The sequence below is a fragment of the Sulfitobacter sp. 1A13679 genome, from assembly GCF_043557115.1.
Taxonomy (GTDB): Bacteria; Pseudomonadota; Alphaproteobacteria; order Rhodobacterales; family Rhodobacteraceae; genus Sulfitobacter; species Sulfitobacter faviae.
In genome coordinates this window covers 57672-113781 of the sequence record NZ_JBIFFO010000009.1, presented here as the reverse complement: position 1 = coordinate 113781, position 56110 = coordinate 57672, and the positions used below count along the sequence as shown (strand labels likewise).

Genomic DNA, 56110 nt, shown 5'->3' with positions numbered 1-56110 from the left:
CGACATGTTAACGGCGAAAAAGAGAAAGAAGTTCAGCGCGATGCCAAGGGTCAGCAGGCTTGAGAAGCGGTCCTTGTTCTTCACCGCCGAGGCCACGCAGAACAGGATGATCAGCGCGTAAAGCCCCAGAAGGGAGACGCCGCCGACGAAGCCGAACTCTTCGGCCAATGTGGTGAAGATGAAGTCGGTGTGTTTCTCGGGCAGGAAGTTCAGCCGCGATTGGGTGCCTTGCATATAGCCGCGCCCCGACCAGCCGCCCGAGCCCAGCGCGATCTTGGACTGGGTGATGTGATAGCCCGCGCCAAGCGGGTCTTGGCTGGGGTCGAGGAAGGTGTCGATGCGGCGGTATTGGTAGTCTTTCAGCAATTGCCACGGTGTCCCGCGCGATTGGAAAACGGCGGTGACCAGTCCGATGGCGGCGGTGATGACGGCGGCGAAATAGGCCCAGTGCACGCCCGCGAGGAACATCAGCCCGCCCCCGGCAGTCAGCAGCAGGATCGAGGTGCCAAGGTCGGGCTGTTTCAGCACCAGCGCGGTGGGGATCACGATGATCAGGATGGGCACCAGCACCCAGAAGGGGCGGGACACCTTCTTGACCGGCAGCCAGTCGTAATAGGCGGCCAGAAACAGGACCAGCGTGATCTTCATCAGTTCCGACGGTTGCAGCCGCATGAAGCCGATGTCGATCCACCGCTGCGCGCCCATGCCGACAGAGCCGAAGAGTTCGACCGCGACCAGCAGCACCAAGGTCGCCCCATAGGCCACGCCCGACAGGTTGCGCCAAAGCCAGATCGGTACCATCGCCACGGTGAACATGATCGCCATGCCCATGGCGAAACGCTTCATCTGCGGTTCGGCCCAAGGGGAGAATGACCCGCCCGCGACCGAATAGAGCATCAGAAAGCCGACGCCCGCGACACTGGTCAGCAGGATCGCCAGCGGCCAGTTCATAAAGAGGATCTTGCGCAGCCCTGTGGGGACGGATTTGACCGTATGCTCCAGATAGCTCATGCCTGATCCTCCCCCTCCAGATTGGCGGTGGTCTCGGGCGTGGTGTTGCGCAGTTCCTCTTGCTGGGTGGCGATGCGGCCCCGGTCGGACTTGGGGTAGGCTTCGAGCGGCGGCTCGCCGCCCGCCATGGCCTGCAACATCACGTCGCGCGCAATCGGGGCCGCGGCTGTCGACCCGCCGCCGCCGTGTTCCACCAGCACGCAGGCTGCGTATTTCGGTTTGTCATAGGGCGCAAAGCAGACAAAGAGCGCGTGGTCGCGGCGTTCCCACGGCAGGTCGGCGTTGCTGGTCACGCCGCGGGCGCGTTCGGCGGCGGTGATGTTGCGCACCTGACTGGTGCCGGTCTTGCCCGCCATGCGCATCGTGTCGTCGATGATGCGGCTGCGGTAGCCGGTGCCGCGGCGGTCGTTCACCACGTCGTACATCGCCTTGCGCAATTGGCGTAGGTTGTTTTCGTTCAGCCCCATCGGTTCGCCCGCGCCGCTGGGTTGCTCCACCCCGTCGATGGATTTGATCAGCCGCGGTGTCACCGCGCGGCCGGTGGCGATCCGCGCGCTCATCACCGCCAGTTGCAGCGGGGAGGAGAGGGTGAAACCCTGCCCGATAGAGGCATTGACCGTGTCACCCACGACCCAATCCTCACCCCGGGCCGAACGTTTCCACTGCTTCGTGGGCGCCAGCCCGCCCGCGACCGACGACAGCGCCAGATCATGTTTGATCCCAAGGCCAAAGCGGTTCGCCATGGCGGTGATCTTTTCGATCCCGACTTTTACGGCCAGATCGTAGTAATAGACGTCGCAGGATTGTTTCAGCGAATGTTGCAGATCGACCCAGCCGTGGCCCGCGCGTTTCCAGCAGTGGAACCGCCGCCCTGCGACTTCCAGATGGCCGGGGCAATAGACCGTCTCATCGGGGGTGACGATGCCCTCTTCGATGGCGGCAAGCGCCACGATCATTTTGAAGGTCGAGCCGGGCGGGTAGGTGCCCTGTATGGGTTTGTTCACCAGCGGGCGGTATTTGGAATTGAGCAGCGGGTTGTAATCCGCCGAAGAGATGCCGCCGATAAAGAGGTTCGGGTCGTAGCTGGGCGAGGATGCAAGCGCGGCCAGATCGCCATTCTCGCAGTCGATGATGACCACGGCGGCGCTTTCCTCGCCCAGACGGGCCTGCACATAGCGTTGCAGATTGGCGTCCACGGTCAGTTGCAGATCGGCCCCGGCCTGCCCCTCGCGCCGCTCCAACTCGCGCATTACGCGGCCCGTGGCGTTCACCTCCACATGTTTGGTGCCCGCAGCACCGCGCAGCAGGTTCTCGGCGCGGGCTTCGACGTTGATTTTGCCGATTTGAAAACGCGGGATGCGCAGCACCTGATCGGGGTTCTCCAGCGCGTCGAGGTCGGCTTGGCTCACCCGGCCTACGCGGCCCACCACATGCGCGAAATCCGCGCCGCGCGGGTAGACGCGGGTCAGGCCCACTTCGGGCGTGACGCCGGGCAGGGCGGGGGCGTTGACGCTGACTTTGCTCACGACTTCCCAACTCACGTCATCAACGATGGTGACGGGCAGGAAGGGGGCAGAGCGCGACATTTCGGTCATGGCGCGTTCGCGGGTCTCCTCGTCGATCTCGATGACTTGGGCGAGCCGCTCCATCACGGCTTCCACGTCGCCCGCATCCTCGCGGACCATGACGATCCGGTAGGAGGGCACGTTATCGGCAAGCTGTATGCCGTTGCGGTCGAAAATCTCACCCCGGGCAGGGGGGATCAGGCGGATGTTGATGCGGTTCTCTTCGGCCAGCAGGCGGAACTGGTCGGCCTGATCGACTTGTAGATAGCGCATGCGCGCGGCCAGCCCGCCCATGAACAGCAGCTGCGCCCCGCCCAAAAGGGCGGCGCGGCGCGTCAGGCGCGTGTGGGTTGCATCATTGTCGGCGCGGCTTCGTCTCATCTCATCGCTCCCCGATCACACCCGTTTGCCAAGCGCATCCAGATCGCCCGGCGCGGTCTTGCGCACGCCCATGATACCATGGGTCACCGCCACGATCAGCGGATAAGCGAGCGTCGTCAGTGCCAATTCCGTGAGGTTCAGCGTCAGCGAAGGCGTCGGCACCAGCGCAAGGCTCAGCAGAATTCGGTTGGCAAAGATCACCATGGTCAGGATCACCGCCACGGTCAGCCATTCGGCGGCAAAGCTCGCATCCCGCAGGTGCCGCCCCCGCGATTTGAGGTTCTCGACCCCGATCAGGGCCAGCACCGCCCAAAGGCCGGGCGGGCGTTGCAGCAACAGGTCCGCCAGCAGAAAGACCAGCGCCAGAAAAAGCGAGGGCACGTATTCGGGCCGTCGGAGCCCCCAAGCACAGGCAAAGCCCAGCAGCAGGTCCGGCCCGGCCCAAGCGCGCGGGGTCGTCTCAAGCGGGAGGAGGTGGAAGAACAGGATCACCAGCGCCAGCGCGACAAAGCTCAGGCGCATGACCCAAAGGCGGCTGCGCGACAGATCGGTCATGGCTGCACCCCGACCGGCGCTGCCGGATCGGCCAAGGGGCCGTCGGAGGTGATGACATGGGCGGTGTCCGGCACGGTTTCATTGCCGTGATGGCGCAGGACGCGCAGGAATTCCAACCGCTCGTAATCCGCCGCCAGCCGCACGCGCAGCCGCCCGCCCGGATCGGCGGCGACCTGTCCAATCAGGATGCCCGCCGGGAAGACCCCGCCATCGCCCGAACTGATCACCCGGTCACCGGGGCGGACCAGCTCGCGGTTCTCGATGAAGTCGAGCGGTGGAGCCGCGCTGTTGTCGCCCGCCACGATGGCCCGCTGGCCAGAGGGCTGGATCGTCGCGGGAATGCGGCTTGAGGCATCGGTCAGCAGGATCACCCGCGCGGTGTTCTTGCCCACGCCTGCGATGCGGCCCACAAGGCCGATGCCGTCCATCGTGGCCCAGCCCTCGACCAGCCCGTCGCGCGCGCCGACGTTCAGCAGCACCGATTGGCGATAGGGCGAGCCGCTGTCGGCCAGCACCGTGCCGGTGATGAAGGTCAGCCGCGGGTCGAGCCGCACGTTGTTGAGGTCCAGAAGCCGGGCGTTCTCTTGCTCAAGCTGAAGCGCCGCCTCTTTCCACGCCTGCATCTGCCGCAGTTCCGAGCGCAGCTCGCGGTTCTGTTCGCTCAGGCGCTGGTAGCTTTGGAAGTCGCGCAGCAGGTTGATGGTGCCGGTGACCGGGGCCATGGCCCAATCAAGGTTCGGCACGAAGCGGTCGGTGACCTGCGCGCGAAAGCGTTCAACGCGGGGGCTGTCGATGCGCCAAAGCAGGAATATGCCGGTCAGCGCCAACACCAACACGACCAGCAGCAGCCGCCGCAGCGGGCCGGTGAAATCGCTGGAACTGGAACGGTCCTTGGCCATCTGTGCCGAAACTCCCACCCGGTCAGGCGGGGCGTCTTCGCCGCGTGCCGGGTCTGGCTAACTTGCCAGTGTTAACTGTCGTAGTCGATCGCGTGGCGCAGCTGTTTCTCGTATTCCAGCGCCTTGCCGGTGCCGAGGGCCACGCAGTTGAGCGGCTCATCCGCGACCGAGATCGCAAGGCCTGTCTGCTCGCGCAGCGCCAGATCGAGGTCGCCCAGAAGCGCGCCGCCGCCCGTGAGCATCACGCCGCGGTCAACGATGTCGGCGGCAAGGTCGGGCGGCGTGGTTTCCAGCGCGGTCATCACCGCTTCGCAGATCTGCTGCACCGGCTCGGCCAGCGCCTCGGCGATCTGGGCTTGGGTCACTTCGATCTCTTTCGGAACACCGTTCAACAGGTCGCGGCCACGGATCTGCATCGAGGTGCCGCGCCCGTCGTCGGGCATCCGCGCCGTGCCGATAGAGGTCTTGACCCGCTCGGCAGTCGTCTCCCCGATCAGCAGGTTCTGCTGGCGGCGCAGGTAGCTGATGATGCCCTCGTCCATCCGGTCACCGCCGACGCGGACCGAGCGGGCATAAACGATGTCGCCCAGCGAGAGCACCGCGACTTCGGTCGTGCCGCCGCCGATGTCGACGACCATGTTGCCTGTGGGGTCGGTGATCGGCATCCCCGCGCCGATGGCCGCGGCGATAGGCTCTGCAATCAGGCCGGCGCGGCGCGCGCCTGCCGACAGCACCGACTGGCGGATCGCGCGTTTCTCAACCGGGGTGGCGCCATGCGGCACGCAGACGATGATCTTGGGTTTCGAGAAGGTCGAGCGCTTGTGCACCTTGCGGATGAAGTGCTTGATCATCTCCTCGGCGGTGTCGAAATCCGCGATGACACCTTCGCGCATTGGGCGGATCGCCTCAATACTGCCCGGGGTGCGGCCCAGCATGAGTTTCGCATCCTCACCCACGGCGAGCACTTTCTTGACGCCGTCCTTGACGTGATAGGCCACAACCGAAGGTTCGCTCAGCACGATGCCCTTGCCCTTGACGTAAACCAGCGTGTTCGCGGTGCCGAGGTCGATCGCCATATCAGAGGAGAACAGGCCGCGGAATTGATCGAGGATGGACATAGAGTAGCGGAGCCTTGCAACTATTCGGACGAGCCCGCCTGCATGGGTCCACGCGCGGGCTATTGGCTCTTATAGGGCGCACGGGGGCAGGGTGAAAGGGGCAAGACCGCAAAGGTGGCGCGATATTGCCGCCGCGCTATCATAGAGCGGAATATTTAGGGCGCAGCACAGGCGGAGGACGACGATACCATGCAGAAGATACAGACACTTGGGGTGCATCACATCACCCTCACCGGGGCGGACCGGCAAAGCTCGATCGACTTTTGGGAGGGGGTGTTGGGGATGCCTTTCATCTTTGACCAGCCCAATCTGGATGACCCGGACGAGGGGCATTTGTATTTCGATCCCGGCGATGGTCGGCTGATTACGATCTTCACCAATGAGAACCGCAAGCGGGTGCACAACCGCACGCCGATGGACCCGGGCTGCGTGCATCATCTGGCCTTCGAGGTGGACCGCGCGATGTTCGATCAGGTGCCCGCGCGGTTGGAGGCGCGGGGCATCGGGCATTCCGGCGTGAAGGACCGCGGCTTCATGCATTCGATCTATTTCAAGGATCCGTTGGGGCTGTTGATCGAACTGGCCTGCTACACTTTCATCCCGCCGCGTGGGTCGAGCCATGCAGAGGTGATGCTGGAGGCCCACAAACTGCGCGTGGCGGCGGGGTATGATCATATCCAGCGGCAGCATCTCGCGGATGCAGTGGTGAAGATCGTAGAGCGGGGGCAGGCGTCGCTGAGTGACGATCGCGGGGCGAAGAATCCGTATTGAAGTTGCCACCGGGCCCGGAATCAAGCCGCAGGCGCCGGGCCATCGCCTGCCCGCCCGTCACGCCAAAGGCGTGCCGATATACACTGGCGCACCTTTGGTGCGACCGGGTAGGCGATTTGGTGGGGCTGGGTGCGACCCTGCCAGCGCACATCATGGTTGAGCCATAAAGTGGGCCTAACGTCGCGTTGGATCGCCGACCCGCGGGCAGGCGGTGCCCCTAGGTTGACGAATGCCACCCCAGCCCGGAATCAAGCCGCTGGCGCCGGGCATCGCCTGCCCGCCCGGACGGGGAGGCGATTTAGTGAGGCTGGGTATGCCATTTTGAGGGTGCGCCATGGCAGATCAATAAAGTGGTATGAACTAAGGTTCGGTTCGCCACCCCGCGGGCAGGCGATGCCCTACTTCCATACTGTATACGTGAAAAGGCGGGGTTGCCCCCGCCCTATAATTCAACTCACATCTTTATAATTAATCTCGCGCTTGTCCGTGCCGCCCTTCTCGCGCCGCACCAACAGGCGGTTCAGCGCGTGGATATAGGCTCGCACGCTCGCCACCACGGTATCGGTATCCGCCGACTGGCCGGTCACGATCCGGCCCTCTTCCTCCATCCGCACGGAAACCGTCGCCTGCGCGTCGGTGCCTTCGGTTACCGCATGCACCTGATAAAGCTGCAACCGCGCGGAATGCGGCACCAGCGCCTTGATGCAGTTGAACGCCGCATCGACGGGGCCGTCGCCGGTCTGGTTCGTGGTCTGCTCCGCACCGTCGATCTCAAGCACCATGTCGGCGGTCTGCGGGCCATCGGTGCCGCAAACGACCTTGAGCGATTTCAGGCGAATGCGGTCTTCCTCGGGGTCCGTCGCGGTGCGCATCAGCGCGATGAGGTCGTCTTCGTAGATTTCCTTCTTGCGGTCGGCCAGTTCCTTGAACCGCACGAAGACATCCTTGAGCTGGTTGTCGCCCAGTTCAAACCCGAGGTCTTCGAGCTTGGACCGCAGCGCGGCGCGGCCCGAATGCTTGCCCATGACGATGTTGGTTTCAGTGAGGCCCACGTCCTCGGGCCGCATGATCTCGAAAGTCTCGGCGTTCTTCAGCATGCCGTCCTGATGGATGCCGCTTTCATGGGCGAAGGCGTTCTTGCCGACGATGGCCTTGTTGAACTGAACGGCAAAGCCCGAGACGGCGGCGACACGGCGCGAGATATTCATGATCTTGCGGCTGTCGATCCGGGTCTCGTAAGGCATAATGTCATTGCGCACCTTGAGCGCCATGACGACCTCTTCCAGCGCGGTATTGCCCGCCCGTTCGCCCAGACCGTTGATGGTGCATTCGATCTGCCGGGCGCCTGCCTCGACGGCGGCGAGGCTGTTGGCCGTCGCCATGCCGAGGTCGTTGTGGCAATGGGTGGCAAAGACGATCTCATCCGCACCTGGCACGTTTTCCAGAAGCTTCGCGATCAGATCGGCACTCTCGCGCGGGGCGGTGTAGCCCACGGTGTCGGGGATGTTGATCGTGGTGGCACCCGCCTTGATGGCGATCTCCACCACCCGGTAGAGGTAGTCAAGCTCGGTCCGCGTGGCATCCATCGGCGACCACTGCACGTTGTCGCAAAGGTTGCGGGCATGGCTCACCGTCTCATGGATGCGGTCGGCCATCTCGTCTTGGGTGAGGTTCGGAATGGCGCGGTGCAGGGGCGAGGTGCCGATGAACGTGTGAATGCGCGGCTGGGCTGCGTGTTTCACCGCTTCCCAGCAACGGTCGATATCGCCCAGTTGCGCCCGGGCAAGGCCGCAGATCACGGAATTCTGGCTCTGCCGCGCGATCTCGGACACCGCTTTGAAGTCGCCCTCTGAGGCGATGGGAAAGCCGGCCTCGATGATGTCGACGCCCATCTCGTCCAGGAGCGACGCGATCTCAAGCTTCTCGGCATGGGTCATCGTCGCCCCGGGGGATTGTTCGCCATCCCGCAAGGTGGTGTCAAAAATCAGCACACGGTCCTGTTTCGTCATATCTGTCATCCTGGGTTCTTTCTTTGCTGGTATCCTTGGCGCGCAACACATCCCTCTGAGCGGGCGCGCCGAAGGGCACGCTCAGAGGCGGATTAGGTGCAGCAAGTTGGCGCGCAGCAGGCCCGCGCAGTTGCGCGGCAGGGTCGGGATATGGACGGCCTGTGTCATGGGAGTAGTTATACGCCCGTCTTTTCAAATGAAAAGGGGGTGTTGCGGCTTTTGTTTGCCCCTGCGTCAGCGCCGCCTATCTGCCTATAAGCAAAGGAGATCAGGATGCAGCGACAAGCGATACCATGGGCGGCGTCATGAGCGCACGGGTGCTGGTAATTGGGGCCAGCGGCGGGATCGGCGCGGCGCTAAGTGCGGCGTTGCGTGCGCGCGGCGATACGGTGACGGCCCTGTCCCGCACGGGCGATGGGCTGGACCTGACGGATGAGGCATCGGTCAATGCCGCGCTGGAGGGGCTGAGTGGCCCTTTCGACGCGGTGATCGTCGCCACCGGCGCGTTGGAGATCGACGGGGCCACGCCAGAGAAATCGCTGCGTGCCGTCACGCAAAAGGCGATGCTGGATCAGTTCGCGCTGAACGCGGTCGGCCCGGCGCTGGTGCTGCGCCACGCGGTAAGGCTTTTGCCCCGCGACAGGCGGGCGGTTTTCGCCGTGCTTTCGGCGCGGGTCGGCTCCATCGGGGACAACCGTCTGGGCGGGTGGATCAGCTATCGCAGCGCCAAGGCGGCGGTGAACCAGATCGTGCATACCGCCGCGATCGAGCTGACGCGCTCCCATCCGCAGAGCATCTGCGTCGCGCTGCACCCCGGCACGGTCGAGACGCCCTTTACCGAAAAATACCTTGGCCGCCATCCCGCAGTCCCACCAAATGAGGCGGCGGGCAATCTGTTGCGGGTAATCGACGGGCTGACCCCGGAGGAGAGCGGCGGGTTCTTTGACTGGGCCGGAAAGGCGGTGCCGTGGTGAGCCGTTTGATCTTGGTCTTGGGCGATCAACTCTCGCTGAACCTGTCGTCCCTGCGCGAAGCGGATAAGGCGCGCGATGTGGTGGTCATGGCCGAAGTGGCGCAAGAGGCGGAATATGTCCGCCACCACCCCAAGAAAATCGCGTTGGTCTTTGCCGCGATGCGCAAGTTCGCGCGTGCGTTGGAGAAAGACGGCTGGACGCTGCGCTACACTCCCTTGGACGATCCCGAGAATGCGGGTTCCATCGTAGGCGAATTTCTCCGCCGGGCAGAGGAGACCGGCGCAAGCGAGGTGATCTGCACCGAGCCGGGCGAATGGCGGCTGATCAACAAGCTGACCCATGCGCCGATCCCCACCCATATCCTGCCCGACGACCGTTTCATCGCCAGCCGCAAACGGTTCGAGGATTGGGCCGAGGGGCGCAAGGCACTCAGGATGGAATACTTCTACCGCGAGATGCGCCGCGAGACGGGGTTGTTGATGGAGGGCGACGACCCCGCAGGCGGAAAGTGGAATTTCGACCACGACAACCGCAAACCTCCGAAGGAAGGGCTGGATATCCCCGACCCGCTGACCTTCGCCCCCGATGCCGAGGTGGAGGCGGTGCTGGAACTGGTGGCGGCGCGCTATGGCGATAACTTCGGCGATCTGCACCCCTTTGACTTTGCCACGACGCGCGCGGAAGCCTTGCAGGTGCTGGCGCATTTTATTGCTCACGCCCTGCCGCGTTTTGGCGACTATCAGGACGCGATGCTAGAGGGGCAGCCCTATCTCTTTCATGCGCTGATCTCACCCTATCTCAACCTCGGGCTGCTGGACCCGTTGGAGGTCTGCCGCGCTGCCGAGGAAGCGTGGCAGGCGGGAGAGATGCCGATCAACGCCGCCGAAGGGTTCATCCGCCAGATCCTCGGTTGGCGCGAATATGTGCGCGGCATCTATTTCCTCGAAGGGCCGGACTATGTGGCGCGCAACGTGCTGCGCCACGAGCGGGATTTGCCCGGCTTTTACTGGGGTGCCGATACGCAGATGAATTGCCTGCGGCAGGCCATCGGGCAGACCCAGAAATACGCCTATGCCCACCATATCCAACGGCTGATGGTGACGGGCAATTTCGCCCTGCTGGCCGGGATCGACCCGCATCAGGTGCATGAGTGGTATCTGGAGGTCTACGCCGACGCCTATGAATGGGTCGAAGCGCCCAACACGGTGGGCATGAGCCAATTCGCCGATGGCGGTGTGATCGCCTCAAAGCCCTATGTATCCTCCGGGGCCTATATCAACCGCATGTCGGATTACTGCAAAGGGTGCAGCTATAGCGTCAGCACCAAGGCGGGGCCGAAGGCCTGCCCCTTCAATCTGCTGTACTGGCATTTCCTTGACCGCCATCGCGAGCGGTTTCAGGGCAACATGCGGATGAGGAACATCTATGCCACTTGGGACCGTATGGACGACGACCGGCGCGAAGCGGTTCTGCGCGATGCGGATAAATGGTTGCAGCGGTTGGACGCGGGCGAGACGGTCTAGGCTGTCACTGCTTTCAAACGCGGGCCGGGAACGGTTGGCTGCTTGCGCGCCTTCGCCGCCGCGATGCGCTCTGCAATCCTCTGCGCGCTCTGCGGCGCGTAGCCCGCCGCCACGCAGTCATCAACGTTGCCGCCGCCCTCCAGCAGGATGCGCAGGATGGCGTCCTCGGCACGGGCCTTTTCCGTGTCGGGGGAGGAGGCCGGGCTGGGCGCCGGTCCCTGCATCCATGCCCGCACCGTATTGCTGCGCCAGTCGCAAAGCGCTTGCACCTCGGTTTGGTAAAGGTCTTTGACCGGGTTGAAATCCCCCATCAGGGCCGCAATCCCCATGGCGGCAGCGGATTTGTTCTGTGCGGTGAGCAGCATCTCCCCCGCGTCATCGGCCAAGGCGCGCAGCATCAGGGCGCGCAGGGGAGGGGTGAGCGTCTCGGTGCTGACTTCTGCCCCGAGCGCGGCCAGTTCATCCCGCAGCGCAGCGTGCAGATTGTCCGACAGCGGCACGTCAATCTGGCGGACATTCTCGGCCCCCAAGGCATCCCGCGCAATCGCTGCCGCGAGTGCGGTGTCGTTCCCCTCGGCCTGTTCGATCAGCACTTTGGAAGCGCCGGTTTTGGCAGCGTAGTCCCGCAGCCCCACGACCAAGGCGCGGTAGTCCCGTTCCAGCGCCTCCGGCTGCGGCGCGAAGGCGCTTTCGGCGATGCTCCAGCCCTCGGGACCGCGCTCTAGATCGACATGGGCAAACGCTGTGTCGAAGGCGGGCATCTGCAATGCCAGCTTGCCGCCGGGGTTCAGCGCGAATGTGGCGCCGTCGAAAACCGTCTCACCCTCGCCGCCGGTCATGTTGAGGTGGATCACCGGCAATTCCGTTTCGATCACCCGCGCGACCATGTGGTTGAGGCGCCGCTCCATCGCGCCGCGCAAATGGGGCGTGGCATGGGGGATCAGCAGCAGTTCGGCCCCCGTCTCGGCCTGCGTTTCGGCCACGTCGCCCGTCTCACCATCCGCGCCGATGGGAGAGCCGATGCGCAGCCCCGCCACCGCATAGGGGCCGCTGATCGGCGCGGGATCGAAGGGCGTGCGTGGTCGCGGCGCGTGTTGCAGCACCCTTTGCGCGATCTTTCCACCTTGCAGGATGAGGTATGCGTTGTGGAGCTTGCCCGCCGCGACCCACGGCGCGCCAAGTGCCAAGGCGGGGCCATCGGCGCAATGCGCGGCCAGCGCTTCAAGTTGGGCCAAGACATCGCGCTGAAAGGCAGGGCTTTGCGACAGTCCTTGCGCGTCATGTCCGGTCAGGAAGAGTTCGGGCAGGGCGACCATCTGCGCGCCTGCGTTGCGCCCAGCCTGCCATGCGTCGCGGGCCAATGCCGCGTTCCCGGTCAGATCACCGGCAGTCGGGTTCAACTGCCCGAGGGTGAGGCGGAAACGGTCTGGCATGGCAAAGCTCCGGGCTGGCTAGCGTGGGGTGGATCTAGCAGATCGGGCCGGGGACGAAACCCCCGTGCGCAGAGCTGACCCGCAGCACCGGTTGCGCGGGATCGGCCGAAACCGGCGTGCCCGTCTTGCAAACACGTTGCCTCTGCCCTCTATCACCCGTAACCTCGGGCCGAATGCCACTTAACGAGATCGGGAATTTCCGCCCATGTTGCACCGCAGCCTGCCCCTCTGTCTGATCGCCCTTCTGGCCACGCCGCTTGCGGCGCAGGACGGGCAGGTGCTGACCAAGGAATATGACGACGGCGGCATCTATGAGGGCACCTTTCAAGGCGGTCTTCAGCATGGCACCGGCACCTATAAGCTGCCCAATGGCTATGAATACTCCGGCGAATGGGTCGAGGGGGAGATCAAGGGCGAGGGCGTTGCACGCTTCCCTAACGGATCGGTCTATGAGGGCAATTTCGCCAAGGGCAAGCCTGACGGTCTGGGCAAGATCACCTTTGCCGATGGCGGCACCTATGAGGGCGAATGGGAAGCAGGCGCGATCATGGGGCAGGGCGTGGCGATCTACGCCAATGGCGTGCGCTATGAGGGCGAGTTCCGCAACGCCAAACACCACGGCAAGGGCGTGATGCAAAGCCCCGGTGGCTATGAATACAAGGGCGATTGGGTCGATGGCGTGAAGCAGGGTGTCGGCACGATCACCTATCCCGATGGCGCGGTCTATGAAGGTGAGATCGAGGCCGGCAAACGCAGCGGCGAAGGCACGCTGACCATGCCCGACGGGTTGGTCTATGTCGGCAAGTGGAAAGACGGCCAGATCGACGGCACCGGCACGCTGACCCAACCCAACGGCGACGTCTACGAAGGCACGCTGGTCGCGGGGCGGCGTGAGGGCAAGGGCAAGGTCACCTATGAAAACGGTGACACCTATGAGGGCGACTTCAAGGATGACCGCCGCGATGGGCAGGGCACCTTCACTGGCACCGATGGTTATGTCTATACCGGTTCTTGGGTGGCCGGGCAGATCGAAGGCGAGGGGCAGGTGACCTATCCCGACGGGTCGGTCTATGTCGGCACCTTCCGCAATGATCTGGCCGATGGCACGGGCAAAATCACCTATCCCGATGGCTCGACCTATGAGGGCGAATGGGTCGCCGGGGTGATCGAAGGCGAGGGCATCGCCACCTATACCAACGGCGTGGTCTATGAGGGCGAGTTCAAAGACGCCCGCAACCACGGCCAAGGCGTGATGACCTATGCCGATGGCTACCGCTATGAGGGCGGCTGGCAAGACGGCCAGCGCCATGGGCAGGGCAAAGCGACCTATCCCGATGGCACCGTTTACGAGGGGGCCTTTAGGAACGGCCAGCGCCACGGTCAGGGCAAGATCACCATGGCCAGCGGTTTCGTCTATGAGGGCGAGTGGACCGAGGGTGAGATCGAAGGGCAGGGTGTTGCGACCTATGCCAATGGCGATGTCTATGAGGGCACCTTCAAAGCGGGCAAGCGGCAGGGCAGCGGCACCATGCGCTATGCCAGCGGCGAGGAAGCCTCGGGCGAATGGGAGAATGGCGCGCTGAGCGATGAGACCGCCGGAGCCGAAACCTCGGAAGCGGCTTCGGAAGAGGCTGGCGTTGAAGAAGCGGCCACCGAAACACCCGCGCCCGAAGACAGCACCGACGCGGATACGTCAGAGGCCACGCCCGCGCAGACCGGCACCGCAGCAGACGGGGGCTGACCCCCGCCTTTGCTGGACAACGCTCGCGCCCTGTGGCAAGCCCGCGCGCAACAGGAGTACGCCAGATGTCCAACCCCACAATCACCCGTTTCGCCCCGTCCCCCACTGGCTATATCCATGTGGGCAACCTGCGCACCGCGCTGATGAACTACCTCATCGCGCGCAAGGCGGGCGGCACTTTCATCCTGCGCATCGATGACACTGATCCCGAGCGCAGCAAGGAAGAATATGTCGACGGCATCAAGCAAGACCTCGAATGGCTGGGTCTTGAGTGGGACCGGGTCGAACGTCAGTCCGAGCGGCTGGACCGCTACCAGGCCGCCGCCGATGACCTGCGCGAAAAGGGCCGTTTCTACGAGGCTTTCGAGACGCCGACAGAGCTGGACCTCAAGCGCAAGAAACAGCTCAACATGGGCAAGCCGCCGGTCTATGACCGCGCCGCGCTGAACCTGTCGGACGAAGAGAAAGCCGCCCTGCGGGCCGAACGCGGCGATGGGGTCTGGCGCTTCAAGTTGGATCACGCGCGGATCGAATGGGATGACGGCATTCTTGGCGATATCTCCATCGACGCGGCCTCGGTCAGTGACCCGGTGCTCATCCGTGGCGACGGGCAGATCCTTTATACATTGGCGAGCGTTGTGGATGACACCGAGATGGGCGTGACCCATGTGGTGCGCGGCTCGGACCATGTGACCAACACCGCTACGCAAATCCAGATCATGGAAGCGCTCGGGCAGGGTGCGGTCCCCTCCTTCGCGCATCACTCACTGCTGACCGGCCCGCAGGGCGAGGCTCTGAGCAAGCGTTTGGGCACATTGGCGCTGCGCGATCTGCGCGAGCAGGGGGTGCAGCCCTTCGCGCTTCTGAGCCTGATGGCACGGCTCGGGTCCTCCGATCCGGTGGAACTGCGCACGGATATGGCAGAGCTGATCGACGGCTTCGACATCAACCGCTTTGGCTCGGCCCCGACGAAATTCGACGTGGCTGACCTCTTCCCGCTGACTGGGCGCTACTTGCAGCAATTGCCGCTGGAGGCCGTGAAAGACGACATCACAGTGCTTGGCGTGCCGGAAGACAAGGCCGCGCAGTTCTGGGCCGTGACGCGCGAGAATATCTCGACCCTGAAAGATCTCGGCCCCTGGTGGGCCATGTTCCGCGACGGGGCGGAGCCGGTGATTGCCGAGGAAGACCGCGAATTCGTGGCGCAGGCCATGCTGCTGCTGCCCGAAATGCCCTTCGATGAGACCACTTGGTCCAGCTGGACCGCAGCGGTCAAGGAAGCCACGGGCCGCAAGGGGCGCGGGCTGTTCCGGCCATTGCGTCTGGCACTGACGGGGCAGGAGCATGGGCCGGAGATGGCGCAGGTGATGCCGCTGCTGCAGGTGGTGAAGGCGCGCGGCTGATTGGCGGGCTTGGGGGCTTGAGGCAGCCTCCCGGGGGCGCTGCCCCCGGACCCCCGAGGGTATTTGAGAAAGGATGAAGGAAGATTTGGGGGGCGTGTTTTCGCCCTTAGAAGTTCCTTGCGGCGAAGGTTGTTTCGGCGCGTTCTTTGATCTGCACTGACAGGCGATCCATGTGCTGGTCGACCACGGCGGTTTCGGCTTCCGTCAGTGTTTGGTGGCGCGGGTAGAGGGGGGCTGCGCGGTCGTCGAGGATGGGCGTGTCCCAGCCGTCGGTCGTGTCGAAAAAGCGTGCCGCGCCCTCGGTGCCGAATTCACGCAGGAAGCCTTGGACCACCACATCGAGATAGCTGAGCAGGATGACGTGATCGCCGTGGGTCACTGCGATGTCGGCGGGGATGGCGTAATGGGCGATGTCGGGGGCGGGGGTGAGGTCATGCACCACCGCGCCGCCTGAGGCGTGGCGTTCGTAGCTGTATTCGCGTTTGTCCAGCGCGGCCCAATCCGCGCCCGGCACGGCGGCGATCAGCCCGTCGATCCGGGTGGCGGGGTGCTGCACCACGGAAAGATAGACGATATCGCGGCCTTCGGTGCGGACCCACTGGCGGCGCCAGCCGTCGAGCTGCGCCGGGCGGGCATCGGGGTAGCTATGGGTGTTGCGGTTCACGAGGCTTCCGTAGCCAAAGAAATAGGGGGTCATGCGGGGTGCTTTCCATCTGCCGTGTTGCCGGTAAGAAAACATGTGTCGCATCCGCTCACAAGCATGCTTGACGCAGAGGTATGCCCCAGCATACGAAAGGCCCAATCGTCACGGGAGAATCGGTTAACACCGATGCCGAAGGAGCAACCGCCCCGGAAACTCTCAGGCCCCAGGACCGTGATGTGACCAAGACTCTGGAGAGGGGCGCGGATGCGCACGCCGAAGGGATAACGATCTCAGGCGGAAGGACAGAGGGGGCATCAGGCGCAGCATTTGCGGCGCCAAGGTGCCGGCATGGTCAAAAGGTCATCCGGAAGCGACAGGAAAAGCGAACCGGATGAGCGATCTCAAGCAGACGGCATTGCATGATTTGCATGTGGAATTGGGGGCCAAGATGGTGCCCTTTGCGGGCTATTCCATGCCCGTGCAATACCCTCTTGGCGTGATGAAGGAACATCTGCACACCCGTGCCGCCGCCGGGTTGTTCGATGTGGGCCACATGGGGCAGGTCGTCGTTCGCGCCAAGTCTGGCAGCTATGAGGATGCGGCCTTGGCGATGGAGCGGCTCGTGCCCGTCGATGTGCTGGGCCTTGGGGAGATGCGCCAGCGCTATGCCATGTTTACCGATCCCAATGGCGGTATTCTGGATGACCTGATGTTGGCTAATCTGGGCGATCATCTGTTTGTCGTGGTGAATGCCGGCTGCAAGGATGATGACATCGCCTTGATGCGGGAGGCCCTGTCGGACAGTTGCGAGATCGAGGTGCTGGAGGACTGCGCTTTGCTGGCGCTCCAGGGGCCGCAGGCCGAGGCTGCGCTGGCGCGGTTGCAGCCCTCGGTGGCGGATATGAAATTCATGGATGTGGCGCGGGACGTCGATCTTGATGGGATCACCGTCACCCTGTCGCGCTCGGGTTACACCGGGGAGGATGGCTACGAGATTTCCGTCGCCAATGGTGACGCGGTGGCGCTGGCGCAGAAGCTGTTGGCGATTGAGGAGGTCGAACCGATCGGCCTTGGGGCGCGGGACAGTCTGCGGCTGGAAGGCGGGCTTTGCCTTTATGGCCACGACATCGACACCACCACCACGCCGGTTGAGGCGGCGCTGAACTGGGCGATCCAGAAGGTGCGGCGCGAGGATGGCGACCGCGCGGGCGGTTTCCCGGGCGCGGGGGTAATCTTGCAACAACTGGCCGACGGCGCGCCGCGCAAGCGGGTGGGGTTGCTGCCCGAGGGGCGCGCGCCGATGCGCGAGGGGGTCGCCATTTATGATGCCGCCGAGGGTGGCAATGAGGTTGGCCGCGTGACCTCGGGCAGCTTTGGTCCGACGGTTGGCGGCCCGGTTGCCATGGGATATGTCAGCGCCGAGCATGCAAAGGTCGACACCGCGCTCTGGGGCGAGGTGCGCGGCAAACGCTTGCCACTGACTGTCACGAAAATGCCGTTCGTCGCGGCGAACTTCAAACGCTGAATCTACACAGGGAACTCCATTATGAAATTTACCGAAGAGCATGAATGGCTGCGCGTCGAGGGTGACGAAGTGGTCGTGGGCATCACCAACCACGCTGCCGAGCAGCTGGGCGATGTCGTATTCGTGGAACTGCCCGAGGAAGGCACCACCGTCAGCAAGGACGACGAGGTCGTCGTGATCGAATCCGTGAAGGCGGCGTCGGACATCCTTGCCCCCATCGACGGTGAAATCACGGAAGTGAACGGCGCGCTGACCGACAACCCCAGCATGGTCAACGACGACCCGCAGGGCGAGGCGTGGTTCTTCAAGATGAAGGTCTCTGACGCCAGCCAGATGGACGACTTCATGGACGAAGCCGCCTATCAGAAATTCATCGGCTAAACCGCCGCGCGCCGGGGCACCGGCGCGATGCTGATTACCTGCGTCGCCCCCCATGGGCGGCGCGCCACAAACAGGGGGCGCCCTGCCGCGCCGTGACGAGGAACCCGACATGAGCTTCAAGCCCACCGATTATCTGCCCTATGATTTCGCCAACCGGCGTCACATTGGCCCGTCCCCTTCCGAGATGTCGCAGATGCTCGACACCGTGGGCGCGGAAAGCCTTGATGCGCTGATCGACGACACGCTGCCCAAGGCGATCCGGGCGAAACAGCCGCTCGACTTCGGCAAGGCGATGAGCGAACGCGAAGTGCTAGAGCACATGCGTAAGGTGGCGGGCAAGAACAAGGTCCTCACCAGCCTTATCGGGCAGGGCTATCACGGCACCGTCACGCCGCCCGCGATCCAGCGCAACATCCTCGAAAACCCCGCGTGGTACACCGCCTACACGCCCTACCAGCCCGAGATTTCGCAGGGCCGCCTCGAAGCGCTGCTGAACTTCCAGACCATGGTGAGCGACCTCACCGGGCTGGAGATCGCCAACGCCTCGCTGCTCGACGAGGCCACTGCCTGCGCCGAGGCGATGACCATGGCGCAGCGCAGTTCGAAATCGAAGGCCAAGGGTTTCTTCATCGACGCCAACTGCCACCCGCAGAACATTGCCGTGATGAAGACCCGCGCCGAGCCTCTGGGCATCGAGGTCATCGTTGGTGAACCCGAGGAGATGGAGGCCGAGAAGGTCTTCGGCGCAATCTTCCAGTACCCTGGCACCTACGGCCATGTGCGCGACTTCACCGGCCACATGACGGCGCTGCACGAGGTCAAGGCCGTGGGCATCGTCACCGCCGACCCGCTGTCGCTGACCTTGTTGAAAGAGCCGGGCGCCATGGGCGCCGACATCGCCGTGGGCAGCACCCAGCGGTTCGGCGTGCCCGAGGGCTACGGCGGCCCGCACGCCGCCTATATGGCCTGCCGCGATTCGATGAAGCGTTCGATGCCGGGACGCATCGTCGGGGTTTCCATCGACGCCCATGGCAACCGCGCCTATCGCCTGTCGTTGCAGACCCGCGAGCAGCATATTCGGCGTGAGAAGGCCACGTCGAACGTCTGCACCGCGCAGGCGCTGCTGGCCGTCATGGCTTCGATGTATGCCGTGTTCCACGGGCCGGAGGGCCTCAAGGCCATCGCGCAGCGCATCCACCGCAAGACCGTGCGTCTGGCCAAGGGGCTGGAGGCCGCGGGCTTCGAGGTGCAGCCGGATGCCTATTTCGACACGATCACCGTCGAGGTCGGCCCGCTGCAGGCCGCGGTGATGAAATCCGCCGTGGACGAGGGCATTAACCTGCGCCGCGTGGGCGAGACCCGCGTCGGCATTACGCTCGACGAGCGCACCCGCCCTGACACGATCGAGGCGGTCTGGCGCGCCTTCGGCATCCGTCAGGCGGATGATGATTTCACGCCCGAGTACCGTCTGCCCGAGGGGCTGCTGCGCACGAGCGATTACCTCACGCACCCGATCTTCCACATGAACCGCGCCGAGACCGAGATGATGCGCTACATGCGTCGCCTCGCGGACCGCGACCTTGCACTTGACCGTGCGATGATCCCCTTGGGCTCCTGCACCATGAAGCTCAATTCGGCTGCCGAGATGATGCCGGTGACATGGCGCGAGTTCTCGCTCATCCACCCCTTCGTGCCCGCCGATCAGGCGCTCGGCTATCAGGAAATGATCGACGATCTCTCGGACAAACTCTGCGAGATCACCGGCTATGATGCGATTTCCATGCAGCCGAACTCCGGCGCGCAGGGCGAATACGCGGGCCTTCTGACCATCGCCGCCTACCACCGCGCCAAGGGGGAGGGGCACCGCAACATCTGCCTCATCCCGATGAGCGCGCATGGCACCAACCCGGCCTCGGCACAGATGGTCGGCTGGAAGGTCGTGGTGATCAAGACTGCCTCTAACGGTGACATCGACCTCGACGATTTCCGTGCCAAGGCCGAACAGCACAGCGAGAACCTTGCCGGTTGCATGATCACCTATCCCTCGACCCACGGCGTGTTTGAAGAGACCGTGCATGAGGTCACCAAGATCACCCATGAGCATGGCGGTCAGGTCTATATCGACGGGGCCAACATGAACGCCATGGTCGGCCTGTCGCGTCCCGGCGATCTGGGCGGCGACGTCAGCCACCTGAACCTGCACAAGACCTTCTGCATCCCGCATGGCGGCGGCGGCCCCGGCATGGGTCCGATTGGCGTGAAATCGCACCTGATCGCGCATCTGCCGGGCCACCCGAACGAGGAAGGCGCCGCCGTTTCGGCCGCACCCTACGGCTCTCCCTCCCTGCTGCCGATCTCATGGTCCTACTGCCTGATGATGGGCGGGGACGGTCTGACGCAGGCGACCCGGGCGGCGATCCTCAACGCCAACTACATCGCCAAGCGGCTCGAAGGGGCTTACGACGTGCTCTACAAAGGCCCCTCTGGCCGGGTGGCGCATGAATGTATCATTGACGTGCGCCCCTATGAGGAGACCGCGGGGATCACCAACGAGGATGTCGCCAAGCGTCTGGTCGACTGCGGCTTCCACGCGCCGACCATGTCCTGGCCGGTGGCGGGCACGCTGATGGTGGAGCCGACCGAGTCCGAGACCAAGGCCGAGCTGGACCGTTTCTGCGATGCGATGCTGGCGATCCGCGAAGAGATCCGCGAGATTGAGGAAGGCCGCATGGACCGCGCCAACAACCCGCTCAAGAACGCGCCGCACACGGTGGAGGATTTGGTGGTGGAATGGGGCGACCGGCCCTACAGCCGTGAGCAGGGCTGCTTCCCGCCCGGTGCCTTCCGCGTCGACAAGTACTGGCCCCCGGTCAACCGCGTCGACAACGTGCATGGCGACCGGAACCTGATCTGCACCTGCCCGCCGCTGGAGGATTACGCCGAAGCGGCGGAGTAAGGCTCAGGCCCAGACAACACCTAAGGGCGCGGGATCATTCCTGCGCCCTTAGCATATCCGCGGGCCGGGCGTTCAGCGCCTTCAGCGCAAAGCCCAGACCGGCCAGCACCGTGGCCAAGACGCCGCCCGCGATGATCAGAAGCGCATTGGGCCAGACCACGGCGAAATCAGTCTCCATAACAAAATGGCTCACGGCCCAACCACCGGTGATCCCGGCCAGCAGCGCCACCGCTCCGGCAAAGAGGCCGAGCAGCGCGGCGCGCAGCACAAAGCTGGTGGCGATGGCGCGGCGCGAGGCGCCCATGGTTTTCAGCAGCGCCGCCTCATAGCTGCGCGCGCCGGTGCCTGCGGCGGCGGCCCCGATCAGCACCATGAACCCCGTCGCCAGTGTGGCCAAGGCGCCAAAGGAAATGGCAGAGGCGAGCCCGGCCAGCACCGCCGCGACCCGGTCGATCGCATCGCGCACGCGGATGGCGGTGATGTTGGGGTATTCGCTGGCAAGATCGCGCAGGATCGCGGCCTCCGCCTCGGGTTCGGCATAGACGGTCGAGATGAAACTATGCGGCGCACCGGCGAGGGCAGCGGGGTTCATCGTCAGCACGAAACCGATCCCGGCGGTCGAGAAATCGACCTCGCGAAAGCTGGTGATCGTGCCGGTGATGTCGCGGCCAAGGATGTTGACGCTGAGCGTGTCGCCCAGCTCCAGCCCGATCTCTTCGGCCTCTTCGGCGGCAAAGCTGATCTGCGGATCGCCGCTGTAATCCTGCGCCCACCATTCCCCCGCCGTGATCCGCGTGTCTTCGCCCGGCTCCGCGGCATAGGTTACCCCGCGGTCGCCGCGCACGACCCAGTGATCGCCCGCGACCTCACGCGCGGGGCGTCCGTTGATCTGGGTGATCACGCCGCGCAGCATCGGGGCGCTTTCGATGCGCGACACGGCTGGATCGCCCTCAAGCCGGGCGGTATAGCCGGGCATCTGGTCTTTCTGGATGTCGACGAAAAAGTAGGAGGGTGCCACGTCGGGCAGGTTGCCCGAGATTGCCCTGCGCAGGTTGCCGTCGATCTGACCCACGGCGGCCAGCACCGAGAGGCCGAGGCCAAGCGCTAGCACCACCGCCGTCGCCCCTTCGCCGGGGCCGCCGATGGCCGCCAGCGCCCACCGCAGGCGCGGATGGCCCCGCGCCCGGCGGGCCGCCGTACGGGCCAGCAGACGCAAGAGCGCCGCCGCCAGCGCAAGCACGGCCAGCGTCGCGGCCAATCCGCCCAGTGTCCAAAGCGTGAGCGACCACGAGCCGTTGAACCAACCCGCCAGCGCAAGCAGAGCGGCCAGCGGCAGCGCCATCGCGACGAGGTAGGGCGCGGCGGGCCAAGGTGATTGCCGTTGCCAATCGTCGCGGAACAGGATCGCGGCGCGGACATCGGCGCTGCGCGCGAGCGGCCAGAGGGTGAAGAGAGCAGCGGTCAGCAGCCCGTAGAGCGCGGCCTCAATCAGCGGGGCGGGGTAGATGGTGAAACGCGCGGGCAGGGGCAGGCTTGCCTCGATCAGCGGCGCGAGCAGCACGGGCAGCCCCGCCCCGATCAGCAGGCCAAGGGCGACCCCGACCATGGCCAGAATGCCGACTTGGATGAAATAGGTCTGAAAGATCGTCGCGCGGGATGCCCCCATGGCGCGGAAGGTGGCGATGACGGCGGTCTTGCGTTGCAGATAGGCCCGCACCGCTGCTGCCACGCCGACCCCGCCGACGGCAAGGCCCGAGAGCCCGACGAGCACCAGAAAGGCGCTCAGCCGTTCGACGAAACGCGCCACGCCCGGCGCGCCGTTGCGCGCGTCGGTCCAGCGCATCCCGGCATCGGCAAAACGCGCCTTGGCCTCGGCTTCGAGCGGGGCGAGGGCGGTGCCCTGGGGCAATTCGAGACGGTATTTGCTGTTGAAGAGCGTGCCGGGGGCAAGCAGGCCGGAGCCTTCGAGTGCCGCGCGTTTGACCAGTGTGCGGGGCCCAAGGGAAAATCCGCTGGCGGCGGAATCCGGTTCGCGTTTGATCAGCGCGGTCAGGGTGAACTCAGCCTCGCCAACGGCGAAAGTGTCACCGGGGGAGAGGGCCAGCCGATCCGCCAGTGCCCGTTCCATCACCGCGCCGGGCAGAGCGGTGGCCTCGGGCGAAAGGGCATCTTCCAACGGCAGGACGGGGTCCAAGACCATCTCGCCGATCAGCGGATAGAGGTCATCGACCGCCTTGACCTGCGTGAGCGCGCGTTCTGAGGTCTCGCCCGCGCCGGTGACGGCCATGGAGCGGAACTCGACGATCTCGGAGACCCGCGTGGCGCGTTCGGCCATCCAGTTGCGCTCTTCGGGGGTGGCGAAACGGTAGGTGAAATCAAGCTCGGCATCGCCGCCCAGAAGGGCCGCGCCCTCGGCCTCCAGCCCGGCTTCGATCGCCGCGCGGACGGTCCCGACAGCGGCCAGCGCGGCCACGCCGAGCGCAAGACAGGCCAGCAGCAGGCGAAAGCCGCGCAGGCCGCCGCGCATTTCCCGGCGGGCGAAACGGGCGGCAAGGCGCAGGCTCATGCGAGGCGCCCGTCGCGAAGTTCCACCACCCGGTCGCAGCGCTGCGCCAGATCATCGGCATGGGTGACCAGAACCAGCGTCGCGCCATGGCGGTCGCGCAGTTCAAACAGCAGGTCCATGATCGCGGCCCCATTGCGGCTGTCGAGACTGCCTGTCGGCTCATCCGCCAAAAGGATCGCGGGGCGGGGGGCTGCGGCGCGGGCGAGTGCCACGCGCTGTTGCTCGCCCCCCGACATCTGTGCGGGATATTGGTTGATCCGGTGGCCCAGCCCCACGGCCTCCAACTCGGCCCGCGCGCGGTCAAAGGCATCATCGGCGCCCGAAAGCTCCAGCGGGGTGGCGACATTCTCAAGCGCGGTCATGGTGGGGATGAGGTGGAAAGACTGAAAGACGATCCCCATGCGCCCTTGCCGGAACCGGGCCAACCCGTCCTCGCGCAGCGCGCTCAGGTCATGGCCGAGGGCGGTGACCTTGCCGCCCGTGGCGCGCTCCAGTCCGCCCATGACCATCAGAAGCGAGGATTTGCCCGACCCGGAAGCGCCGGTCAGCGCGATGCTCTCCCCTTGCTGGACCTGCAACGAAATGCCGCGCAGAATATCGACGGGGCCGGCATTGCCCTTGAGGCTCAGCGTGACATCTTGAAGGTCATAGACAGGGTCGCTCATCGGGTCGCCTTTGGCTTGGGATACGTGATGGATATGGAGGTCCGCGAAGGATGCGCAAGGTATTGATCTGTTTTGCCTTTATTTTAGGCAACGCGGCGCAGGCCGAGGAGGTGGTGATCGCAGCCCTCGGCGATAGCCTGACCCAAGGCTACGGGCTGCCCGCCGAGGAGGGGTTCGTGCCGCAATTGCAAGACTGGCTGGATGCCGAGGGGGTCGAGGCCAAGATCCTCAACGCGGGCGTGTCGGGCGATACCACCGCTGGCGGGCTGGCGCGGGTCGACTGGACCCTGACGCCCGAGGTGGACGCGATGATCGTGACGCTGGGGGGCAACGACCTGCTGCGCGGGCTGGACCCGGCGCAGGCGCGCGGCAACATCGACGGCATCTTTGCCGCTGCGGAAAAGGCGGAGGTTGAGGTGCTCTTGGTCGGCATGAGCGCGCCGGGCAACTATGGGCCAGGCTATAAGGCGGAGTTCGAAGGGCTCTACCCCGATCTGGCCGAGGCTTACGGCACGCTGTTTTACCCGGACTTTTTTACCGGCCTGCTGGCCGAGGAAAAGAATGCCGCCAGCGCGCGGAGCGAGACGGTGCAGCGCTATTTCCAAGGCGACGGCATCCACCCCAATGCCGAAGGGGTGGCGCTGATCGTGGAGGACATCGGCCCTGCGGTGGCAGAGCTTGCCGCCCGCGCCGCCGAGCGCCGCTAACAAAAACGGACGCCGCAGCGTCCGTTTCGATCCTCGTGATGTGGCCCGTTCAGGCCAGCGCGATGTTGCTCGCGCTTTCGCGGCCATCGCGGCCCGCTTCGACGTCAAAAGTGACCTTTTGGTTGTCGGCCAGCCCGGTCAGCCCGGCGCGTTCCACTGCGGAAATATGGACAAAGATGTCCTTGCCGCCCGCATCCGGTGCGATGAAGCCGTAGCCTTTTGTCGTGTTGAACCATTTTACGGTGCCAGTAGCCATGCCCCGTGTCTCCCTCTCTTTGATCTGCCCGCAACATGCGGCAGCGCGGCTCGGTCGAATTCGTGATCGCTGGAGCCTTAGGGCAGCCGGGTCGAAAAGTCTTCGCGTCGCAGTTGTGATATTGGAATCTCTATTTTTAAAATCAAGGATTTTTACGGGGCGAGGGGGCGCAAGCAAGGAAGCGCCCATGAAATATAACCTGCCTGTTACAAAACTGGCAGGCATCTCGGGATTTTCCGGAAGGCGCGTTTTTCAAAAATTTACCAGTTGATAAAAAAATGATTCCGTGAGAGCGTTTTCAAAACACCAAGAAAACGACAGGGATTTTGATATGGCACGAGATGTGTTTGAGCCGGGGATCGTTCCGGGGCGGTTAGAACCGCAGAGCTATGCCGAGGGGTTTTCGGATCTTCATCCGCCCTTGGACGAACATGAGGCACTGGTCGCGGCGGACCGCTGTTACTTTTGCCACGACGCGCCCTGCATGACGGCCTGCCCGACCGATATCGACATTCCGCTGTTCATTCGGCAGATCGCCACGGGCACGCCCGATGCGGCGGCCAAGACGATACTGAGCCAGAACATCCTCGGCGGCATGTGCGCCCGGGTCTGCCCGACAGAGACGCTCTGCGAAGAGGTCTGCGTGCGCGAGGTGGCCGAGGGCAAGCCGGTGTTGATCGGCCAGTTGCAGCGCTATGCGACGGATCATTTGATGGCGCAGGGCGTGCATCCGTTTGAACGGGCCGCAGCCACGGGCAAGCGTATCGCAGTGGTGGGCGCGGGGCCTGCGGGTCTGTCCTGCGCGCACCGTCTGGCGATGCTGGGCCATGATGTCGAGATCATCGACGCGCGGCCCAAGCCCGGCGGGCTGAACGAATATGGCATTGCGGCCTATAAGACCCCGAACGGCTTCGCGCAGGCCGAGGTGGATTGGCTGATGCAGATCGGCGGGATCACCTTCCGGCATGAGGTTGCCGTGGGCCGGGATGTCACTCTCGATGAACTGAAGGCCGATTACGACGCGGTTTTCCTCGGGATGGGGCTGGTCGGCGTCAATGCCCTCGGGGCCGAGGGCGAGGATAAGGCCGGGGTTGCCAATGCGGTCGATTTCATCGCCGAACTGCGGCAAGCCAGCGATATCTCCGGCGTGCCGATTGGCCGCGATGTGGTGGTGATCGGTGGCGGGATGACGGCGGTGGACGCGGCGGTGCAGGCGAAACTGCTTGGCGCGCTCAATGTGACGCTGGTCTATCGCCGCGGGCGCGACCGGATGAACGCGAGCGTGTTCGAGCAAGACCTTGCGGCCTCCAAAGGCGTGCGGATCGTGACCCATGCAGTGCCGATTGCGGTGCATGGCAACGGCTCGGTGCGCGAGATCGAGTTCGAATATGTCGATGAAGCGATGAAGGGCACCGGCCAAACCCTGCGCCTGCAAGCGGATCAGGTGTTCAAGGCCATTGGCCAGACGCTTTTGGGCGATGGGCTACCCGACCTCGACGGTCGCAAGATCAAGGTCGACGGCACCGGGCGTACCAGTCTGGAAGGCGTTTGGGCCGGGGGCGATTGCGCCAGCGGTGGTGATGACCTCACCGTGACCGCCGTGGCCGAGGGCCGCGACGCGGCGATGGACATTCACACCACATTGATGGGGGCGGCGGGCTGAGGCCGCGCCGAGAGGGAGACATAACATGGCTGATCTGAGAAGCGAATTCATCGGGATCAAATCCCCCAACCCGTTCTGGCTGGCCTCCGCCCCGCCGACGGACAAGGAATACAACGTGCGCCGCGCCTATGAGGCGGGCTGGGGCGGGGTGGTCTGGAAGACCCTCGGCTCCGAAGGGCCGCCGGTGGTCAACGTCAATGGCCCGCGCTACGGCGCGATCTGGGGCGCGGATCGGCGGCTTCTCGGGCTCAACAACATCGAGCTCATCACCGACCGCCCGCTGGAAGTGAACCTGCGCGAGATGAAGGCGGTGAAACGCGACTATCCGGATCGCGCGCTCATCGCCTCGATCATGGTCCCTTGTGAGGAGGAGGCGTGGAAAGCCATTCTGCCGCATGTAGAGGAGACCGGCGCCGACGGCATTGAGCTGAACTTCGGCTGCCCGCATGGCATGGCCGAGCGCGGCATGGGCTCTGCCGTGGGGCAGGTACCGGAATATATCGAAATGGTCACCCGCTGGTGCAAGATGTACACCCGCATGCCGGTGATCGTGAAGCTGACGCCGAACATCACCAATGTGCTCTACCCCGCCGAGGCTGCCAAGCGGGGCGGTGCAGATGCGGTAAGCCTGATCAACACGATCAACTCGATCACCTCGGTCGATCTGGACCTCTTCGCGCCTGAGCCCACGATCGACGGCAAGGGCACCCATGGCGGCTATTGCGGCCCGGCGGTGAAGCCCATTGCCCTCAATATGGTGGCCGAGATTGCGCGCAACGCCGAGACCCGTGGTCTGCCGATCAGCGGCATCGGCGGCGTCACCACATGGCGCGACGCGGCGGAGTTTCTCGCTCTCGGCGCGGGCAACGTGCAGGTCTGCACGGCGGCCATGACCTATGGCTTCAAGGTGGTGCAAGAGATGATCTCGGGCCTGTCGGAATATATGGACGAGAAGGGGCTGACTTCGGTCGACCAACTGGTGGGCCGCGCGGTGCCGAACGTGACCGACTGGAACCAGTTGAACCTGAACTACGTCGCCAAGGCGAAGATCGATCAGGACCTGTGCATCTCCTGCGGTCGTTGCTTTGCGGCTTGCGAGGACACCAGCCACCAAGCCATCGCCATGTCCGAAGACCGCACCTTTACCGTGATCGAAGAGGAATGCGTCGCCTGCAACCTCTGCGTCAATGTTTGCCCGGTCGAAGACTGCATCTCGATGGAGGAACTGGCGGCGGGTGCCACCGATCTGCGCACGGGCAAGACGGTGACGCCGGACTATGCCAACTGGACGACGCACCCCAATAACCCCTCCGTCCACGCGGTCGAACCGGCGGAGTAAGACAAGTGCCACCGCGCCCCGCGTTCAGGACTTTCTGCGCGACGGGGTGGCGGTATCGGCAGCGGGGGGCGGTATCTCTGCCATCTCCCGCCGCGCCACGATCAGCGCCATTGCCGCATCCCGGGCCATCTCTTCGCGGGTGACGGGCGGTGCGCCCGCTGGTTCATCGGACGCTGCCGGATTTGCGCACTTCGCATCCCGCGCAGCCCCTGCGCCCTTTATATCGCCTACATTCATCACTGCCCCTTTACCTTGGAAGGAGCCCGCACCCGCCAGTCAGACTGGCGGGGCATGTGTTAACGGGGGATTAAACGCAGGGCGCCACTGGCCGTTATGGTTAACCGTTTGGCGCTGGCGCGGGCTGGTCCAAAAGCGCGCCGAACATCGCCTGAAGATGGGCCTGCGCGCGGGGGCGGGGGTCGGTCTCGGCGCCGAGCAGGATCTGCGCCTGCGCCTCGAAATCCGCGTAGTGCTGGGTTGTGGCCCAGATCGAGAAGATCAGGTGCTGCGGGTCCAGCGCGGGCAGTTTTCCCGCCGCCACCCAGCCCGCGATCACGGCGCATTTCTCATCGAACAGGGGTTTGAGATGGCTGTGCAATTCCGGCTCGATCCGGGGTGCGCCTTGCAGGATTTCATTGGCGAAAAGACGGCTCTCGCGCGGCAATTCGCGCGACATGGTCAGCTTGCGTTCGACATAGTCCAAAATCTCGCGCCGGGGGTCGCCTTCGGGGTCCAGTTCCACCAGCGGGTCGAGCCATGTTTCCATCAGCTGCGACAGCAAAGTGACGTGAATGTCTTCTTTGCCATTGAAGTAATAGAGAATATTCGGTTTGCTCAGCCCAGCCTCGGCGGCGATCTGATCCAGCGTGGCACCCCGGTAGCCGTGTTTGGAAAAGACTTCGAGCGCGGCATCCAGAATCACCCGGCGGTTGCGTCGTTGGATGCGGCTGGGTTTCTTGGCGGTGCTTTCGGGCAAGGCAATGATCCTTGGTGCTGCTAAAAAAGGCGTTTGCCGGATCGGCGGCGGGTTGTTTCAAACCAGTTCTTGACAGAGCCTAACCTAATCGCAATCGTGGATTTACCAAATGGTAAAAAAACAACACGGCCCCAGCCGATGACAGAGGAGTGACCTATGCCCGCGCCCGGAGAGAACCTCAAGATTGATCCCGACCGTCTGTGGGATTCCTTGATGGAAATGGCCAAGATCGGCCCCGGCGTGGCGGGGGGCAACAACCGCCAGACGCTGACGGACGAAGACGCCGAGGGCCGCGCCCTGTTCCAAAAGTGGTGCAAAGAGGCGGGCTGTACAATGGGACTTGATCAAATGGGCAATATGTTCGCCCAGCGGGAGGGCACCGACCCCGATGCGCTGCCGGTCTATGTGGGCAGCCACCTCGACACCCAGCCGACGGGCGGGAAATACGATGGCATCCTTGGCGTGCTCGGCGGGTTGGAGATCATCCGCACGATGAACGATCTGGGCATCAAGACCAAACACCCGATCGTCGTGACCAACTTCACCAACGAAGAAGGCACCCGTTACGCCCCCGCGATGCTGTCGTCGGGGGTTTTTGCTGGCATCCACACGCAAGACTGGGCCTACGCGCGCACCGATGCCGAGGGCAAGCGCTTTGGCGACGAGTTGCAGCGCATCGGCTGGAAGGGCGACGAGGAAGTCGGCGCGCGCAAGATGCATGCCTTCTTCGAGTTGCACATCGAACAGGGCCCGATCCTCGAGGCCGAGGGCAAGGACATCGGTGTTGTGACCCACGGGCAGGGCTTAAGCTGGACGCAGGTGACGATCACCGGCAAGGACAGCCACACAGGCTCCACCCCCATGCCGATGCGCCGCGACGCGGGGCTGGGCATGGCGCGGGTATTGGAGAAGGTGAACGAGATCGCGCTCAGCCACGCGCCCCATGCGGTCGGCGCGGCGGGCCATATCGAGGTCTATCCCAATTCGCGCAACGTGATCCCCGGCAAGACGGTCTTTACCGTCGATTTCCGGTCGCCCGAACTGTCGGTCATCGAGGATATGGAGGTCCGTCTGCGCGAAGAGGGTCAAAAGATCGCCGACGATATGGATGTGCAGATCGAATTTGAAAAGGTCGGCGGCTTTGATCCCGTGGCCTTTGATGAGGGTTGCGTAACGGCTGTGCGCAACGCCGCCGAACGGCTGGGCTACAGCCATATGAACCTGATCTCTGGCGCGGGGCATGACGCCTGCTGGATCAATCGCGTGGCCCCCACGGCGATGGTGATGTGCCCCTGTGTCGATGGTCTGAGCCATAACGAGGCAGAGGAGATCACCAAGGATTGGGCCAAGGCGGGGGCGGATGTGCTGCTCCATGCGGTGCTGGAGACAGCGGAAATAGAGGGCTGAACACTCGGGCGGAGGTCCGGGGTGCTGCCCCGGCCCCCCGATGTGAACAGCCAGAAAGATGGGGAGAGAAAGATGAGCAAGGTAATCAAAGGTGGCATGGTCTGCACGGCGGACCGGACGTGGAAGGCCGACGTGCTGATCGAGGGAGAGAAGATCAAGCGCATCGGCGAGGACCTCACGGGTGACGAATACATCGACGCGGAAGGCGCCTATGTGATCCCCGGCGGGATCGATCCGCATACGCATCTGGAGATGCCTTTCATGGGCACCACGGCGGCTGAGACCTTCGAGTCCGGCACATGGGCCGCGGCGGTGGGCGGCACCACGATGGTGGTCGACTTCTGCCTGCCCGGCGCCGATGGGTCGATCAAGAACGCGATCAACGAATGGCACCGCAAGTCGGCGCCGCAGATCTGCTCGGACATCGGCTATCACATGGCCGTCACCGGCTGGGACGAAAACGTCTTTAACGAGATGAAAGACGCGGTCGACATGGGGGTGAACAGCTTCAAACACTTCATGGCCTACAAGGGCGCCTTGATGATCGAGGACGACGAGATGTTCGCCTCCTTCAAGCGCTGCGCCGAATTGGGCGCGCTGCCGATGGTCCATGCCGAGAACGGCGATCTGGTGGCCGAGTTGCAGCAGAAGTATTTCGATCAGGGCATCACCGGGCCCGAGGGCCACGCCTATTCCCGCCCGCCGGAACTCGAGGGCGAGGCCGCGAACCGCGCCATCACGATCGCCGATACCGCGGGCGTGCCGCTTTATATCGTGCATGTGTCCTGCGAGCAGACCCATGAGGCGATCCGACGCGCGCGGCAGAAGGGGATGCGGGTTTACGGCGAGCCGCTGATCCAGTTCCTGACGCTGGACGAGTCTGAGTATTTCAACACCGATTGGGACCATGCCGCGCGCCGCGTCATGTCGCCGCCGTTCCGTTCGAAAGACCATCAGGACAGTCTCTGGGCCGGTTTGCAATCGGGCAGCCTGCAGGTGGTGGCGACGGATCATGCCGCCTTCTCGACCGAGCAGAAACGTGCGGGCCGCGATGATTTCCGGATCATTCCCAACGGCTCGAACGGGCTGGAGGAGCGTCTGGCCGTGCTCTGGACCGAAGGGGTGGAAACGGGCCGGCTGACGCCGAACGAGTTCGTCGCCGCGACCTCGACCAATATCGCCAAGATCCTCAACATCTATCCGCAGAAGGGTGCGATCGTCGAAGGGGCGGATGCCGATATCGTGGTTTGGGATCCGAAGATCACCAAGACGATCAGCCCCACGAACCACCATTCGGTGCTGGATTACAACGTCTTCGAAGGCTTCGAGGTCAAGGCGCAGAGCCGCTATACCCTGAGCCGCGGTGAGGTGATCTGGGCCTGGGGTCAGAACAGCCAGCCGCAGCCCGGCCGGGGCCGTTTCGTGCCGCGCCCGGCCTTCCCGAGCGCAAACGTCGCCCTCAGCAAATGGAAGGAACTCAACAGCCCCAAGATGATCAAGCGCGATCCGCTGAACATCCCGGCGGGGATTTGAGCCATGTAGAACCGCCACGACGACCGGGTAAAGTGCCGCGCTAAAAGCGGCCGACCAACAGGGAAGTAAAATACGTGAATGACAGCCAGAGCGTGATCAGCGCCAGCAATCTTGACCTGACCTTTCAAACCAATGACGGGCCGGTCCATGCGTTGAAAGACGTGAACCTCGAGATCCACAAAGGGGATTTCGTCAGCTTCATCGGCCCCTCGGGCTGCGGCAAGACGACCTTCCTGCGGGTCATGGCCGACCTAGAGCAGCCCACCGGCGGCAGCGTGACCATCAACGGTGTCTCGCCCGAGGAAGCGCGTAAATCGCGGGCCTATGGCTATGTTTTCCAAGCGGCGGGCCTCTATCCATGGCGCACCATCGGCGGCAACATCCGCTTGCCGCTGGAGATCATGGGCGTGCCCCGGGCCGAGCAGGACCAGCGGGTGAAACGGGTGCTCGACCTCGTGGAGCTTTCGGGGTTTGAGAAGAAGTTTCCTTGGCAGCTTTCGGGCGGGATGCAGCAGCGTGCCTCCATCGCGCGGGCGCTGTCCTTCGATGCCGACATCCTGCTGATGGACGAACCTTTCGGCGCGCTGGACGAGATCGTGCGCGACCACCTCAACGAGCAACTGTTGAAGCTCTGGGCGCGCACCGAAAAGACCATCGCCTTCGTCACCCATTCGATCCCCGAGGCGGTGTACCTCAGCACCAAGATCGTGGTGATGAGCCCGCGTCCCGGACGGATCGCCGACGTGATCGAAAGCCCGCTGCCGCGCGAGCGGCCGCTGGAGATCCGCGAGACGCCCGAGTTTCTGGAAATCGCGCACCGCGTGCGCGAGGGGCTGCGCGCCGGGCATGGGGACGATTGATGCGTAACATTATCCCCGTTCTCACGGTCGTGGGGCTGTTGATTGTCGTTTGGTATGGCGCCGCTGTCGCGCTTAACGCGCAATGGGCGCGGGATGTGGCGGCGCGAGCGGACAAGACGCTGACATTCTCGGAATTGGTGGCCGATACGTGGTCGCAGGATAAGCCCAAGCTGCCCGCACCGCATCAGGTGGGGGCCGAACTGTGGGAGACCACGGTGATGAAGAAGGTCACTTCGAAACGCTCGCTTGTCTATCACACATGGGTCACCTTCAGCGCGACCTTTCTGGGCTTTGTCATGGGCACCGCGCTCGGCACGCTCCTCGCTGTCGGGATCGTCTTCAACCGCACGATGGACATGAGCGTGATGCCTTGGGTGATCGCCAGCCAGACGATTCCGATCCTCGCCATCGCACCGATGATCATCGTGGTCTTGAATGCCGTGGGCCTGTCGGGCCTGCTGCCCAAGGCGATCATCAGCATGTATCTGTCGTTCTTCCCCGTCGTAGTGGGCATGGTGAAGGGGCTGCGCAGCCCCGACCAGATGCAGCTTGACCAGATGCGGACATGGAACGCGAGCGGCTGGCAGACCTTCTGGAAACTGCGGCTGCCGTCCTCGATGCCTTATTTCTTTACTTCGCTGAAGGTCGGTGTCGCGGCCTCGCTGGTCGGGGCCATCGTGGGTGAGATGCCGACGGGCGCTGTCGCGGGCCTTGGCGCGCGCTTGCTGGCGGGCAGCTACTACGGCCAGACCGTGCAGATCTGGAGCGCGCTTCTCATGGCGGCGGCGCTTGCGGCGGCCATGGTGGGGCTTATCGGGCTGGTGCAGCGGCTGACCTTGAAACGGATGGGGATGGCATGATGGGCTGGGTTCTTTTTGCCATCGTCGCATGGGTCGCGGGCCTGTCGCTCAACGTCTGGCTGGCGCGGCAGCGGCCCTCGCGGGGCGCGTCGCTGGCGGCTCCGCTGGTCTTTGGCATCACGCTGATCGCCGTTTGGGAGGGCGTGGTGCGCGGGTTCGAGATCAACCAAGTGCTGCTGCCTGCGCCCTCGGTCATCGCGGCGCGCATGGCCACGTCGCTCGATATCCTGTGGATCGACTTCGTGCAGACCGTCATCAAGGGGGCGCTGAGCGGCTACATCATCGGCTGCGGCGCGGCTTTCCTGACGGCGCTGGCGATTGACCGCTTTCCGTTCTTGCAACGCGGCCTTTTGCCGGTGGGCAACTTCGTGGCTGCGCTGCCGATCATCGGCATGGCGCCGATCATGGTGATGTGGTTCGGCTTCGGCTGGCAGTCCAAGGCGGCGATTGTCGTGGTCATGGTGTTCTTCCCGATGCTGGTGAACATGGTGCAGGGGCTGCAGGCCAGTGATGCGATGCAGCGCGACCTGATGCGCACCTATGCGGCGGGCTATTGGCGGACGCTTCTGAAGCTGCGGCTGCCCGCGGCGATGCCTTTTGTCTTCAACGGGTTGAAGATCGGCACCACCCTTGCCCTCATTGGCGCCATTGTTGCTGAATTCTTCGGCTCTCCGGTGCTGGGCATGGGCTTTCGCATCTCCACCTCGGTTGGGCAGCTTGCGCTTGATCTGGTCTGGGCTGAGATTGTTGTCGCGGCACTCGCCGGGTCGGCGTTCTATGGTATCATGGCCCTTATCGAAGGACGGGTGACCTTCTGGCACCCCAGCCAAAGGAACTAGAGACGACCAACCAACAGGGAGATAAAAATGAAAACCATCACGAAGATCGCTGCCGGGGCCGCCTTGGGCCTCTGGGGGGGCGTGGCGCAGGCCGCCGACGACCTGACGCTACAGCTCAAATGGGTCACGCAGGCCCAGTTCGCGGGCTACTATGTGGCCAAGGACAAGGGGTTCTACGAGGAAGAGGGGCTGGATGTCACGATCAAGCCCGGCGGCCCGGACATCGCGCCGGTGCAGGTGCTCTTGGGCGGCGGGGCCGACGTGATGGTGGACTGGCTGCCCTCGGCGCTGGCCGCGCGGGAGAAGGGCGCGCCGATCGTCAACATCGCACAGCCCTTCGCGAAATCCGGCCTGATGCTCACTTGCCTTAAGGAACATGGCATCGAAAGCCCCGAGGACTTCCCCGGCAACACGCTTGGGACATGGTTCTTCGGCAATGAGATTCCGCTGATGAGTTGGATGGGCAAGCTGGGCTATCCGACCGATGGCTCCGAAGGCGGCGTGACGATCCAGAAGATCAACTTCAACGTCGACCCCTTGCTGCAAAAGCAGGTCGAATGCGCCACCACCATGACCTACAACGAATATTGGCAGGTGATCGACGCAGGGCTGGCGCCCGAGGATCTGGTGGTCTTCAAATATGAGGACGAAGGCATCTCCACGCTGGAGGACGGTCTTTATACCACCGAAGAGAACCTCGAAGAGCCCGAGATGGTCGACAAGCTGGCGCGTTTCGTCCGGGCCTCCATGAAAGGCTGGAAATACGCCGAGGAGAATGTCGAGGAAGCTGCTGACATTGTGCTGGAAAACGACCAGACCGGCGCGCAGACTGAAAAGCACCAGACCCGCATGATGGGCGAGATCGCGAAGCTGACCGAGGGCAGCGATGGACGGCTGGACGAGGCGGCTTTTGATCGGAGTGCGGAGATCACCATGGAAGGTGGTATGATCACCAAGGCGCCTGAGGGCGCTTGGACACATGATGTGACGGATAAGGCGCTTCAGTAAGCTTTGGCGTCTATGATGAGGGGAGGGGCCGGCGCTGCGCTGGCCCTTTTTCTTGGTGGGAAGGGCCAGCCCCTGCACGCGGGTCGGCGATCCGAGGGGGCCTCGTGCCACTTTATGGTTCAGCCGTGATGCGCCTTCGCAATGGTGCACCCGAACTCACTAAATCGCCTACCCGTCGGGGCGGGCAGGCGATGGCCCGGCGCCTGCGGCTTGATTCCGGGCCGGGTGTTGTCGAATGGGGCCTTAGAGCACCGTAACCTTCGTCCCAATCGGCACCCGCTGGTACAGGTCGATCACATGCTCGTTCAGCATCCGGATACAGCCGTTCGACACGGACCGCCCGATGGAGTTCGGCTGCGTGGTGCCGTGGATGCGGAAATAGGTGTCCCGCCCGTTCTGGAACAGGTAGAGCGCCCGCGCGCCCAAGGGGTTGCCGGGGCCGCCGGGCTGGGCGTCGGTGTTGCCGATGAAACGTTTGTAGGCTTGCGGGTCGCGTTCGATCATCTCATTGGTTGGCCGCCATGTGGGCCATTCCTTTTTCACGTCGATGGTCGCGGTGCCGGTGAACTCCAGCCCCGCTTTGCCGACACCTACGCCATAGCGCATCGCTTGGCCCGGCGACGTCACGAAATAGAGGTAATGGCTCCGCGGCAGAATCAGCAATTGCCCGGGCGCATATTGTGCCTTGACCGGGACCATCTGCGGGGCGGGGTCATAGGCGGCGGTGCGGGCCTGCGCCATCAGGGGAAGGGCGGCCGCGGCCACGGTGCTGGTCAAAAAGGTACGGCGGCGCATGGCAGGCTCCATCAAAATAATGCGTTTCGCCCGCATTTTGCCATGGGAGGCCATTTTAGCAAGGCCGGACATAAAAAAACCGACCTGCCGGTATCGGCAGGTCGGTTCGAATTCTTGCATCAGGGCCGAAGCCCCCGGGCCTTAGGCCAGCGCGAGGTTGGTCGCGGATTCACGGCCGTCACGGCCAGCTTCGATGTCGAAGGTCACTTTCTGGTTGTCGGCCAGGCCGGTCAGGCCAGCGCGCTCAACAGCGGAAATGTGCACGAAAACGTCTTTGCTGCCGCCGTCGGGTGCGATGAATCCGAAGCCTTTAGTTGTGTTGAACCATTTTACGGTGCCAGTGGCCATATCCGTAGTCTCCATATTGATGCCATCCGCGTTGGTGCGATGGCCCGGCGTGGTTGGTCTGGATCGATAGACTGAGCGCCGTATGAGGGAGACAGTGGGTCGAAAAAGATAACGTCTGCACCGTCTATATTGCACTCGGGGGGGATTCGTTCAAGGGGCATCGCATTTTGGCGGGTTTCGGCGGGTCCGGGAGCGCAGATTTCGGCAAATTCCCGCCACGAAGTTTCGCGATCCCCATATTTTGCGGGAAACACGCCAAATTGCACCGTCCCGAGTTTGCCGCAAACCGGTCTCATTACTGCCCGGCGTAGGTGGTTTTTTGCCAGAAAGCCCCAAGTGCGCCTGCCAGCGCCCCCCATGTGGAGTAACGAGACATGATGCGTATCCTTGCCGTAGACGATGACCCGGTCATCCTTGATCTGCTCACAGGTTGCCTGACCGAGAATGACAATTACGAGCTGACCTGCTGCGAAAGCTCGGAAGAAGCGCTGGAGATCATGCAGGAGTCGAACCGGCCCTTCGATTCCTTCCTGCTTGATATCATGATGCCGGGCATCAACGGGATCAGCCTGTGTGAGATGATCCGCGATGTGCCCTTTTACCGCGCCGTGCCGATCATCATGATCACCGCCAGCAAAGAGCCTGCGATGATGCAGCGGGCCTTTGACGCGGGTGCCACGGATTTCCTTTGCAAACCGCTGGATGGTGTCGAACTCAGCGCGCGGATCAATGCCGCCAGCATGCTCAACGCGTCTCTGCTGCGCGAACGCGAGGCGCAGCATACGCTGACCGAGTTGACGCAGATGATGCAAATCCGCTTTGACGAAGATTTCGATCTCGATGTCTCGGCCTGTAGCAACGTCTCCGCGCTTGAGAATTACCTGCTGCGCCTGCCGAGCGGCTGTTTCTCGATGAGCCTGTTTTCGATCTCGGTCGAGGGGGCGCGCGGCATCTACCGCGCGGTCAAGGCGCCGGCCTTCCGCCGCCAGATGGAGCAGGTGGCCCGCGCTTCGGTACATTCGCTGGAGGGCATGCGTTTTCATCTGGCCTATGCGGGCAGCGGGCGTTTCATTGGCGTGGTGATGAGTCGCGCGCGGTTGAACACGGCCTCTATGGCCGAGCGGATGCGCGAGCATCTGGAGAAGAACTGGGATGGCAAGGGCATGAACGGCGGGCTGCCCCCGTCCTTGCAGGTGCATTCGGTGACCGAACAGCGCCTCTGGTCGGGTCTGTCGGCCAGCAACAAACTGCGCGAATATCTGCAAAGCTGGGATCCGCTCCATGGTCTGGTGCGGCATGATGAGGACAATCTCTTTGCCCAGTTGGAAACGGCGATCGACGACGAACGCTGAGGGCAGGAGCCTTTGAAGGGATAGACCCGTCCGCATCGCGGGCGGGTTTTTGCGTTGAAGGTAAGCGGTAAGGGCGTCGCCCTCCCTGGGGGGCGAACCGCTACCGCGCTGTTTGGCAGGGCGCTGCAGGATGTGGAGGTCTGGCAAGCTGTTGTAGCGTTGCAGAAACGCCCTCCGGGGGGAGGGAGGGCGATGCCCGGTATACCACCGGGCGGGGCTGTTGCGGCGTTGCGCAAAAGAAAAAGGGCGCCGGAATTCCGACGCCCTCCAAATCGCTAAGTCGCAAGGCTTACCGCGCGAACTTCTTGTGCTTCAGACGCTTGGGCTCCAGCGCATCGGCACCCAGACGGCGCTTCTTGTCTTCCTCGTAGTCTTCGAAGTTGCCCTCGAACCACTCGACATGCGCTTCGCCCTCGAAGGCCAGAATATGCGTACAAATCCGGTCGAGGAAGAAACGGTCGTGCGAGATGACCACGGCGCAGCCGGCGAAATCCACCAGCGCATCTTCGAGCGCGCGGAGTGTTTCGACGTCCAGATCGTTGGTCGGTTCGTCAAGCAGCAGCACGTTGCCGCCCTCTTTCAGCAGCCGCGCCATGTGCACACGGTTGCGCTCACCGCCCGACAAAAGGCCTACTTTCTTCTGCTGGTCGCCGCCCTTGAAGTTGAAGGACGAGCAATAGGCGCGGCTGTTCACCTCGGCATCACCCAGCTTGATCAGCTCCGCCCCGCCCGAGATCGCCTGCCAGACGGTGTCGTCGGGGTTCAGATCGTCGCGGCTTTGGTCGACGTAGGACAGCTCAACCGTGTCGCCGTATTCGATGCTGCCCTCGTCGGGTTTCTCATGCCCGGTCAGCATCTTGAAGAGCGTCGATTTACCCGCGCCGTTGGGGCCGATCACACCAACGATGCCGCCCGGTGGCAGCGAGAAGTCGAGCCCGTCGATCAACTGCTTGTCGCCCATGTGCTTCTTCAGACCTTCGACCTCGATCACCTTGTTGCCGAGGCGCGGACCGTTGGGGATGACGATCTGGGCGCGGGAAAGCTTTTCGCGCTCAGATTGTTCGGCCATCTCGTTATAGGCCGCGATCCGGGCCTTGGATTTCGCCTGACGGGCCTTGGCGCCTTGGCGCATCCACTCGAGTTCGCGCTCCAGCGTCTTTTGCTTGGACTTGTCCTCGCGGGCTTCCTGCGCCAGACGCTTGGCCTTTTGCTCCAGCCAGTCGGAGTAGTTGCCCTCGTAAGGAATGCCGCGGCCGCGGTCGAGCTCAAGAATCCAGCCGGTGATGTCGTCAAGGAAGTAACGGTCGTGGGTGACGCAGAGGATGGTGCCCTTGTAGTCGATCAGGTGCTGCTGCAGCCAAGCGATGGTCTCGGCGTCGAGGTGGTTGGTCGGTTCATCGAGCAGCAGCATGTCGGGTGCTTCGAGAAGCAGCTTACAGAGCGCCACGCGGCGCGCCTCACCGCCCGAGAGGTTTTCCGGCATCGCGTCGTCCGGCGGGCAGCGCAGCGCCTCCATCGACACGTCGATCTGGCTGTCGAGGTCCCAGAGGTTCTGCGCGTCGATGTCGTCTTGCAGCTTGGCCATCTCCTCGGCGGTCTCATCCGAGTAGTTCATCGCCAATTCGTTGTAACGGTCGAGGATCGCCTTCTTCTCGGCCACGCCCTCCATCACGTTCTCGCGCACGGTTTTTTCGGGGTCGAGCTTCGGCTCCTGCGGCAGGTAGCCGACCTTGGCGCCCTCGGCGGCCCAAGCCTCGCCCGAGAAATCCTTGTCGAGCCCGGCCATGATCTTGAGCAGGGTGGACTTACCCGCGCCGTTGACGCCGACGACACCGATCTTCACGCCGGGGAGGAAGTTCAGGTGGATGTTTTCGAATGTCTTCTTGCCCCCGGGATAGGTCTTGGAGACGCCGGACATGTGATAGACGTATTGATAGGCGGCCATTGGAGAATCCTTGCAACGCGTTTTGGGGTTTGCAGTGCAATATCGCCCGGGCGGGGCAATATCAAACACTCTGTATCGTGCAGGCACCTTGCCCGGCGGGGCCTTGCAGGGCGTGCCCCGGCACCCTGCGCCACAACGGGCGGTGCGGGCTATCGGGTGGTTTTGCAATGGTTTGGCAGGCGATCTGCGCAGTCGATCAGTGAAATTCGGTCGACTTTTCTGCCGTTTTCGCGCTAGAATTTATTCAATCTGCGGTTGGACGGTAAAAACCGCCTAGCGCAGAGTAGGGAGGTTGAAGGCGGTTCTCGCCGTTCGCGGTGCGCCGGTTTCAGCGCAACAACAGGGAAATACTCATGACAAAATCCACCATCGTTGTGGGTCTGGACGGGTCGGAGGCCGGCGCGCGAGCCTTGGCGTTTGCCCAGTCACAGGCCAAACAGATCGGGGATTGTTCGATCACCGTTTGCTTTGTGATCGAATGGTCGCCTTTCACCTTTCAGACCAAGGAAGAGAACGAGCAGCGCCACAAGCGACGCGAGCAGGAGTTGCAGCGCGCCCATGACGTGGTGCTCGACCCTGCCGTGGCCGAGGCCAAGGCCGCCGGTGTCGAGGTCGAGGGGATCGTGCGGCATGGCGATGTGGCCGATATCCTCGAAGCGGTGGCCAAAAAGCGCGGCGCGGTTCAGATCGTCGTCGGGCGGGTTGGTGAGCGGGGCCTCAAGCGGCTCTTTGGTGGGGTGACGGGCCGGTTGGTCGCGGGCTCCAGCGTGCCGGTCACGATCATTCCCTGAAAGGAAACGCCATGAACAAGTTACTGACCTTTGCGATGGCAGCCTTTGCGTCATTGCTGCCGGGCCTTGCCGCCGCGCAAGAGACTGCGGGCGTCGACCAACGTATCAACCAGATCTTTGCCGATTACACCGGCTGGTATGTGTCATTCATCTTTGCCCCGCTGCCGGGGACGAATTTCTCTTGGATCGCGCTTTGGCTGGTCGTAGGGGCCGTGGTCTTCACCGTTTATTTCGGGGCCATCCAGCTCAAAGGGTTCTGGCATTCGATCCAACTTGTGAAGGGGGATTACTCCGATCCCGACGACGCGGGCGAGGTGAGCCACTTCCAAGCGCTGGCGACGGCGCTGTCGGGCACCGTGGGTCTGGGCAACATCGCGGGCGTTGCGGTGGCGGTCAGCATCGGCGGGCCGGGGGCGACCTTTTGGATGGTGATCGCGGGCCTGTTCGGCATGGCGACCAAGTTCACCGAATGTACGCTTGGTGTGAAATACCGCAATGAATTCCCCGACGGCCATGTCTCGGGCGGGCCGATGTATTACATCGTCAAAGGCTTCTCCGAGCGGGGCCTGCCGCTGGGTGGCTTTATGGCGGTGCTGTTTTCGATCTTCACCATCCTCGGCGCGCTTGGCGGCGGCAATATGTTCCAAGCCAACCAAGCCCATGCCCAGCTTGCGGGGGTCTTGGGTGACTATCCAGGCTGGATCACCGGGGTTGTCCTTGCGGGCGTGACCTTTGCGGTGATCGCGGGCGGTTTGAAATCCATCGCGCGGGTGACTGAAAAGATCGTGCCTTTCATGGGCATCTTCTATGTGCTGGTCTCGATCCTGATCCTGATCATTAACTGGGATATGATCGGCTGGGCCTTTGGCCAGATCTTCATGGGCGCCTTTACCGGCCTTGGCGTGGTCGGCGGGTTTACCGGCGCGTTGATCCAAGGCTTCCGCCGCGCGGCCTTCTCCAACGAGGCGGGCATCGGTTCGGCCGCCATCGCCCACTCGGCGGTGCGCACCAAGGAGCCGGTGACCGAAGGTTACGTGGCCCTTTTGGAGCCCTTCATCGACACGGTGGTGATCTGCACCATGACCGCGCTGGTCATCGTGATCAGCGGCGTGCTCAACCAAGACCCTGAAACCGGTCTCTACATCTGGAACGCCGAGGCGGGCCGGATCGCGACAGAAGGTGACGTGAGCGGCGTGGCGCTGACCTCGGCGGCCTATGCGCGGGCCTTCTCGTGGTTCCCGATCCTGCTGATGGTGGCGGTTGTGCTCTTTGCCTTCTCGACCATGATCAGCTGGTCCTACTATGGCCTCAAGGCATGGACCTATCTGTTTGGCGAGGGGGCGGCGAAGGAGCTGACGTTCAAGGTGATCTTCTGTCTCTTCATCGTGATCGGTGCGGCGGCGAGCCTTGGGCCGGTGATCGACTTTAGCGATGCGATGCTCTTCTCCATGGCGATCGTGAACATCATCGCGCTCTACTTCCTGATGCCGATCGTGAAGCGCGAGTTGAACAGCTATGTCGCGCGGCTGCGTTCGGGCGAGATCGTGAAGCACAAGTAAGGGCTTCGCATTGACAAAGGGCTGCAATGCCCCTCCTTTGGCCCCTGATTTCGGATCGGGGGCCATTTTCTTGCGCAATACCTTGCCATTCGCCACCAAAGGGCAGGTCGTGGGCCTGTTGGGCGGGTCCTTTGACCCGGCGCATGAGGGGCATGCGCATATCACCCGCGAGGCATTGAAACGCTTTGGGCTGGATCGGGTCTGGTGGCTGCTGAGCCCCGGCAACCCGTTGAAAGAGCATGGCCCGGCGCCCATGGCGCAACGCATGGCCCGGGCGCGGGCGGTGATGGATCATCCCAAGGTCGAGATCACGGATATCGAGGCGCAGCTTGGCACCCGTTACACAGCTGAGACGCTGGCCGCGCTGCGGCGGCATTATCCCGGCGTGCGGTTCGTCTGGCTGATGGGGGCCGACAACCTTGCGCAGTTCCACCTCTGGCAAGACTGGCGGCAGATCATGGAGACGGTGCCGGTGGGCGTGCTGGCGCGGCCCGGGCAGCGCATCTCGGCCCGGATGAGCCGGGCGGCAGCGCTTTATGCGCCCTACCGGATCGCAGGGCGGAACAGCCAGTTGCTGGGCCGCGCCACGGCGCCGGCGTGGTGTTTCGTCAATGTGCCGATGGTCGATGTCTCTTCCACCGCATTGCGCGCGGCGGGGGGCTGGCGTTCAGCGTAGCCGGGCCGAGGTGATGCCCGCGGTGATGATCACCGCAAGCCCCGCCCAAGTCAGCGCATCGGGCAGGGTACTGAACAGAAACAATCCCAGCAGCACCGCCGCGATCAGTTGGAAATAGACCAAGGGTGCCAGCCGCGTGGCGGGCGCCCGGCGGTAGGCATAGAGCAGCAGCAGATTGCCCAGCATCGAAAACAGCGCGCTTGCAGTGGCCAGCCCTGCGACGGGTAGGGTGGCTGCGGGTAGGTTCATCAGACCCAGAGGCAGCAGCATCACCGCGCTCATCGCCAGTTGGGTAAAGGTCAGCGCAAGGGGCGGGGCGAGGTCAGACAGCCAGCGCGACATGGTGAGAAAGACGCCGTAGAACAGCCCCGCCGCCACGGCAAAGAGCAGCCCCGGCCCGCCTGTGCCACCGCCCAGCCCCGGGCGCACCACCAGCAGCACGCCGCAAAAACCCAGCAGAATCAACGCGCTGCGCAGCAGGCTGATGCGCTCGCGCAGAAAGATCGCGGCCAGCAGGTAGCTGATCATTGGCCCGATAAAGAAGGCGGCAAAGACATTGGCAATCGCCTCGGTCCTGAGCGCGGTTTGAATGCAGGTGATCCCCAAGGCCAAGGTGCCCGCCCGCAGCCAGAGCCGCCAATCGCGCATCAGCCCCCACGTGCCACGGGGCAGGAACGGCAGGACCATCAGCGCCCCGATGGCAAAGCGCGACCATGCCACGAAGACCGGCGCCACCCCCATGCCTGAAGTCAGGATTTTACCCGCGCTGTCCCCTGCGGGGATCAGTGACATGGCGATGAACATGATCGGAATAGCGCGTTGCATGACGTTGGGTTAGCAGGTCGGCGGTTTTGTGCAACCGCGAAAGCTCCACCCTTGTCAGACCGGTTGTGGCCGAACGCCGCATGGGGTTTATATCAAGCTCATGAGCCAGAGTTTTACACGACGCTTAACGCGACGCATTTTCCTTGGGGCGGCCGCTGCCGCGATGGCCACGGCCTCTGCTTGGGCCGAGCCGCCGACCACTTCGTTGCGCCCCGTGGGGCGCGATGCCGACCTGTATAAACAGGCCATTCCCAATGTGTCCGAGATCATCGCCGACAGCGGGATCACCGGCACGGTGGCCTTTGCCGTGGTCGATGTTGACACCGGCATCTGGCTGGAGGCGTCCAACGCCACCGATGGCATCCCGCCCGCCAGCAGCATCAAGGCGATCACCGCGCTTTATGCGCTGGATCAACTGGGGCCGGATCATGTGTTCGAGACGCGCCTTTTGGCAACCGGCGGTGTCGTCGATGGTGAGGTGCAGGGCGATCTGATCCTCGTCGGTGGGGGGGATCCGACCCTCGACAGCGACAATCTGGGGCAGATGGCCGAAGACCTGAAAGAGGCGGGTATCATAGGCGTGAAGGGCGGTTTCAAGGTCTATGAGGGCGCGCTGCCCGCGACCTTTGCGATTGACCCCGAGCAGCCTGACCATGTCGGTTACAACCCCGGCGTCTCAGGCATAGCACTGAACTACAACCGCGTGCATTTCGAGTGGAAGCGCAGTGGCGACGGCTATGACGTGACGATGGAGGGCCGCGCGGCGCGCTATGCCCCCGCCGTGCGCGTCGCCACGATGGAAGTCGTGGACCGCAGCGGGCCGGTTTATACCTACGAGAACCGGCCTGAGCGCGATGTTTGGACGGTCGCGGAAGGGGCCTTGGGCTCTGGCGGGGCGCGTTGGCTGCCGATCCGGCGGCCCGGTGTCTATGCGGGCGACATCTTTGCCACCATCGCCCGGAGCCATGGCATCAAACTGGGCGATGCGGATCTGATCGAGACGCTGCCAGAGGGCGAGACCCTCGTTACCCACCGCAGCACCAAGCTGCGGCCCATCCTCAAGGACATGCTGAAATACTCCACCAACCTCACCGCCGAGATGGTCGGCATGGCTGCAAGCGCCAAACGGTTGGGTACGGTGCCGAGCCTGCGGGCCTCTGCCGCCGAGATGAACAAATGGGCGATTGAGGAACTGGGCATGGAAAACCCGGCAATGATCGACCACTCGGGCCTTGGCGATGACAGCAAGATGACCGTGCATGACATGGCCGGGGGGCTGGCGCGCATTCATGGCACCGGGCTGCGGCCGATCTTGAAACCGGTCTATCTGCGCGATGATCGGGGCCGCCCCGAGCGTGACAATCCGATTGAGATCGACGCGAAGACCGGCACGCTGAACTTCGTCTCGGCGCTGGCCGGGTTCCTGACCACGCCCGAGGACCGGGTGCTGGCCTTTACGATCCTGACCGCGAATATCGAGGAACGGGCCAAGATCAGCCGCGCGGAGCGAGAGCGTCCGCCGGGGGCGCGGGCTTGGAACGCGCGGGCCAAACGTGTGCAACGTGGGCTGCTGGAGCGGTGGGGCCTATTGTATAACGTCGCCGTGAAGCCCGAGCCGGAGGGCGAAGCCGCGCCCGAGACGCCAGCGGCGCCCGACCCTGATGCCGAAGCCGAGGTCGGGGCCGAGCCGGAAGTTGCGCTGGAAGAGTCCTAACCCGCGCTCAGGTCAGGTGCCGCGCCCGCGCGCCGCGTTCGATCGCGGCGGCGTGGAGCCGGTCGATGTTAAGCTCATAGCGGATTTCTTCGAGCAGCCGCAGCTCGGCCTCGTCCAGCGTGCCATCGGCGGCGGCCACGTCGCAGGCCAGCGCATAGGCCGTTTCATGCAAACGCTCCGGCAGGGCCTCGCGGATCAGGCCAAAGAGGGCATCCAACCCGTCCTCCTGTTCGAACAGGTCAAAGACCGTTTTGCCAATCGTCGAGACGCGATCATTGTCATAGCCCGAGAAGACCGGCAGCAGGTTCAGCGCGGATTCGATTTTGACCAGTTCGGCGGTGCGGATGTCCTCATCCGAGGCCGAGACCGCGATCATCAGCGCGACAAGGCTGTCTTGGGCGCTGAGCGAGAGGGAAGATGTGTCGGGCATCGCGGTATCCTTTGCACAGGTATGTTGCGGTGCAGAATATTGACCCTCAGGGAGTGAAGCAATAGGAACGGGCGACCCTGTGCGCATTGGGCGCATGGACGCCAAAAGATGGATGATCTGACATGTCCGAGACCCGAGACGCGGCACTTAGCAGCAAAGCATGGCCCTTTGAAGAAGCGCGCCGGGTGCTCAAACGCTATGCCAAGAAGCCGCCAGAGAAGGGTTACGTCCTGTTCGAGACGGGCTATGGCCCCTCGGGCCTGCCGCATATCGGCACCTTCGGCGAAGTGCTGCGCACCACGATGATCAAGCGCGCCTTTGAAGAGATCAGCGACATCCCGACCAAGCTGGTGTGTTTCTCGGATGACCTAGACGGTATGCGCAAGGTGCCGGGCAACGTGCCGCAGCGGGAGATGCTGGAAGAGCATATGCACAAGCCGCTGACCTCCGTGCCAGACCCTTTCGGCACGCATGAGAGCTTTGGCCATCACAACAACGCCATGCTGCGCCGCTTCCTCGACACCTTCGGCTTCGAGTACGAGTTCTATTCCGCGCGCGAATTCTACCGCTCGGGCCAGTTCGATGAGGTGCTGCTGCGCGCTTGCGAGAAGTATGATGAGATCATGGCGGTGATGCTGAAGTCGCTGCGCGAAGAGCGCGCGCAGACCTATTCGATCTTCCTGCCGATCCACCCCGAAACGGGCCGCGTGATGTATGTGCCGATGAAAGAGGTCAACGCCAAGGACGGCACGATCACCTTCGACGACGAGGACGGCAACGAGATGACCCTGCCGGTCACCGGTGGCAATGTGAAACTGCAGTGGAAGCCGGACTTCGGCGCGCGTTGGGCCGCGCTCGACGTCGACTTCGAGATGTACGGCAAGGAACACGCCACCAACACGGCGATCTACGACCGCATCTGCGAGATCTTGGGCGGCAAGAAGCCCGAGCATTTCAGCTATGAGCTGTTCCTCGACGAGAACGGGCAGAAGATCTCCAAGTCCTCTGGCAACGGCATCTCGATCGACCAGTGGCTGACCTATGCCAGCACCGAAAGCCTGTCGTATTTCATGTTTCTCAAGCCCAAGACGGCCAAGCGCATGTATTTCGACGTGATCCCCAAGGCGGTCGACGAGTATCACCAGCAGCTCCGCGCCTATGAGACGCAGGACGTGAAGGCGCGGCTGAATAACCCCGTCTGGCACATCCATGGCGGTGATGTTCCGAAGTCGGACATGGTGGTGCCCTTCTCGATGCTCTTGAACCTCGCCTCCGTGTCGAGCGCCGAGGACAAGTCGCAGCTTTGGGGCTTCATCCAGCGCTATGCGCCTGAGGCCACGCCCGAGACCAACCCCGGCATGGATGCGGCGGCGGGCCACGCGGTGCGCTATTTCAACGACTTCGTGAAGCCCACGAAGGTGTTCCGCGCGCCCACCGAGCTGGAGCGCGAGGCGCTGGAAGACCTGCGCGACCGGCTGAAGGTCTGGGACGGCGGGCTGGATGCCGAGGCGCTGCAGAGCATGGTCTTTGCCGTAGGCAAGGAGCGTTTCGACCCGCTGCGCGACTGGTTCAAAGCGCTGTACCAAGTGCTGCTGGGCGCCGATCAGGGGCCGCGGTTTGGCGGCTTCATCGCGCTTTATGGCGTGGAAGAGACCGTCGCGCTGATCGACGATGCGCTGGCGGGCAAGCTGACCGGCGCGTGAAACTTTTGCCTCTGCCCTTGCGTGACTTAGATCATTCAGCAAGGGCAAGGGGGAAAGGCAATGCGCAAAGGGATGTTCACATTTTTCGGAGGGCTGGTGCTGTCGGCCCTCCTGAGCTTTGGCGCGATGGCGCAGCAGGCTGAGATCGAAGAGACGATCAACCGCCAGTTCGACGCTTTTCGCGCGAATGATTTCGCCGCCGCATTAGAATTCGCCACGCCGAATTTGCAGCGTTTTTTCCAAACCCCTGAGAATTTCCGCAGCATGGTGAGCAATGGCTACCCGATGGTGCAGAACCCGGCGGAGGTGCGGTTCCTCGACCGGCGCGCGGATGGGGCGCGTTTCTATCAGGTGGTGCAGGTGGTTGATCCTCAGGGGTTCACGCATCTGTTGGGCTATCTGATGGAACGGACGGAGGCGGGCTGGCGCATCGGCGCGGTGCAAATCCTCGACGCGCCGGGGGCCAATGTCTGACCATTGTTGCGCCGCCCCCGCGCGGCGGGGCAAGTGTGGGTTAATACATCGTTGATACTTCCTTGACCTCGCGGTTCGGCCTGTCCGAGCCTGAGCAGTTGAGCGGCGCGCCCCGGTGGGAGGTGCGGACCGGGGAAAGGAAAAGCGATGAACAAGGCGATTACCGATGGCGTGGTGTTGATGCCCACCCCCTTTGCGGCGGGGCTGGATGTCTGGTCGAGCGGCGACGGCACGCCGGGGTCGGACACCTATGAGAACGCGGCCAATGCCGCCTTTGTCCCCGCGGATCAGGACTTTGGCGGGGCGTTGGAACTGCTGAAGACGCAGGCCACGCAGCGGCTGCGCTACATGGGGCAGACCCCGCTGCTGCCGGGCTGCTATCTGCGGGTCACGGCGCGGGTGAAGGCGGTGAGTGGCAACCTGCCGACGGTGCGGATCGCGGGCTATCCGGCGCAGGCGGGTGGGGGCCGGGTGAGCGGCGTGACGGAGGCCGGGCCGTCGGTCACGCTGACGGCCTATGGCGAGATGGTCGAGGTCAGCGCGATCATCGGCAGCGGCGACCGCGGCGGGGTCGATATGGTCTGGGGCACCGGGGCCGTCTATGGGCATTTCGGGTTGGACCTGACCGGGCCGACGGGCGGCGTGGTGCGGATCGACGATATCGTGATTGAGGATGTCACCTCGGTCTTTCTGCGGGACATGTTGGCGCAGGTCGATGTGCGCGACTTTGGTGCGGTGGGCAACGGGGTGAGCGACGATACCGCCGCTTTCGAGGCGGCAAATGCCGCCGCGGCGGGGCGCACGGTGCTGGTGCCCGCGGGGAACTACTTGCTGAACGGGGATGTGACCTTTGACACGCCGGTCAAATTCGAGGGCCATGTGACCATGCCGGTGGGGGCGGTGCTGCTGCTGCGCCGCAATTTCGATCTGCCCAGCTATATCGAAGCCTTCGAGAATGAAGAGACCGCTTTTCTGAAAGCCTTTCAGGCGCTTTTGAACAACGCGGATCACGACTCGCTCGATATGGGGGGGCGCAAGGTGAATGTGACCGGGCCGCTCGACATGCAGGCGGCGGTGCCGGACAAGACCAGCTATGCCACCCGTCGGGTGATCCGCAACGGCCAGCTTGAGGCCGCGGCGAGCAGCGCATGGGATACGGTGGTGGTGACCTCGCAGGCGCGCTACGCGGCCTCGGACGCGCGCAAGCTGACCAATGTGACCAATATCGCCAACGTGCCGGTGGGCGCACTGGTTGAAGGGGCCGGGGTGGGGCGCGAGATTTATGTGCGGTCCAAGAATGTCGCCACGCAGAAGATCACGCTCAACGCGCCGCTTTACGATGCGGAGGGAACGCAGAATTTCACCTTCCGCAAGTTCCAATACATGGTGGATTTCAGCGGCTTCGCCTCGCTGTCGAAATTCGTGCTCGATGATATCGAGTTCCAGTGCAACAACCGGTGCAGCGCGATCAACCTCGCGCCCTCGGGGCTGATCTTTCACCTGCGGGACTGTTTTGTCAGCCGCCCGAAAGACCGCGGCGTCACCTCGATCGGCGGGGGCTGTCAGGGCATGTTGATTGACCGCTGTCAGTTCCTGTCGGCAGAGGATGCGCTGACGGTGCCGAACCGGACCTCCATCGCGCTTAACACCAACGCCAACGACGTGAAGCTGCGCGATTGCCGTGCGACCAAATTCCGCCATTTTGCACTGCTGGCGGGGGGCAACAGCATCGTGACGGGCAATCACTTCTTTCAGGGCGATGCGGTCGACAACGGTGTACGCTCGGCGGGGCTGATCCTTGCTTCGGCCCATACCAGCGCGGTGGTGACCGGCAATTACGTCGATAATTGCTTTATCGAATGGACGAATGAGCAGGACCCGACCCCGGCCTTCTCCACGGGCTATTCGTTCAGCGCGCTTAGCATCAGCGACAATATCTTTCTGTCCGGGGAGGTGGCCCCGTGGTTCAGCTATATCGTGGTTAAACCGCATGGTGCGGGGCATTTCCTGAGCGGGGTGACCATCACCGGCAACCGGTTCCGCAGTTTTAACGGCAGCATCGACCGCGCCGAGCGGGTGGATACAACCTTTGCTGATCTTGACCTGTCGCGGTGCAAGAACGTGGTGATGAAGGGCAATTCCTTCCATGCGGTGACCACGCAGGTGGAGAATATGGCCGAGATCGAGTTCACCCAGTCGACCCCGTCAGAGACTTGGGTGATCGATACCGCCGGGCATCTGCCGTTCGAGGGGCAAGCGCTCAACAGCGATGCGGTGGTGGCCCATGGGGCGATCCGCAACGGCAACAACGTGGCGCAGTTCGACATGCCTTATGTGAAACACGCCGAAGGGCCGGACCGGGATCAGTTGCATGTGGTTTGGCCAACGCCGGTGAAGGGCAAGCTCTCTGTTATGGTGCGGATGGACAACCGCTGACCGTGGCGCTGCGCTGAGGTGTGAAGAGGCCCTGCCGGAGATCGGCGGGGCCAATTGCTTTAGAACTCCCGCCAGAGGCTGAGGGTAAGGGCCGAATTTTCTGGCGCGTCGAAGGGGATTTCGCTGCCCAACTGCAGGCGGTATTTCGTGAAGCTGGGCGACAGAACGATGGAAGGGGCGAATTTGGCATAGGTCTCACCCCCGGTGTAGGTAAGAAAGACCTGCGCCATTCCGGTGGTCACGGGGGTGAAGTCGAGCCCGGCGGTGCTGTCGATCTTGATGACCTCTTGCGAAAAGCCGAACTCCCACCTTGCGGAGGCATCGATGGTCAGCCAGCCATTCCGTTCGCCCAAGGTGAAGCCGCGGCCCCAAGACAGCCCGGCCCTGAGGTGGGGCGAGATGAACTCCCCCGACCAGCTTGCTCCGGCGCCGATATCGTAAGCCCAGCGACCCGTATCGCTCGGCTCCCCCAAGGGGAAGCGCAGGAAGACGGTGGCATGGCCGCTTTGCAGGCCAAAACGGCTTTGTGCGGTGTTGAGGTCAAAGCCGAGGGTGAGAGATTGACGCAGCCCGTATTCGATATAGGTGCTTTGGGAGAGGTCGTAGAAGTATGTCGCCGAGAAGGAGCTTGAGATGAAGGTCGTGCCTTCCTCGCGCAGCCACGGCCCGGCGTGGGCGGCGGTGGGGCTGAACTGGCAGGCCAGTAGGGTAAGACAAAGGACAGATCGCATGGCAGGCTCCTGCTGCGATCTTGGTTAATGGCGGTTAACAAATCGTTGCTTGCCGGGGGGAAGGTGAAAACCCGGCGCCGAGGGCACCGGGTTTCGCAGTTGCTATGTCAGGGTCGCCCGGCGTGGGCTCAGACGTGGGCCTTGTTACCGCGGGGGCCTGCGATGAGCCAGACGATGAAGCCCAGCACCGGCAGGATGATGATGCCCAAGACCCATGCGATCTTGGCCGCGCCCGAGGCGCTGGAGGTGACGACCTGATAGATGGCGTAGATGTCGGCGATGAGGATGATGAGCCCTAAAAGTCCATATTCCATTGTTTGATCCCTCTCGAATGCGTGTGTTTCTATTGAGTGATCAACCCGAAGGTGCGCCGAATTGTTCCCGCTCCGCGCCGCGCTGGGGCTGAGCCAATCCCCGCCAACCTGCCCGTATCGCTGGAACCGGGACCGTCCGGCTCGGGTTTTGCCGTTACAGCAATCAAGAGAGGAACAAGCCATGACTGACACGACAGCACCCGCATCGCTGGTTTCTTCGGACAACGTGAACGGCACCGCCGTTTTCGGCGCGGATGGGACCGAAATCGGCCATATCGACCACCTGATGATCGACAAGAAATCCGGCAAGGTCGCCTATGCCGTGATGGGCTTCGGCGGTTTTCTGGGGCTCGGGGAAGAGCATTATCCGGTGCCGTGGAACGCGCTGAACTATGACCCCTCGCGCGATGGTTTCATGACCAACATCGATGAGGCAACGGTCAAAGGCGCGCCGGAGCGGACCGAGCAGTGGCACAGCGACCGCGCGTGGCAAGAGCGGACGTTCGATCACTATGGCGTGCCTTATTACTGGATCTGATAGGCGCTCTAGATGGTTAAGGGAGGCGATGACGCCTCCCTTTCGCTGTGGCGATAGTTTGCGCAGCCCATTGTTTTCGCACAGTGGATCGGGTCTGATGAGAGTGCGGCTGGTTTGGCCGTGATTGGAAAGGAATCCCCGATGCGCCGAATGATCGCTCTCGGCCTGCTGCTGACCCTTGGGGCATGCGGCGTGCCATTCGTACCCTTCATTTGATTTAGGAGAACCCTTCGATGGAAGCCTTTCTTGATACTCTTGGCGCGGTGGCGCTGATCGCGCTCGTGGTGGTCGGGCTTGCCGCCGGGGCCATTGCCGGGGCCGTGGCGGGCCGGAACCGTATCCTTTACCTTGTTCTGGGGGTCGTCGGCGCCGTGGCGCTGCCCTTCATTCTTGCCGCGCTGGGCGTGACAGTGGTGGCCGCGGGGGGCTTGCTGTTGCTGCTGGTCGTCGCCGCAATCGGTGCGGCGCTGGTGTTGGCCTTGGTGGCGGCACTGCGACGGTAACCGCGGTGTTTTAGGGTTGGATTGTGCAAGGGCCACCCTGAGCTGGGCGGCCCTTTTTCTTTAGCGTTTACGGCGCTTTACATTGCCGCCGCGCATTCCGCCGCGGCCTGAGGTGCTGCGGCCCGAGGCTTGCTGCGCGGCATCGACGGCGCGGTCGACTGCCTGCTGCCGGGCCATCGGATCATCGGCGACGGCAAGGTCCACAGCCTCCAGCCGTTTGACCTCGTCACGCAGGCGCGCGGCTTCTTCGAACTCGAGGTTTTCGGCAGCCTTGCGCATATCGGCGCGCAGCCCGTCGAGCACGGCTTGCAGGTTGCCGCCCGCCATCGGCTTGTCGACCTTGGCGGTGACGCGGTTCATGTCCACGTCGCCTTTGTAGAGTCCCGCGAGGATGTCTTCGACGTTCTTTTTCACCGTGGCGGGGGTGATGCCGTGTTCCTCGTTATAGGCGATTTGCTTGGCGCGGCGGCGCTCGGTCTCGCCCATGGCGCGCTCCATGGAGCCGGTGATGCGGTCGGCGTACATGATGACGCGCCCTTCGGCGTTGCGCGCGGCGCGGCCGATGGTCTGGATGAGGGAGGTCTCCGAGCGCAGGAAGCCTTCCTTGTCGGCGTCGAGGATGGCCACCAGCCCGCATTCGGGGATGTCGAGCCCCTCGCGCAGCAGGTTGATCCCGATCAGCACGTCGAAGGCGCCCAGCCTCAGGTCGCGCAGGATTTCGATCCGCTCGATCGTGTCGATGTCGGAGTGCATGTAGCGCACCCGGATGCCTTGTTCGTGCATGTATTCGGTGAGGTCTTCGGCCATGCGTTTGGTCAGCACGGTGCAAAGCGTACGGTAGCCATCGGCGGCCACCTTGCGCACCTCGTCCAGGAGATCATCGACCTGCATTTCAACGGGCCGGATCTCGACCTGCGGGTCCAAAAGGCCAGTGGGGCGGATGACCTGTTCGGTGAAAACACCGCCGGTCTGCTCGATCTCCCACGCCGCGGGGGTGGCCGAGACAAAGACCGACTGCGGACGCATGGCGTCCCATTCCTCGAACTTCAGCGGGCGGTTGTCCATGCAGGACGGCAGGCGGAAGCCGTGCTCGGCCAGGGTGAACTTGCGCCGGTAGTCGCCCTTGTACATGCCGCCGATCTGCGGGACCGAAACGTGGGATTCGTCCGCGAAGACGATGGCGTTGTCGGGAATGAATTCGAACAGGGTGGGGGGCGGCTCACCCGGGGCACGCCCCGTCAGGTAGCGCGAGTAGTTCTCGATCCCGTTGCAGACGCCGGTGGCTTCCAGCATCTCGATGTCGAAATTGGTGCGCTGCTCCAGCCGCTGCGCTTCGAGCAGTTTGCCCTCGGCGACCAGTTGGTCGAGCCGCGTGCGCAGCTCTTTCTTAATGCCCTGAATGGCCTGCTGCATCGTCGGTTTCGGCGTCACGTAGTGGCTGTTGGCGTAGACGCGGATTTGATCGAAAGTGTCGGTCTTCTCGCCGGTCAGGGGATCAAATTCGGTGATGCTTTCCAACTCCTCGCCAAAGAAAGACAGCCGCCACGCGCGGTCATCAAGGTGGGCGGGGAAGATTTCAAGACTGTCGCCGCGCACCCTAAAGGAGCCCCGCTGGAAGGCCGCGTCGTTGCGCTTGTACTGCTGGGCCACCAGATCGGCGATGACTTTGCGCTGGTCGTACATGCTGCCCGCTTTCAGGTCTTGGGTCATCGCGCCATAGGTCTCGACGCTACCGATGCCGTAGATGCAGGAGACCGAGGCCACGATGATCACGTCGTCACGCTCCAGCAGCGCCCGGGTGGCCGAGTGGCGCATCCGGTCGATCTGCTCGTTAATCTGGCTCTCCTTCTCGATGAAGGTGTCGGAACGCGCGACATAGGCCTCGGGCTGGTAATAGTCGTAGTAGGAGACGAAATATTCCACCGCGTTGTCGGGGAAGAAGCCCTTGAACTCGCCGTAGAGCTGCGCCGCCAGCGTCTTGTTGGGAGCGAGGATGATGGCGGGGCGCTGCGTCTCTTCGATGACCTTGGCCATGGTGAAGGTCTTGCCCGTCCCGGTGGCGCCCAGAAGCACCTGATCGCGCTCGCCCGAGTTCACCCCTTCGGTTAGTTCCTTGATCGCCGTGGGCTGGTCGCCCGCCGGGTCGAATTCGGTGACCAGTTTGAACTTATGGCCGCCCTCCAGCTTGGGGCGGTTGCGCACGTCTGGTGCGGGGTTTGCCAGCATCGGCATCCCCTCGGTCTTGTCGGAATGGGCATAGGGCATCGCGGGTATCCTTCGTCAAGCTTCCCATAGGTGCCCTCTTTCACGCGGGGTTCAAGGGGCAGGGGGGCGCGAAGGGCGCTTTTGCCGCTACTTCATCAACCGTTTACGATTCTGTCGCACCTTGCGGGCCAGAGGGGCGAGCGAGGCGTCCATGATCTGATCCGGGCTTTTGCCCAGCATCATGGCCTGCGTCCCGGCGGTGAAGGCTTTGACCATGGCCGGGCCTTTCTCGGCCACCATGCGGTTGTTCTCACCGGGGCGGGCGGGCAGCGCGCCTGCCATGCCCAAGAGGCGCAGCGACATCACGATCTGGGTTTCCACCGCCAGGGCGGCGATCTGGCTTTGCAGGGCGAAGAGGGCGAAGGGGGTCATATGGAACACTCCAATGGGGTGGTCTTGATGTAGTCTCTGCACCGCAGCATGGTAGGCTTTATTTGCGGGGGGCTGCATTCCCTTGCCCCTTGGCACGGAATATTAGATAAAGCCCAAGGTTATTGAAGCGAGAGTCCCGAAATGCGCGCACGTATCTACCAACCCGCCCGTACAGCGATGTCCTCCGGCACGGCCAAGACCCGTGTCTGGCTGCTTGAGTTTTCGCCCGCGGAAGCGCGCAGGGTCGATCCGCTGATGGGCTGGACTTCGTCAGATGATACGCAAAGCCAAGTGCGCTTGCAGTTCGATACCCGCGAAGCCGCCGAAGAATACGCCCGCGATCATGGCATCGACGCGCAGGTGCAACTGCCCAACAAGCGCAAGCCCAACGTCCGCCCCGGCGGCTATGGCGAGAATTTCGCGACCGGCCGCCGTGGGGCGTGGACGCACTGAGGGTGTGAAGACTGGGGGTGTGAAGGCGGTCGCCTTCTTGCGCGGGCCATGCGCCCGCCCTTCGGCCTGCGCCCCTATTCATCTAACCGCGTAGCAGGTAGCACCACATTTTCGCGCGGTGGCGTGCAGCCCCGCGACGATCGATACTGACGCCCGCCGGGCGTTTTCATTTCGGTTCAAAGCTTTCCCTTGTCTGCCGACGCGTTAGTTGTTGAACATGCAAACGAGGGGGACAAGAATATGACCGCAATCGTCGATTTCCTGAACACCGTCTTATGGGGCTACGTCCTCGTATATGGCCTGCTGGCTGTCGGGCTTT

General features: G+C 63.5%; 51 protein-coding genes and 1 riboswitch (2 of these 52 only partly in view). Of the genes, 29 read left to right on the top strand and 22 right to left on the bottom strand.

Going from position 1 to position 56110, the window contains the following annotated elements:
- The 5 genes from rodA to ACGYLA_RS09170 all read right to left on the bottom strand — a co-directional run.
- A protein-coding gene (rodA, locus tag ACGYLA_RS09190) for a rod shape-determining protein RodA (protein WP_067265296.1) crosses the window boundary here: on the bottom strand, positions 1-1011 show its 5' portion. It extends 129 nt beyond the left edge of the window; only the first 1011 of its 1140 coding nucleotides appear in the window; its start codon is at positions 1009-1011; its stop codon lies beyond the left edge, outside the window.
- Positions 1008-2957, bottom strand: a complete 1950-nt coding sequence (gene mrdA, locus ACGYLA_RS09185; protein WP_067265293.1) for a penicillin-binding protein 2 — start codon at positions 2955-2957, stop codon at positions 1008-1010. Before mrdA ends, rodA begins: the two co-directional genes overlap by 4 nt.
- 15 nt (positions 2958-2972) lie before the next feature.
- Positions 2973-3512: a rod shape-determining protein MreD gene (locus ACGYLA_RS09180; RefSeq protein ID WP_067265291.1), complete on the bottom strand. Its 540-nt coding sequence runs from the start codon at positions 3510-3512 to the stop codon at positions 2973-2975.
- The gene (gene mreC, locus ACGYLA_RS09175) at positions 3509-4411 is read right to left on the bottom strand and encodes a rod shape-determining protein MreC (protein ID WP_067265288.1); all 903 of its coding nucleotides are present in this window, start codon (positions 4409-4411) and stop codon (positions 3509-3511) included. Before mreC ends, ACGYLA_RS09180 begins: the two co-directional genes overlap by 4 nt.
- A gap of 71 nt (positions 4412-4482) precedes the next feature.
- Positions 4483-5529: a rod shape-determining protein gene (locus tag ACGYLA_RS09170; RefSeq protein WP_040700660.1), complete on the bottom strand. Its 1047-nt coding sequence runs from the start codon at positions 5527-5529 to the stop codon at positions 4483-4485.
- A gap of 189 nt (positions 5530-5718) precedes the next feature.
- On the opposite strand from ACGYLA_RS09170, the gene ACGYLA_RS09165 reads away from it, so the two are divergent.
- Positions 5719-6300, top strand: a complete 582-nt coding sequence (locus tag ACGYLA_RS09165) for a VOC family protein (RefSeq protein ID WP_394432025.1) — start codon at positions 5719-5721, stop codon at positions 6298-6300.
- A 449-nt stretch (positions 6301-6749) separates the two neighbouring features.
- Here the strand turns inward: ACGYLA_RS09165 and ACGYLA_RS09160 are convergent, their stop codons facing one another.
- Positions 6750-8318, bottom strand: coding sequence for a 2-isopropylmalate synthase (locus ACGYLA_RS09160; protein ID WP_394432023.1), 1569 nt, complete (start codon positions 8316-8318; stop codon positions 6750-6752).
- A gap of 296 nt (positions 8319-8614) precedes the next feature.
- Here ACGYLA_RS09160 and ACGYLA_RS09155 point away from each other — a divergent pair, with 296 nt between their 5' ends.
- Together ACGYLA_RS09155 and ACGYLA_RS09150 are read left to right on the top strand one after the other, a co-directional pair.
- Entirely contained in the window at positions 8615-9283 is a 669-nt protein-coding gene (locus ACGYLA_RS09155) for an SDR family NAD(P)-dependent oxidoreductase (protein ID WP_394432021.1), read from the top strand.
- Entirely contained in the window at positions 9280-10806 is a 1527-nt protein-coding gene (locus tag ACGYLA_RS09150) for a cryptochrome/photolyase family protein (RefSeq protein WP_394432019.1), read from the top strand. Before ACGYLA_RS09155 ends, ACGYLA_RS09150 begins: the two co-directional genes overlap by 4 nt.
- Here ACGYLA_RS09150 and ACGYLA_RS09145 read toward each other — a convergent pair.
- On the bottom strand, positions 10803-12239 hold the full coding sequence (locus ACGYLA_RS09145; RefSeq protein ID WP_394432016.1) for a nitrilase-related carbon-nitrogen hydrolase: 1437 nt from the start codon (positions 12237-12239) through the stop codon (positions 10803-10805). The two genes, ACGYLA_RS09150 and ACGYLA_RS09145, sit on opposite strands and share 4 nt — an antisense overlap.
- Before the next feature lie 205 nt (positions 12240-12444).
- Between ACGYLA_RS09145 and ACGYLA_RS09140 the strand changes: the two genes are divergently transcribed.
- Both ACGYLA_RS09140 and gltX read left to right on the top strand, forming a co-directional pair.
- A complete protein-coding gene (locus tag ACGYLA_RS09140) occupies positions 12445-13980 on the top strand; it encodes an MORN repeat-containing protein (RefSeq protein ID WP_394432014.1) in 1536 nt (511 codons plus the stop codon).
- Between the two features lie 65 nt (positions 13981-14045).
- Positions 14046-15383, top strand: coding sequence for a glutamate--tRNA ligase (gene gltX, locus ACGYLA_RS09135; protein WP_394432011.1), 1338 nt, complete (start codon positions 14046-14048; stop codon positions 15381-15383).
- Positions 15384-15489: 106 nt separating this feature from the next.
- Here the strand turns inward: gltX and ACGYLA_RS09130 are convergent, their stop codons facing one another.
- Entirely contained in the window at positions 15490-16080 is a 591-nt protein-coding gene (locus tag ACGYLA_RS09130; protein WP_394432009.1) for a gamma-glutamylcyclotransferase family protein, read from the bottom strand.
- Positions 16081-16181: 101 nt separating this feature from the next.
- Positions 16182-16268, top strand: a riboswitch (glycine riboswitch).
- Positions 16269-16417: 149 nt separating this feature from the next.
- Between ACGYLA_RS09130 and gcvT the strand changes: the two genes are divergently transcribed.
- The 3 genes from gcvT to gcvP all read left to right on the top strand — a co-directional run bounded on the left by gcvT (position 16418) and on the right by gcvP (position 20888).
- Positions 16418-17551 carry a glycine cleavage system aminomethyltransferase GcvT gene (gene gcvT, locus ACGYLA_RS09125; protein WP_394432007.1) on the top strand — a complete coding sequence of 378 codons (1134 nt, stop codon included), beginning with the start codon at positions 16418-16420 and terminating at the stop codon, positions 17549-17551.
- Positions 17552-17572: 21 nt separating this feature from the next.
- A complete protein-coding gene (gcvH, locus tag ACGYLA_RS09120) occupies positions 17573-17932 on the top strand; it encodes a glycine cleavage system protein GcvH (RefSeq protein WP_067265267.1) in 360 nt (119 codons plus the stop codon).
- 109 nt (positions 17933-18041) lie between these two features.
- Positions 18042-20888: an aminomethyl-transferring glycine dehydrogenase gene (gene gcvP / locus ACGYLA_RS09115; RefSeq protein ID WP_394432005.1), complete on the top strand. Its 2847-nt coding sequence runs from the start codon at positions 18042-18044 to the stop codon at positions 20886-20888.
- A 34-nt stretch (positions 20889-20922) separates the two neighbouring features.
- Here the strand turns inward: gcvP and ACGYLA_RS09110 are convergent, their stop codons facing one another.
- A complete protein-coding gene (locus tag ACGYLA_RS09110; protein WP_394432003.1) occupies positions 20923-23454 on the bottom strand; it encodes an ABC transporter permease in 2532 nt (843 codons plus the stop codon).
- Positions 23451-24119, bottom strand: coding sequence for an ABC transporter ATP-binding protein (locus ACGYLA_RS09105; protein ID WP_067265258.1), 669 nt, complete (start codon positions 24117-24119; stop codon positions 23451-23453). The genes ACGYLA_RS09110 and ACGYLA_RS09105 overlap by 4 nt, the downstream gene beginning before the upstream one ends.
- Before the next feature lie 50 nt (positions 24120-24169).
- Here ACGYLA_RS09105 and ACGYLA_RS09100 point away from each other — a divergent pair, with 50 nt between their 5' ends.
- Positions 24170-24826 (top strand): arylesterase, encoded by a 657-nt coding sequence (locus tag ACGYLA_RS09100; protein WP_394432000.1) that lies wholly within the window; start codon positions 24170-24172, stop codon positions 24824-24826.
- A gap of 49 nt (positions 24827-24875) precedes the next feature.
- Here ACGYLA_RS09100 and ACGYLA_RS09095 read toward each other — a convergent pair whose 3' ends face one another.
- The gene (locus tag ACGYLA_RS09095; protein ID WP_209217039.1) at positions 24876-25082 is read right to left on the bottom strand and encodes a cold-shock protein; all 207 of its coding nucleotides are present in this window, start codon (positions 25080-25082) and stop codon (positions 24876-24878) included.
- A gap of 331 nt (positions 25083-25413) precedes the next feature.
- Between ACGYLA_RS09095 and ACGYLA_RS09090 the strand changes: the two genes are divergently transcribed.
- Together ACGYLA_RS09090 and preA are read left to right on the top strand one after the other, a co-directional pair.
- Positions 25414-26745 carry an NAD(P)-dependent oxidoreductase gene (locus tag ACGYLA_RS09090; RefSeq protein ID WP_394431998.1) on the top strand — a complete coding sequence of 444 codons (1332 nt, stop codon included), beginning with the start codon at positions 25414-25416 and terminating at the stop codon, positions 26743-26745.
- Positions 26746-26770: 25 nt separating this feature from the next.
- Entirely contained in the window at positions 26771-28084 is a 1314-nt protein-coding gene (preA, locus tag ACGYLA_RS09085) for an NAD-dependent dihydropyrimidine dehydrogenase subunit PreA (RefSeq protein ID WP_394431996.1), read from the top strand.
- A 24-nt stretch (positions 28085-28108) separates the two neighbouring features.
- On the opposite strand, the gene ACGYLA_RS09080 is transcribed toward preA, so the two are convergent.
- Together ACGYLA_RS09080 and ACGYLA_RS09075 are read right to left on the bottom strand one after the other, a co-directional pair.
- Positions 28109-28321, bottom strand: a complete 213-nt coding sequence (locus tag ACGYLA_RS09080) for a hypothetical protein (protein WP_394431995.1) — start codon at positions 28319-28321, stop codon at positions 28109-28111.
- A gap of 100 nt (positions 28322-28421) precedes the next feature.
- The gene (locus ACGYLA_RS09075) at positions 28422-29060 is read right to left on the bottom strand and encodes a TetR family transcriptional regulator C-terminal domain-containing protein (protein ID WP_209217043.1); all 639 of its coding nucleotides are present in this window, start codon (positions 29058-29060) and stop codon (positions 28422-28424) included.
- Positions 29061-29216: 156 nt separating this feature from the next.
- Here ACGYLA_RS09075 and ACGYLA_RS09070 point away from each other — a divergent pair, with 156 nt between their 5' ends.
- The 6 genes from ACGYLA_RS09070 to ACGYLA_RS09045 all read left to right on the top strand — a co-directional run bounded on the left by ACGYLA_RS09070 (position 29217) and on the right by ACGYLA_RS09045 (position 35567).
- Positions 29217-30467, top strand: coding sequence for a Zn-dependent hydrolase (locus ACGYLA_RS09070; RefSeq protein ID WP_394431992.1), 1251 nt, complete (start codon positions 29217-29219; stop codon positions 30465-30467).
- Positions 30468-30539: 72 nt separating this feature from the next.
- A complete protein-coding gene (gene hydA, locus ACGYLA_RS09065; protein WP_394431990.1) occupies positions 30540-32000 on the top strand; it encodes a dihydropyrimidinase in 1461 nt (486 codons plus the stop codon).
- A gap of 74 nt (positions 32001-32074) precedes the next feature.
- A complete protein-coding gene (locus tag ACGYLA_RS09060; RefSeq protein WP_067265237.1) occupies positions 32075-32860 on the top strand; it encodes an ABC transporter ATP-binding protein in 786 nt (261 codons plus the stop codon).
- Positions 32860-33720 carry an ABC transporter permease gene (locus ACGYLA_RS09055; RefSeq protein WP_394431987.1) on the top strand — a complete coding sequence of 287 codons (861 nt, stop codon included), beginning with the start codon at positions 32860-32862 and terminating at the stop codon, positions 33718-33720. Before ACGYLA_RS09060 ends, ACGYLA_RS09055 begins: the two co-directional genes overlap by 1 nt.
- On the top strand, positions 33720-34559 hold the full coding sequence (locus ACGYLA_RS09050) for an ABC transporter permease (RefSeq protein ID WP_394432093.1): 840 nt from the start codon (positions 33720-33722) through the stop codon (positions 34557-34559). The genes ACGYLA_RS09055 and ACGYLA_RS09050 overlap by 1 nt, the downstream gene beginning before the upstream one ends.
- A gap of 27 nt (positions 34560-34586) precedes the next feature.
- Positions 34587-35567: an ABC transporter substrate-binding protein gene (locus tag ACGYLA_RS09045; protein WP_394431985.1), complete on the top strand. Its 981-nt coding sequence runs from the start codon at positions 34587-34589 to the stop codon at positions 35565-35567.
- 243 nt (positions 35568-35810) lie between these two features.
- On the opposite strand, the gene ACGYLA_RS09040 is transcribed toward ACGYLA_RS09045, so the two are convergent.
- Both ACGYLA_RS09040 and ACGYLA_RS09035 read right to left on the bottom strand, forming a co-directional pair.
- Positions 35811-36362 (bottom strand): L,D-transpeptidase, encoded by a 552-nt coding sequence (locus ACGYLA_RS09040; protein WP_067265327.1) that lies wholly within the window; start codon positions 36360-36362, stop codon positions 35811-35813.
- 141 nt (positions 36363-36503) lie between these two features.
- Positions 36504-36710 carry a cold-shock protein gene (locus ACGYLA_RS09035; RefSeq protein WP_067265226.1) on the bottom strand — a complete coding sequence of 69 codons (207 nt, stop codon included), beginning with the start codon at positions 36708-36710 and terminating at the stop codon, positions 36504-36506.
- 374 nt (positions 36711-37084) lie between these two features.
- On the opposite strand from ACGYLA_RS09035, the gene ACGYLA_RS09030 reads away from it, so the two are divergent.
- The gene (locus tag ACGYLA_RS09030) at positions 37085-38062 is read left to right on the top strand and encodes a PleD family two-component system response regulator (protein ID WP_394431983.1); all 978 of its coding nucleotides are present in this window, start codon (positions 37085-37087) and stop codon (positions 38060-38062) included.
- A gap of 289 nt (positions 38063-38351) precedes the next feature.
- On the opposite strand, the gene ettA is transcribed toward ACGYLA_RS09030, so the two are convergent.
- Positions 38352-40007: an energy-dependent translational throttle protein EttA gene (ettA, locus tag ACGYLA_RS09025; RefSeq protein ID WP_394431981.1), complete on the bottom strand. Its 1656-nt coding sequence runs from the start codon at positions 40005-40007 to the stop codon at positions 38352-38354.
- A 353-nt stretch (positions 40008-40360) separates the two neighbouring features.
- Between ettA and ACGYLA_RS09020 the strand changes: the two genes are divergently transcribed.
- The 3 genes from ACGYLA_RS09020 (at position 40361) to ACGYLA_RS09010 (ending at position 43033) form a co-directional block, all read left to right on the top strand.
- Positions 40361-40798 carry a universal stress protein gene (locus ACGYLA_RS09020; protein ID WP_168612985.1) on the top strand — a complete coding sequence of 146 codons (438 nt, stop codon included), beginning with the start codon at positions 40361-40363 and terminating at the stop codon, positions 40796-40798.
- Positions 40799-40809: 11 nt separating this feature from the next.
- Positions 40810-42357: an alanine/glycine:cation symporter family protein gene (locus ACGYLA_RS09015; protein ID WP_394431979.1), complete on the top strand. Its 1548-nt coding sequence runs from the start codon at positions 40810-40812 to the stop codon at positions 42355-42357.
- 70 nt (positions 42358-42427) lie between these two features.
- Positions 42428-43033, top strand: a complete 606-nt coding sequence (locus ACGYLA_RS09010; RefSeq protein WP_394431977.1) for a nicotinate-nucleotide adenylyltransferase — start codon at positions 42428-42430, stop codon at positions 43031-43033.
- Here ACGYLA_RS09010 and ACGYLA_RS09005 read toward each other — a convergent pair.
- Positions 43025-43858, bottom strand: coding sequence for a DMT family transporter (locus ACGYLA_RS09005; RefSeq protein WP_394418327.1), 834 nt, complete (start codon positions 43856-43858; stop codon positions 43025-43027). The two genes, ACGYLA_RS09010 and ACGYLA_RS09005, sit on opposite strands and share 9 nt — an antisense overlap.
- 163 nt (positions 43859-44021) lie before the next feature.
- Here ACGYLA_RS09005 and dacB point away from each other — a divergent pair, with 163 nt between their 5' ends.
- Complete coding sequence (gene dacB / locus ACGYLA_RS09000) at positions 44022-45572, top strand: D-alanyl-D-alanine carboxypeptidase/D-alanyl-D-alanine-endopeptidase (protein WP_394431975.1); 1551 nt, start codon at positions 44022-44024, stop codon at positions 45570-45572.
- A gap of 7 nt (positions 45573-45579) precedes the next feature.
- Here dacB and ACGYLA_RS08995 read toward each other — a convergent pair whose 3' ends face one another.
- Complete coding sequence (locus ACGYLA_RS08995) at positions 45580-46002, bottom strand: tellurite resistance TerB family protein (RefSeq protein ID WP_067268129.1); 423 nt, start codon at positions 46000-46002, stop codon at positions 45580-45582.
- A gap of 122 nt (positions 46003-46124) precedes the next feature.
- Here ACGYLA_RS08995 and ACGYLA_RS08990 point away from each other — a divergent pair, with 122 nt between their 5' ends.
- From ACGYLA_RS08990 to ACGYLA_RS08980, 3 genes are all read left to right on the top strand, one after another.
- Positions 46125-47705 carry a lysine--tRNA ligase gene (locus tag ACGYLA_RS08990; RefSeq protein ID WP_394402420.1) on the top strand — a complete coding sequence of 527 codons (1581 nt, stop codon included), beginning with the start codon at positions 46125-46127 and terminating at the stop codon, positions 47703-47705.
- A 72-nt stretch (positions 47706-47777) separates the two neighbouring features.
- Positions 47778-48179 carry a DUF4864 domain-containing protein gene (locus tag ACGYLA_RS08985; RefSeq protein WP_394431973.1) on the top strand — a complete coding sequence of 134 codons (402 nt, stop codon included), beginning with the start codon at positions 47778-47780 and terminating at the stop codon, positions 48177-48179.
- A 147-nt stretch (positions 48180-48326) separates the two neighbouring features.
- Positions 48327-50615 (top strand): glycosyl hydrolase family 28-related protein, encoded by a 2289-nt coding sequence (locus ACGYLA_RS08980; RefSeq protein WP_394431971.1) that lies wholly within the window; start codon positions 48327-48329, stop codon positions 50613-50615.
- A 59-nt stretch (positions 50616-50674) separates the two neighbouring features.
- On the opposite strand, the gene ACGYLA_RS08975 is transcribed toward ACGYLA_RS08980, so the two are convergent.
- Both ACGYLA_RS08975 and ACGYLA_RS08970 read right to left on the bottom strand, forming a co-directional pair.
- Positions 50675-51346, bottom strand: coding sequence for a hypothetical protein (locus tag ACGYLA_RS08975; RefSeq protein ID WP_394431968.1), 672 nt, complete (start codon positions 51344-51346; stop codon positions 50675-50677).
- 128 nt (positions 51347-51474) lie between these two features.
- Positions 51475-51660 (bottom strand): PLDc N-terminal domain-containing protein, encoded by a 186-nt coding sequence (locus tag ACGYLA_RS08970; protein ID WP_067268122.1) that lies wholly within the window; start codon positions 51658-51660, stop codon positions 51475-51477.
- A 181-nt stretch (positions 51661-51841) separates the two neighbouring features.
- Between ACGYLA_RS08970 and ACGYLA_RS08965 the strand changes: the two genes are divergently transcribed.
- Entirely contained in the window at positions 51842-52198 is a 357-nt protein-coding gene (locus tag ACGYLA_RS08965; protein ID WP_067268120.1) for a PRC-barrel domain-containing protein, read from the top strand.
- Between the two features lie 233 nt (positions 52199-52431).
- Positions 52432-52701, top strand: a complete 270-nt coding sequence (locus ACGYLA_RS08960) for a GlsB/YeaQ/YmgE family stress response membrane protein (RefSeq protein WP_209217057.1) — start codon at positions 52432-52434, stop codon at positions 52699-52701.
- Between the two features lie 60 nt (positions 52702-52761).
- On the opposite strand, the gene uvrB is transcribed toward ACGYLA_RS08960, so the two are convergent.
- Both uvrB and ACGYLA_RS08950 read right to left on the bottom strand, forming a co-directional pair.
- Positions 52762-54966 (bottom strand): excinuclease ABC subunit UvrB, encoded by a 2205-nt coding sequence (uvrB, locus tag ACGYLA_RS08955; protein WP_394431966.1) that lies wholly within the window; start codon positions 54964-54966, stop codon positions 52762-52764.
- Between the two features lie 87 nt (positions 54967-55053).
- On the bottom strand, positions 55054-55338 hold the full coding sequence (locus tag ACGYLA_RS08950; RefSeq protein WP_394402424.1) for an antifreeze protein: 285 nt from the start codon (positions 55336-55338) through the stop codon (positions 55054-55056).
- A gap of 141 nt (positions 55339-55479) precedes the next feature.
- On the opposite strand from ACGYLA_RS08950, the gene ACGYLA_RS08945 reads away from it, so the two are divergent.
- Entirely contained in the window at positions 55480-55791 is a 312-nt protein-coding gene (locus ACGYLA_RS08945) for an ETC complex I subunit (protein ID WP_067268114.1), read from the top strand.
- 240 nt (positions 55792-56031) lie between these two features.
- On the top strand, positions 56032-56110 hold the start of the coding sequence (locus ACGYLA_RS08940; protein ID WP_067266940.1) for a sodium:alanine symporter family protein. 1376 nt of this gene lie beyond the right edge of the window; only the first 79 of its 1455 coding nucleotides appear in the window; it begins with the start codon at positions 56032-56034; the stop codon falls past the right edge of the window.

Excerpts from the sequence above, each read along its gene's own strand:
- ACGYLA_RS08995 (WP_067268129.1), bottom strand. The coding sequence starts at position 46,002 with ATGCCCGACACATCTTCCCTCTCGCTCAGCGCCCAAGACAGCCTTGTC.
- ACGYLA_RS09015 (WP_394431979.1), top strand. The coding sequence starts at position 40,810 with ATGAACAAGTTACTGACCTTTGCGATGGCAGCCTTTGCGTCATTGCTG.
- ACGYLA_RS08985 (WP_394431973.1), top strand. The coding sequence starts at position 47,778 with ATGTTCACATTTTTCGGAGGGCTGGTGCTGTCGGCCCTCCTGAGCTTT.
- ACGYLA_RS09105 (WP_067265258.1), bottom strand. The coding sequence starts at position 24,119 with ATGAGCGACCCTGTCTATGACCTTCAAGATGTCACGCTGAGCCTCAAG.
- ACGYLA_RS09005 (WP_394418327.1), bottom strand. The coding sequence starts at position 43,858 with ATGCAACGCGCTATTCCGATCATGTTCATCGCCATGTCACTGATCCCC.
- dacB (WP_394431975.1), top strand. The coding sequence starts at position 44,022 with ATGGCCACGGCCTCTGCTTGGGCCGAGCCGCCGACCACTTCGTTGCGC.
- ACGYLA_RS09110 (WP_394432003.1), bottom strand. The coding sequence starts at position 23,454 with ATGAGCCTGCGCCTTGCCGCCCGTTTCGCCCGCCGGGAAATGCGCGGC.
- gltX (WP_394432011.1), top strand. The coding sequence starts at position 14,046 with ATGTCCAACCCCACAATCACCCGTTTCGCCCCGTCCCCCACTGGCTAT.
- ACGYLA_RS09165 (WP_394432025.1), top strand. The coding sequence starts at position 5,719 with ATGCAGAAGATACAGACACTTGGGGTGCATCACATCACCCTCACCGGG.
- preA (WP_394431996.1), top strand. The coding sequence starts at position 26,771 with ATGGCTGATCTGAGAAGCGAATTCATCGGGATCAAATCCCCCAACCCG.
- ACGYLA_RS09035 (WP_067265226.1), bottom strand. The coding sequence starts at position 36,710 with ATGGCCACTGGCACCGTAAAATGGTTCAACACAACTAAAGGCTTCGGA.
- ACGYLA_RS09160 (WP_394432023.1), bottom strand. The coding sequence starts at position 8,318 with ATGACAGATATGACGAAACAGGACCGTGTGCTGATTTTTGACACCACC.
- ACGYLA_RS09130 (WP_394432009.1), bottom strand. The coding sequence starts at position 16,080 with ATGACCCCCTATTTCTTTGGCTACGGAAGCCTCGTGAACCGCAACACC.
- ACGYLA_RS08990 (WP_394402420.1), top strand. The coding sequence starts at position 46,125 with ATGTCCGAGACCCGAGACGCGGCACTTAGCAGCAAAGCATGGCCCTTT.
- ACGYLA_RS09050 (WP_394432093.1), top strand. The coding sequence starts at position 33,720 with ATGGGCTGGGTTCTTTTTGCCATCGTCGCATGGGTCGCGGGCCTGTCG.
- ACGYLA_RS09030 (WP_394431983.1), top strand. The coding sequence starts at position 37,085 with ATGATGCGTATCCTTGCCGTAGACGATGACCCGGTCATCCTTGATCTG.
- ACGYLA_RS09020 (WP_168612985.1), top strand. The coding sequence starts at position 40,361 with ATGACAAAATCCACCATCGTTGTGGGTCTGGACGGGTCGGAGGCCGGC.
- ACGYLA_RS09040 (WP_067265327.1), bottom strand. The coding sequence starts at position 36,362 with ATGCGCCGCCGTACCTTTTTGACCAGCACCGTGGCCGCGGCCGCCCTT.
- ACGYLA_RS08975 (WP_394431968.1), bottom strand. The coding sequence starts at position 51,346 with ATGCGATCTGTCCTTTGTCTTACCCTACTGGCCTGCCAGTTCAGCCCC.
- ACGYLA_RS08970 (WP_067268122.1), bottom strand. The coding sequence starts at position 51,660 with ATGGAATATGGACTTTTAGGGCTCATCATCCTCATCGCCGACATCTAC.
- ACGYLA_RS08960 (WP_209217057.1), top strand. The coding sequence starts at position 52,432 with ATGGAAGCCTTTCTTGATACTCTTGGCGCGGTGGCGCTGATCGCGCTC.
- ACGYLA_RS09080 (WP_394431995.1), bottom strand. The coding sequence starts at position 28,321 with ATGAATGTAGGCGATATAAAGGGCGCAGGGGCTGCGCGGGATGCGAAG.
- gcvP (WP_394432005.1), top strand. The coding sequence starts at position 18,042 with ATGAGCTTCAAGCCCACCGATTATCTGCCCTATGATTTCGCCAACCGG.
- ACGYLA_RS09100 (WP_394432000.1), top strand. The coding sequence starts at position 24,170 with ATGCGCAAGGTATTGATCTGTTTTGCCTTTATTTTAGGCAACGCGGCG.
- ACGYLA_RS09180 (WP_067265291.1), bottom strand. The coding sequence starts at position 3,512 with ATGACCGATCTGTCGCGCAGCCGCCTTTGGGTCATGCGCCTGAGCTTT.
- ACGYLA_RS09145 (WP_394432016.1), bottom strand. The coding sequence starts at position 12,239 with ATGCCAGACCGTTTCCGCCTCACCCTCGGGCAGTTGAACCCGACTGCC.
- mreC (WP_067265288.1), bottom strand. The coding sequence starts at position 4,411 with ATGGCCAAGGACCGTTCCAGTTCCAGCGATTTCACCGGCCCGCTGCGG.
- ettA (WP_394431981.1), bottom strand. The coding sequence starts at position 40,007 with ATGGCCGCCTATCAATACGTCTATCACATGTCCGGCGTCTCCAAGACC.
- ACGYLA_RS09070 (WP_394431992.1), top strand. The coding sequence starts at position 29,217 with ATGCCCGCGCCCGGAGAGAACCTCAAGATTGATCCCGACCGTCTGTGG.
- ACGYLA_RS09090 (WP_394431998.1), top strand. The coding sequence starts at position 25,414 with ATGGCACGAGATGTGTTTGAGCCGGGGATCGTTCCGGGGCGGTTAGAA.
- ACGYLA_RS09140 (WP_394432014.1), top strand. The coding sequence starts at position 12,445 with ATGTTGCACCGCAGCCTGCCCCTCTGTCTGATCGCCCTTCTGGCCACG.
- ACGYLA_RS09045 (WP_394431985.1), top strand. The coding sequence starts at position 34,587 with ATGAAAACCATCACGAAGATCGCTGCCGGGGCCGCCTTGGGCCTCTGG.
- ACGYLA_RS09055 (WP_394431987.1), top strand. The coding sequence starts at position 32,860 with ATGCGTAACATTATCCCCGTTCTCACGGTCGTGGGGCTGTTGATTGTC.
- ACGYLA_RS08945 (WP_067268114.1), top strand. The coding sequence starts at position 55,480 with ATGCGCGCACGTATCTACCAACCCGCCCGTACAGCGATGTCCTCCGGC.
- uvrB (WP_394431966.1), bottom strand. The coding sequence starts at position 54,966 with ATGCCCTATGCCCATTCCGACAAGACCGAGGGGATGCCGATGCTGGCA.
- ACGYLA_RS09095 (WP_209217039.1), bottom strand. The coding sequence starts at position 25,082 with ATGGCTACTGGCACCGTAAAATGGTTCAACACGACAAAAGGCTACGGC.
- hydA (WP_394431990.1), top strand. The coding sequence starts at position 30,540 with ATGAGCAAGGTAATCAAAGGTGGCATGGTCTGCACGGCGGACCGGACG.
- ACGYLA_RS08950 (WP_394402424.1), bottom strand. The coding sequence starts at position 55,338 with ATGACCCCCTTCGCCCTCTTCGCCCTGCAAAGCCAGATCGCCGCCCTG.
- gcvT (WP_394432007.1), top strand. The coding sequence starts at position 16,418 with ATGAGCGATCTCAAGCAGACGGCATTGCATGATTTGCATGTGGAATTG.
- ACGYLA_RS09155 (WP_394432021.1), top strand. The coding sequence starts at position 8,615 with ATGAGCGCACGGGTGCTGGTAATTGGGGCCAGCGGCGGGATCGGCGCG.
- mrdA (WP_067265293.1), bottom strand. The coding sequence starts at position 2,957 with ATGAGACGAAGCCGCGCCGACAATGATGCAACCCACACGCGCCTGACG.
- ACGYLA_RS09170 (WP_040700660.1), bottom strand. The coding sequence starts at position 5,529 with ATGTCCATCCTCGATCAATTCCGCGGCCTGTTCTCCTCTGATATGGCG.
- ACGYLA_RS08980 (WP_394431971.1), top strand. The coding sequence starts at position 48,327 with ATGAACAAGGCGATTACCGATGGCGTGGTGTTGATGCCCACCCCCTTT.
- ACGYLA_RS08965 (WP_067268120.1), top strand. The coding sequence starts at position 51,842 with ATGACTGACACGACAGCACCCGCATCGCTGGTTTCTTCGGACAACGTG.
- gcvH (WP_067265267.1), top strand. The coding sequence starts at position 17,573 with ATGAAATTTACCGAAGAGCATGAATGGCTGCGCGTCGAGGGTGACGAA.